Raw genomic sequence first — 57,671 nt, forward strand, 5'->3', positions numbered from 1 at the left:
ATGCGTCAGTACTGGATGCCGACCCGCTACGCTCGCACAGGCTGATCACTGCAGACGTGGGAGCTCATACCGGTTACGCCCTTCTGTGCGTCCCTCCCGAACTCGGCCGCCAGCCTCAGAGGTCGGCGCTCCTTTTTTCTGAGGAGTGAATGGCTACCGTCGCGGTTTGAGAGCGGCTTGGCTCGAGGATGAACGGATTCTGCGTAGGGGACTCCGAAGCATCGTCGCCTGGTCATCGTGACCGTTGGAGACCACCGGGCTGCCTAACACAGCTGGCATTTGAGGCGCCCGTGACCACGGATGAGTGGCGTTGGTAGGAGTATAATCAACGGTCAATGGCAATCAGCGCGCTGCGCGCCGCGCGCGGAACATGCGAGTTTGGTGCAACTATGCCTGATCCGAATACATGCCTTCAGTATCTCAATTGGATGAAGGCCAATGGCAATGATACGTCTTTGTTCGCTGTGGACGGGGCCGTCCTTCGCCACCGCTATCATGCTTTCGCTGGTACCTCAAAGGAGGGTCCATTAGATGATCGATGCAGGTCGCGCCATTGCCACAGCGACGCCCGAAACATTTCGAGAAGTGTCGCGGAAGTGGGCCTCTGGAATCGCCGTCGTAACTGCAGTCGATAGTCACGGAGCGCTTTTCGGCACCACGATGAGCGCCGTCGTCAGCCTATCGATCAGCCCCCTGCAATACCTGATATGCATCGACAGAAAGTCGAACTCGCTCCCCGCCATCACTTCGACAGGGTGGTTTTGCATCAACATGCTCTCCTCATCCCAAGAGCGCATTGCGATGACGTTTGCAAAGAAGGGGACAGATAAGTTTTCGGCGATTTCCTATCGAGAAGGTCTAAATCGATTACCAATTATCCAGGACGTCGCCTCATATATTATCTGTCACCTGAACAGCAGCTTTGATGGCGGCGATCACGTCATAATCGTTGGCGATGTCATCGAGATCGGTCTCCACGATGCGTCTCCGCTGGTCTATTTGAATGGACGCTTTAATAACGGATGACTTGCGGGGAACACATGAAATATGAGAATACGCTCCTCTTTATTGACGGAGAATGGTGCTCCGGCTCTGAGAAGCAAACGATCCCGATCTTTAATCCAGCAACTGACGAGGAGATCGGTCACGTCGCTAAGGCGACGGTGGCCGATCTCGACCGTGCAGCTGCGTCCGCCGAGAAGGCGTTCCATGTTTGGCGGAGAACGCCCGCGGTGGAACGCGGAGTTACGCTACGTAAGGCAGCTGGCCTGCTCCGCGATCGACTAGAGTCCATCGCCCATGTTCTCACCTTGGAGCAAGGTAAGCCTCTTTTGGAAGCGCGAGCGGAGATCGCGAGTTGCGCCGATGCCTTCGAATGGGCTGCTGAAGAGGGAAGGCGGCTCTATGGGCGCGTGATACCGTCGCGTGCAGCAGGCGTTGCGCAATATGTCGTACGTGCTCCAGTAGGCCCGGTTGCTGCGTTCACCCCGTGGAATTTCCCCGCGAGCCAAGTCGCGAAGAAGCTTGCTCCAGCGTTGGCTGCCGGATGCTCCGTGATCGTCAAGGCCTCGGAAGAGGTGCCACGATCTGCCGCGGCAATCATCACGTCACTTGTCGATGCTGGCATTCCAACAGGTGTTGTCCAGCTCGCATACGGCACTCCCGATGAAATATCGCGGCACCTGATTGCCCACCCGGCGATTCGGAAGATCTCCTTCACCGGCTCTGTTCCGGTTGGAAAACATCTAGCTGCGCTCTCGGGCGAGCAGATGAAGAGGACGACGATGGAACTCGGCGGGCATGGGCCGGCGATTGTCTTCAAAGACGCCGACATATCCTCAGCCGCGGCGCTGCTCGTTTCAGGCAAGTATCGCAACGCCGGTCAAACCTGCGCCGCGCCGACGCGGTTTATGGTACACAACGATGTTTATCATGAGTTCGTCGCAGCTTTTGTTGAAAAGACACAATCGCTTGTCGTTGGCAACGGTCTGGATGCGACAACGCAGATGGGCCCCCTCGCGAACGAACGCAGAGGGAAACTCTTCGATCAATTTGTGGACGACGCGAGGCAGCGAGGCGCAAAGCTCATGTGCGGCGGCGAGAGCTTATTTACTCGCGGAACATTCAGGCAGCCAACAGTACTTGCGAATGTCGATCCATCGATGCGAGTCATGAACGATGAGCCATTCTGCCCAATCGCGCTCATTAGCGGCTTTGACAATCCAAATGAAGCTGTTGCAGAGGCTAACCGATTGCCCTTCGGGCTCGCCGGATATGCCTTCACGGAATCATCGGCGAACGCTCAGTTCCTGGCGGAGAATCTTGAGGTCGGTATGCTCAGCATCAACCACCTGGGCCTTGCCTTGCCGGAAACGCCCTTTGGCGGCGTCAAAGAGTCTGGGTACGGTTCCGAGGGTGGCCTAGAATCAACTGAAGGCTATCTCAATACCAGATTCATCACCAATAAGGCCTACTAGGCGTCATGCCATTTGGGCAATCGACCACGACGACTCTGTGAGGAGCAATGTCCCCTTCAACTATCAACGAAAGAGTCAGCATCACACGACTTGGTGGTCAGGATTACAACTTCTTTTTTGGTTACTATAATAAGACGCCGTGGGACGGGCAGGGTCGCCTTATCCTAGGCCACCAAGTCGATGAACCTAACTTCCGCATTGGCAGAAATAGCGGCTGCAATGTCGGTTATTTTGATGAAGCGCGTGAGTTTCGGCTGGTTGATCGAACCCAAGCCTGGAACTGGCAAATGGGGAGCCAACTACAATGGCTCACCGGCATGCCTGGCCGTAACATAATCTACAATATTCGTACGTCGCACGACGCGGGTGGCCCGTATCCCAACATCGGTGCGCGGATTACCGACGTGGATACGGGGCGCACTCGCGATCTCAATATCCCGATTTACGTCGTAGCCGCGAACAGCAAATTCGCGATGTGCATTGACTATCGACGTCTCTACAAAACGCATGAGACGATCGGCTACTGCGCACTCGCGGGACGGCTTCCACTGGATAATGCACCGGACGATGATGGCATTTGGCGCCTCGACATTGCAAGCGGCGACTCGACACTCGTTGTCAGTTACCGCCAACTTTACGAGCTTGCTCATAAGCCATCCATGGATAAGGCAATTCATTGGGTGAGCCATATTGAGATAAATCCGTCATCAACACGTGTGCTCTTCCTTCACCGATGGACAGAGCGTGTTGAAGACGAGACCTGCTTCTTGCATCGCTTGATCACAATGGATCCGGATGGAAGCAACTTACGTCTCCTTGAATGCTCTGATCATCCATTGCCGCAGCTGGCTCGGCGGTTCGATTCAAAGGCCGTAGGTACCTACGACTACGAAAAGTCCGAATACCAGATCTCTCACCCGTTATGGCGGGATGATAGCAGCATCGTCGTCTGGGGACCTCACGCCGGACGTATAAACTATCAGGTTTACCAAGACGCGCACAATGGCTTAGTCCAGACTATTGGCGACGGCCTCCTAAGAGAGAACGGACACATGTCCTATTCACCTGTGAATATGCGCTGGCTTTTGAGCGATACGTATCCGCATTCCGAGACCAACCTGCGTGATCTCTTCCTTTTCGATGCCAACAATGAAGTCCGGCTCGACCTCGGAAGCTTTTATACTGATCCAACTCTGGCTAAAGAGAACCGGTGTGATCTTCACCCAAGGTGGAGCCGCGATGGGAAGTGCGTTTGCATCGACTCCTATCACGAGAGACGGAGGCGAATGTACACAATTGATGTCTCCGCTCTCGTGTAGTGCTTGTTGTTTTCCCTATCCAGCGACAGCAGGTGTCTAAAAGCAAGGGAACGTTGTTTTCCGCAAGGCATCCGTCCAAGGGCATTTCGACCTACCTTGAGCGCTCAGCTCATCGAATCTCGTTGAAATTCAGCATAACGACCTCGCTGAAGGGGCTTGCTTGCCTCTTACAGCGGCGGGAATACTTCGAATGGTAGCTATCCGCCGTCCGATCCGGTTTCGATCGAGTACAATGGAGCAAACGTGACCACATACAGTGGACCTGTCTTTGACATGGCCGTACAACAGTTCGAAGTGATCGCTGATCACCTGTCTGTGCCGCAGGACGCGAGGGCGCGCTTGTTAATACCAAAGCGCGCGATCACTGTATCTTGTCCTATTCATCGAGACGACGGCACGACGGCGGTTTTTGAAGGGTATCGAGTTCAGCATCACCTCACGCTAGGACCTACGAAAGGCGGCACGCGCTTCGCGGCTAGTGTGGACCTCGGCGAGGTTGCTGCGCTTGCGATCTGGATGAGTTGGAAGTGCGCCCTAACCGGCTTGCCCTATGGTGGCGCCAAGGGCGGCATCAGCGTCGATCCATCGAATCTATCAAGGCGCGAACTAGAGGCATTATCACGCCGCTACATGCAGGAGATGATCCCCTTCGTTGGCCCTCACACTGATGTCATGGCCCCCGATATGGGGACCAACGAGCAGGTGATGGCGTGGTTTATGGACACCTATTCGATGTATCAGGGCCGGACCGTGACGGAGATCGTTACCGGTAAACCGGTCAGCGCCGGAGGGACATTGGGACGCCGCGAGGCGACAGGGCGGGGCGTCGCGCATCTGACGCGCCGCGTGATGAACGAACAGGGCATCAATCTGAACCATGCAACGGCTGCTGTGCAGGGCTTCGGAAATGTCGGCTCGATCGCCGCACTTGAGCTTCACCATATGGGCGTTAAAGTGATCGCCGTCAGCGACCACACCGGCGCGCTCTACTGCGCTTCCGGCCTCAACATTCCAGAACTCGTGGTACATGCGGCAACACATGGCAGTCTCTCGGGGTATTCGAGTGAACTAGCCTTCGATCCGCAGGAAGTCCTCACGCTGTCTTGTGATGTTCTTGTGCCAGCCGCGATGGAGCGGGTCATCGACGCTGCTGTCGCCACGAAGCTGCGTTGCCGTATTGTCGCTGAAGGGGCCAATGGGCCGACGACACCGGAAGCCGATCTGGTTCTTACGCAGCGACAGAATGAGATCTTCCTGATCCCGGATATTCTGTGCAATTCCGGCGGGGTAGTGGTGAGCTATTTCGAATGGGTGCAGGATCTGCAACAACTCTTCTGGGAAGAGGAGGAAGTAGTACGACGCGAATACCAGATTCTCGATCGAGCGTTCGATCGGATGGTGGCGAGGGCGAGCCGCGACAAGGTGTTCAATCGCACGGCGGCCATGGCCATAGGCGTCGAGCGGGTGCGGGGCGCCAAGAATACGCGAGGTCTATTTCCATGAGGGACGGCCTGGTCGGATTCCGTGATGTATTTGCCCGAACCCGCAATGGTTCACATCGAGCCTTATTAGCGCCGGCGAGCCGCAATGGCCACAACCTGAATGGGATGGCGGTTGTATCAAGCGCACGGATAGTCGCTAATTCCATAGCGGTATGATGCCATCATGTTGCAACTCCGCGCTCAGTTTCAGAACAGCTTCTGCGGCGCATAGATGCAGGCCTAAGCGCTCCGACATAATCCCACATGATCATGCTCGCCTCCAAACTCTCGAACCGGATTTCCTCCATGTTCGACGCGATCACTCAATCGAATTAGAAATGGATACAGAGATGTCATTAGAAGTAGTAGATACGATCGTGATCGGAGCCGGTCAGGCAGGGCTGGCTATGAGTGAACATCTGACTTCGGCTGGTATTCCTCACGTCGTCTTGGAAAGGCACCGGATCGCGGAGAGATGGCGAACAGCCCGGTGGGACTCGCTGGTGGCTAATGGTCCCGCGTGGCATGACCGTTTCCCCGGCCTAACATTTCAGACGCACCCTGATGCGTTCCCGGGTAAGGAGGAGATCGCGGACTATTTCGTTGCCTACGCAAAGAAGATTGCCGCGCCGGTGCGCTGTGGGGTGGAGGTTACGGCCGTACAACGGAACGAGGGACGATTGGGCTTTCGAGTGGAAACCTCGCAAGGGACGTTGGAGGCAAATAACGTAGTTGCAGCGATCGGTCCATTCCAGATTCCGACAATACCTCAAGTAGTACCGCAGGACATTGGAGTCGTCCAAATTCACTCGAGCGACTACCGAAACCCGGAGCAGTTGCCTAGAGGGGCCGTGTTGGTTGTTGGCGCAGGATCTTCCGGAAGCCAGATCGCAGACGAACTTCTGCGCTCTGATCGGAAGGTCTATCTCTCCGTGGGCCCCCACGAACGCCCCCCGCGCTCCTACCGCGGCTACGACTTCTGCTGGTGGCTCGGCGTCTTGGGAAAGTGGGATAATGAAGCAAGAGTTCGCGGTACCGAGCACGTAACGATCTCCGTCAGTGGGGCCCGTGGGGGATACACGGTCGACTTCAGGAAGCTCGCCGCAGACGGAATGATGCTTGTTGGCTCAACTGAAGCGTTCGAGGCAGGCAACGTAACGTTTGCCAGTGATCTCGCGAAGAATGTCGCGATGGGTGACGCCTCGCTCTTCACTCTGTTGGATGAGGCCGATGAATACGTTAGGCGGAATGGACTTGCACTTCCGGAGGAGCCTGAAGCGCGCAGGTTACTCCCGGACCCGGACTGCCTAATGAATCCGCAGCGTGAGCTCAATCTAAAGACTGCCGGCGTGAATACGATCATCTGGGCGACGGGCTTTTCGTCGGACTACAGCTGGCTTAAGGTCAAGGCCTTCGACGAGGCCGGAAAACCCGAACACCAACGTGGGGTATCCTCGGAGCCGGGCGTCTACTTTGTGGGCTTGCCTTGGCAATCTAGGCGAGGGTCCGCTTTTATCTGGGGTGTCTGGCATGACGCTAAATATATTGCTGATCGTATCTCTACTCGGCGGCGTTACCTGGAACATCACGTCGTAAAATCGGAGAAAGTTGATCCACGAAAAGCGACGGGAGGCCCCTAAGTTTTTTGGCGAAACAGTTCACCAGTTGGGGTTGCGGGTGCTGACACGTAAGAAGGAGCAAGAAGTGGCTCATAGGCGGATTCGGAAATTCAATACGAAACACACTTATCCGGAGCAGAAGCTCGACAATGATCTATGTCAGGCAGTGGTGACTAGCGGCGGAAAAATTATTTGGCTACGGGGCCAGTGCCCCCAGAGCTTGAATGACGCCGTCAACATCGACAGCCATGATCCTGTCGAGCAGACGCATAAGGTGATGCAGAATATTAAGCAACTCATCGAAGAAAGTGGCGGTAAGATTGAACATTTGGTCAAGGTTGTCGTTTACCTTACCGACGTGCGGCATCGGGAGGCCGTTTATCGAACGATGGGTCAGTACATAAAGGGCGTGCATCCCGTGTCCACAGGACTTGTTGTCCAAGCGTTGGCGCGACCTGAGTGGCTTGTTGAAATCGACGCCACAGCGGTGATACCCGAGTGAGCGTATGACGTTTTCCCTAGTTGCTCGGTGCGACCAGACTGGAATGTTCGGCGTAGCGATTTCGTCTTCATCTCCGGCTGTCGCTTCAAGGTGTTCATTCGCGCGAGCTGGTGTCGGCGCGGTCGCTTCGCAGAACGTAACTGATCCCTCGCTAGGACCATTGGCCTTGGATGCGATGGAGAGCGGCATGTCCGCGTGGGAAGCCGTCGAAGAAGTGAAACAACGTAGTCGATTTATCGAGTATCGCCAGCTACTGGCAGTTGACCGCGACGGAAATGCCGCTGTTTATTCAGGGCCCAATTCACTAGGCATATGGGCTCAGACGAGCGGAGAAAATGTCGCGGCCGGCGGCAATCTCCTAGCAAATGACGGAGTACCGCACGCAATTGTCGATGCATTCATTGGTTCGTCAGGGCATCTTGGTGACCGCCTGATTGCGTCACTAAGAGCCGGGTTGGCCGCCGGCGGGGAGGCCGGTCCGTTACACTCAGCCGGCATGAAGCTTGTTGACCAAGTCAGTTGGCCAGTCGTGGACCTGCGCTGCGACTGGACACAAGAGTGTCCGATCGAACTGCTCGTTTCTGCCTGGAAGGTCTACAAACCCCAACTTAACGCCTACGTGAAGCGCGCGCTTGATCCACGAGCGGCTCCTTCGTTCGGCGTCCCGGGTGACGAATAGCGCTCCGACGAGCGCTCGCCATTGGCCGCACCGCTCCCTTGATCGTCTTCATGACGCGGTGCCAGAGCACAGAGTAGATTGAGCTATACGCTTCAAGTCAGCAGTCTACGCAAACCCGCGGATGTTGACAGAAGACCCCTGAATTGTGGGCATTGGCAAATGTCGGGCAGATTGGGGTTAATTTTGTATCGACCTTTCATAGCGGAGATCTGATGCTGTCTCGGACAACCATGATGACGCTGTAGTCTGGCGACGAGCGAACGCTACGAACCTCAGAAGAACTGGAAAACTGAGCAAAATACAGATGGACAGCATCGCCATTATTCAGAGGTTGGTTGCGTTTCCGACCGTCAGCCAGGAATCAAACCTCAATTTGATTGACTTTGTCGTTCAGCTGCTTCGCGAAAACGGCGTGACCTGCCGTCTTGTCTATTCGCAGGACGGGCGAAAAGCGAGTTTGCTGGCTACGATCGGACCCGATGATCGGCCAGGCGCAATTCTCTCAGGTCATACGGACGTCGTTACGGCCGATGATCAGAGCTGGACCAAACCGCCATTTAGCGCCACACGACAAGACGGTAAGCTGTATGGTCGTGGAACTGCAGACATGAAAGGCTTTGTGGGCTGTGCCATTTCCGCCGCGCTTAAGGCGTCGAAGACACGCTTAAATGCGCCTCTCTACCTGGCACTATCATATGATGAAGAGATTGGCTGTGTAGGAGTGCGAGGTCTGCTTGACTCGATGGTGAATGAGCTGCAACGGCAATCTTTCTGTATCGTTGGTGAGCCAACAAATATGAACGTTGCAATCGGACACAAAGGCAAGGTTGCGGCTCGCGTTACTTGCGTTGGCCGGGAATGCCATTCCGCATTGGCGCCTACCGGGATAAACGCGATCCATTTGGGTTGCGAATTTGTCGAAGCCATCCGCAGAGAGCAAGCTAAGTTGTGCGACGAGGGCGCGCGGGATGCGAGCTACGAAATTCCGTATACAACGCTTCACGTCGGCACGATTAAATCGGGGGGAATGCTCAATATTGTGCCGAGCCGATGCGAGTTAGAGTTCGAGATCAGGAATGTCGCAGCGGAGATACCTGAGGAGATATTGAGTAGGCTGCGAACTAGAGCGAGTGAAATCGCCAATGGCGCAAGGACCATCGCGTCCGAAGCCGCTATAAATATTGATGTAGTCAACAGTTATCCCGGGCTCAATATCGCCTGCGACGCCCCGGTCGTCCATCTTGTCAAGTCTCTCACCGGTGACGCCAACGTGGTGAAGGTGCCATTCGGAACGGAAGCCGGCCTGTTTTTGCAGAGACTGGGGGTTCCAACGATCGTTTGCGGACCGGGGTCGATGCAGCAGGGTCACAAGCCGGATGAGTTTATCGAAATTGACCAGATTGACCGCTGCGACAAGATGTTAGATAGATTGATTGACCGACTAGCAAGCGGCCATGGCTTCCCCTGAGCGAGGCGTTGCGGCCCGATGCGGCAGGAACTCGCGCAACGATGTGACTTGCGCCCAGACATAGAGTGAGCCCGGGAGACCGCGGCGGTGAGATCGCCGAACTACCCCGCTAGACCATCACCCACTTGGGTGGCGCGGGAACCGAGCTGCCTGCGGGGTTGGACCAGCCGCTCCCGCCCGGCTGGGGCGAGACATAGGCTTCTTGGCACCACCGACCATCAAATCAGCACTCGAAGACTGCGAAGCTCGGACTGCTCAAAATCCAGCTCGCGAAGGATTTCAGCCGGCGTCCGCTCGAGGATATCGCCTCGCGAATCGCTGACGCCTGACGCGCTCTGCTCTGAACTCGACCGGACGCAAGACTGCAAGCTCAAGTTCAAAGGCGGGAGAGCTGTTGGCCACCGCCAACGTCGATATGAATGCCGATCGCATAAGGGATCTCTCCGCGAACAGGGAGGGTCACGGCCCGGCCGATCTCTTCAGGCCCCAGCGCGCCATTGGAATGCCGCCGGTGGCGATCAAATCGTCATAACGATCCTTCGCCGCGGCTGTCATCTCGGTGCGAATGATGACGAAGCTGTTCGCCTCACGACTGGCTTCCGAGCCTATCACCATCTACGACGTCAGGCCGGGTGTCATTCCAACGCCCGCCTTGCTGATACAACAGTCGGCCCTGTTTTCGCCGATGATCTCTGCATTCGCCGAGCCGATGAAGATCACCGATCCCGGGCGCCTTTCGACGAGGCCCAGGCACCTCCTCGCAAAACACTGTGTGAGGAAAAAGCCGGCACGAAGGTTGATGTCCAGCGTCCGATCGTAGCTTTCCGGCTCAAGGTCGAGGATATCCCCGCGCTGCAGTGCTGCAGTGAGCTTACGCTAGCATTGTTGACCAGGCAGGTGGCTCGCCGAGCTCTCCCGCAATCCGGGCCAGCAACGCATCGTTTCCCGATCTCGGAAAACATCGTATCTATAATACCGGTCGGGAGCCGGAATTGGCTCCTGCTCCAGATCCTCGGGACTCACGTGGGCGACGGTGAAATTGGCCTTACCGAGCGCGTCGGCGATTGCACGACCGATTCCACGCCCTGCGCCCGTAACGACCGCCACGTCCCTCATCGGTCGCGTCCTCCCACCGGCGCCGCCAGCGCACGAGACGGCCACCACAAACCGCACCTCGGAGCTCACCTGCGAACGATTGAACTAAGCTGGAAGTACCGCTCCGCCTTCTCGACCGAGTTCGGCAAGTTGTTCGAAGAGATTGCGCTCGATCGCGATCCCGACCTGGTCCGCTTGCGCGCGCAGTTCTGCCGCGCGCTCGCCGGGAATGCGGCCATTTCCTCCGACCGCTGCGAGATAGCGCTGCGTCCAAGCCTGCATGTTCTGATCGAAAGCATCTTTGCCGATGAGCGCCGCCGGATCGAACACGAAGCCGAAGGCGCCGACGCCGCCCGGGGCGCCGCCTTCCGACAACAGGGGCCTTGCCCCGGTCAGCACTCCCGCAAGCACTTCCACGATCATCGCCAGCGCGAGTCCCTTGTGACCGGCGGCCGGTAGGATCGAGCCGGCGAGCGCCGCGGTCGGGTCGGTCGTCGGCCGGCCCTCCGCGTCGATCGCCCAGCCTTCCGGGATCGGCAGGCCATCGCGTAGGGCGACGTGGATCTTGCCGCGCGCGACATTGCTCATCGCGAAGTCGATCAGCAGCGGTGGTCCGTCCGGCCTCGGCGCTGCAAATGCAATGGGATTGTTACCGATTGCCGGCCGCGTTGCGCCCCCGGGAGCCATCACCGGCTGGGTCACCTGCGACAGGAAGCCGACCCTGCCGCTTTCGGCGACGTCGAGCAGATGCGAGCCGACTGCGCCAAGATGTCCGGCGTTGCGGATCAAAAAGGGGACGAACGGTCGGGTCGGGCCAAGCGCATCCATCGCCAGTGCCAACGCCTTGGGGCCAACGATTTGTCCAAGCCCAAGATCGGCGTCGATTACCAACACCGTGCCATGCCAGCCGCATTTGATATCCGGCCTCGGGTTCAAGCCGCGGCGCGCGAGCTGGCGCCAATACGAGGGCAGACGCGCGATGCCATGGGTCCGTACGCCCGTGATGTCGGCGAGCAGCAGACGACGGGCTGCCAGCCTCGCGTCATCTTCGCCGAGTCCGGCCCGCGCGAAGATGGTTGCGACCCACGCTTCGAGCGGCGGCAGCAGCATGTTGATCGTCTCCATCGCCCGGCTTTCTATCTCAAATCTCGAACAGCAGCTCCGGGCGCGGGGTAACCTCGCCGCGTTCGACCTTGCGGACGATATCGACGATCCGCTCATGCGCCGGCGCTGCGCAGCCGGCCTCCTTCGCCTTGCGGACGATGAAGCCGTTGATCTCACCGATCTCGGTGCGCCGCCCCTTCTGGATATCCTGTGCCATCGAGGGACGCTGCAAATTGCTGCGCGCCTGCGAACCGGTTCCCTTCTGCATGTGCCGCTCGACCTCGGCCAGCGCCGTGGCGTCGCCTTCGGATGCCGAGCGTAGCAGGTTCGGCTCGATGCCCGTGATGTGCTCGAGGTCGAGGCCGAGCGACTGGCCGGTCCGGATCGCTTCGCCGCCGAGGCGGATGACGAGGCGGCGGATCACGGGATGGGCGTCGCGTTCGTTTCCGCTCATGCCGGTCGCGGCGCTGACGCCGTTGCGCATGCCGTTGACGCAGAGCTTCGACCAGCGCACGCCCCACAGATTGGTAGTGACGCCAGAGCCGTCGATCGGGGTAAACAGGGCGTGCAGCTCCTTCACGCGCGGCGTCACGCGCCCATGGACCTCACCGACGAGAATCGATTTGGTCTCGAAGTCGCGCGGCATGGTGCGACGGACGCAGCCCGGTTCATAGAGATCGACGGCGAAATTATTGCCGACGATGCAGCCGACCGTGCGTCCCCATCCGACGACGCCGGCGATGATCTCCTCGTTGATCGAATTCTGCGCCGAGACGACGTAGCCCTGCGGCGAGAGATACGGCCTGATGAGGGTCGTGCACCATTCGGTATCGTAGGATTTGCTGGAGATGATCGCGATATCGATCGGCCGCTGCCTCGAAAGGCTCTGCACCTCGGTGAGGTGCATCGTCGGGACCGAAACGATGCAGGTTTCCTCATCCCTCATGCCGGACAGATGCAGCCCGCGTTGGCGGATCGTCTCGATGTGCTCGGGCCAGGGATCGATCAGCGTGACGTCGTTGCCGGTGCGCGCCAAATGGCCGCCGAGATAGCTGCCGACAGCGCCGGCGCCGACGATTGCGATACGTTTCTTCATTACCATTGTTCCTTCGTCGTCGGCCTTGGTTCTTACTATGCCGTCGGTGCGCGGCGAACGAGCTTGTCGAGAACGTGCCGGCAACTCGCGATCTCGCCGGGCGAAATGCCGGACAGTTCCTTTGCCTCGATTGCGCGGGCGCGCGCGTGTAGTGCGTGGTTGCGGTCGCGTCCCATGGCCGTGAGTGTCAAGCCGCCGCTAGCGTCGGCCTCGACGAGGCCCATGCGCACTAGCTCGTTCACGGTGCTCTCCGCGGCGTTGAGCCCGAGAAACAATTCAGGCAGCAAGCTCGCGAGCGTGCGTCCCGGCAACGTTTCGATCGCGGCCATCAACCGGCTCTGCAGGACGCTGAGACCTTCGGCATGGCGACCCTCGTCGAGCGCTGCCGAGAGCACGCCATGGGCACGATACATCAGCGCCGTCATGAACTCATTCATCGGGCCGCCGGCGTGCGCCTGTCCGGTCGCCTTCGACAGGTCGGTGGGATCGGCGAAGTCGGCGGCCATGCAATAGCGTCCTTGCGCAAACAGTAGCGGGCCGCGGTCGTGGCGCACGAAGCGTTCGACTTCACCCAGCATGATCAGATGATCGCCGCCGGGATATTCGGCCGCCTTGCGGCATTCGAAGCTGCACAGCGTTCCCTCGAGCAGCGGTGCGCCGCCGATGCCGCGCTTCCAGGAGACGCCCCCGAACTTGTCGCCGCCCGAGCGGCCAAAATGATTTGAGAGAGCGATCTGGTCGCTGGATAGAATGTTTACGGCGAAATGCGTGGCGACCTTGAAGGTCGGGAAGCTCTGGCTCGTTCGCTTGGCCGACCACAGCACGAGCGGTGGATCGAGCGAGACCGAGGAGAACGAGTTCGCCGTCATTCCGACGAGCTCGTCACCGTGAGCGGCGGTGACGACGGTCACGCCGGTCCCGAATTGGCCGAGGCAGCGCCGAAACGCGGCCGGATCTGCCTTGGGATCGCCGCTGTCGACGGCCGCGATGGTCGGGGAGAACTGCTGCATGGCGTGCACTCGGCCTTCTGGTCAGTCGCTCGGAGGTTGCTGCGAATATCCTGATCACGCAGCGTGGGAGTACATCGGCCGTCCCGCCACCGGCATTTCCGCTGCGAGGATCGTACCGCTCTTCGATTCCGTGATGAAGAGTGTCCGCCGATCCGGACCGCCATAGGCGCAATTGGTGGTGAGAAGTCCCTTCGGAGACTTGATGCGCAGCATCGGTTCTCCGAGCGCGCTGAACAGCCAGGTGGCGCCGAGGCCGACGTGACAGATCGCGATATTGTCGTCCTCGTCGATCGCAAGGCCATCGGGGCCGCCACCTCCGGAAAGCTGGATGAAGGTGCCAACCTTGCTTGCGGTGCCGTCGCGCATCAGCGGCACCCGCCAGATCGCATTGGCGCGCGTCACCGCCAGAAACAGCATCGTCTCGGCCTTGTTGAGCACGAGGCCATTCGGGCTCGGAATCCGGTCGAGCACGCAATCGAGCTGGCCACTGGGTCGCAATCGATAGAGGCGGCCGCTCGGATCATGCAATCCGGTCTGCCCCTGATCGGTGAAGTACATGTCGCCGTTCGAGGCGAACACGAGATCATTGACGCCCTTGAATCGCTGCAACAGCGAGCGCTCCAGGAAGGGCTCGACGCGACCCGTGGCCGGGTCGAACACCATGATGCCCTGCTTGTGGTCGGTGATGAAGCCGCGCCCGTCCCTGTGAAACTTCAGGCCGTTCGGCTCACCGTCGTACTCCGCGCCAACACTGACCTCACCGTTCGGCGTGATGCGCAACAGGCGGCCCCAAGGAATGTCGACGACCCAGAGATCGTCATTGCGGTCAAAGGATGGGCCTTCGAGAAAGGTCGGCGTCGGTGCGCCGTGAAACTGCACCTCAGCCCATTCCGAGCGCTGGCCGCTCTTGAACAGATGCTCGGGGATTGCAGTGAAGACGCGCGCCTCCACGCTTGGCGGTGCTGCATACATCGTCGAGTTCTCCCGTGCGCGGAGTTAATCCGCGTCTCGTTAAGCCGCGCATTCCGTGACGACACGTGAGCGCAACCGGCTTGACAGCCGTGGTGATTGGCTATCTATTCTTATATAAGGATAACGTTCCGAAATGAGAACGCAAGGAAAAACCGGGGCGTCGCGCCAGCGCGATGCGGCTCGGCTTTTCGGAGGGAGCGACTTCATGCGTGGCGGCATGCACTTGATCGGGTTTCTGATCAACTCGCCTATCAATCACACGATCCTGAGCTGGTCGGATCCCGCCGATCAGCGTCTCGAGGCGATGGGAAGCCTGAAGCGCTGGCAGAGGCTTGCGCAGACCTATGAGCGCGGCCTGTTCGATGGGCTGTTCTTCGCGGATACGCCGGGTGTGTTCGACCGCTACAAGGAGCGTTCCGACGAGGCGGTGCGCTACGGCGTGTGCTGGCCGCCGCACGATCCGGTCGTTCTGCTGAGTGCACTCGCCGCCGCCACCGATCGGCTCGGCCTTGCGGTGACGCTCTCCATTTCGGCCAATCATCCCTATCAGGCGGTCCGCTCGCTCTCGACGCTCGACTATATGAGCGGCGGTCGGGTCGGCTGGAACATCGTCACTGGCCATCTGCGCGGCGAGTACCGTGCACTCGGTCTCAATCAACTCGATCACGACCAGCGCTACGATCGCGCCGATGAATATATGGAAGTCTGTCGTGCGCTCTGGAGCGGGGTGCGCGAGGGCGCGGTCCAGGCCGACAGGACGACAGGCGTCTATGCTGATCCGGCCAAGGTGGACATCATCAATCACGAGGGCGAGTATTTCCGCTGCCATACGGTGCCGCCGGCTTTGCCGTCGCGGCAGGGCCATCCGGTGCTGTTCCAGGCCGGATCCTCCGGCCGCGGCCAGCGCTTCGCGCAGAAGCACGCCGACGTGGTGTTCTCCATTCAACCGCATCTGGGCGGCATGAAAACCTTCATGCAGGAGCTCGGCGCAGCATCGGGGAGCGCGGCCGCGCCCAAGGTGACGTTCGGCGTGCAGCCGATTCTCGGAAGCTCCGAGGCGGAGGCGAGGCGCCGGCTCGACGAATTCGCCGCGCGCATTCCGCTTGAGGCCGCGCTGAGCCGCTTGTCCGGTTCGCTCGGGGTGGATTTCAGCCAAGTCGAGCTCGATCTGCCGCTCGAGGAGCAGAAGACGCAGGCATCGCAGGGTCTGATGAAGGCCATGTCGGCCTCGTTCGAGAATCGCCGCTTCACGCTGCGCGAGGCGGCGGTACGCTGGGGCCTTGCGGTCGGCATGCCGCAACTGATCGGAACACCGGAGCAGGTTGCCGATCAGCTCGAGACGATCTGGCGGGAGACCGGGTGCCACGGTTTCAATATCACGCCGACGACCACGCCCTCCAGCGTCGAGGAATTCGTTGACCAGGTGATCCCAATTCTGCAGAAACGAGGTGTGTTCCGCACCGCATATGAGGGCGAGACGTTCCGCGAAAATTTGCTGAACTGAACGGCAACGGCCACGCGAGTTGGCCGCGTTCCAACGAGTATCGTTACGAGCAGGGAGGAGATCGTGACAATGAATCACACTCGGAGAGCGTTCGTGAAGACGACGCTGCTCGCGGGCATCGGCGCGCCGGCCCTTGGTCTTTTCGCGCCGAACATCGCGCGGGGGCAGGGGGCGGTCACCCTGAAATTCGCTCATCCCGACAGCAACCTCCATCCCAACCACAAGATGGCGGAAGCCTTTGCGGGCCGGGTAGGCGAACGCACCAATGGCGCTGTCAAGATCGATATCTTCGCCGGCGGACAGCTTGGCTCCAGTGTCAGCATCGCGACCGGCGTTGCGACCGGGACGGTCGATCTCGTGTACCACACCGCGGGATTCCTCTCCTCCATCTTCCCAATGATGCAGGTGCTCGATCTGCCGTTCCTGTTCCGCGACGCGCGCAGCGGCGAAAGGGTGACCGATGGCGAGATCGGCCAGATGATCTTCGCCAGCCTCGCGCCGAAGAATGTCTATGGCCTGGCCTGGAGCACCAATGGCTGGCGGGTGGTGGAGACCACCAGAAAGGTCGTGCGAGCTCCCGACGACCTTTCCGGGATGAAGTTCAGGATCCAGCAAAGCCCGGTCTTCGTCGCGATGGCCAAGGCATTCAACGCCCAGCCCGTGTCGCTCGACGTTTCCGAGATGTATCTGGCGCTGACGCAGAACACGATCGACGGCTACGAATTCCCGCTGCTCTCCGTCGTCGCGACCAAGCTGCACGAGGTGACGAAATTCGTTTCCGAAACCAATCACACCTACAACGCGATGGCGCTGCTCGGCTCGAAGTTCAAGCTCGACAAGCTCGATCCGACGCACCTGAAGGTCCTGCGTGAGGAAGCGCTGCGGTTCGGCAACGACACCCGCAAGTCGATCGTCGAGGCCTCCGCCGCGGCCAAGAAAACCTGCCAAGATGCCGGCATCCAGTTCAACCCCGTCGACTACGCGCCGTTCAGGCAAAAGGTCGAGCCCGTGTTCGCTCAGTTCCGCACGTCGATGGGCGAGCAGCTCATCGACAAACTGCTGAAAGCCGCCGAGGGATGACCGAGCAGGTCTGTGATGTTCCGGCTTCAGGGCACAGCCACGCTCTGTCGCGCTTTGGTCTCGGTGCCATCGCCGAGATCATGGTGGCGATCGCGCTGGCGTTGCAGCTGGCCATCACGCTGCTCTCCGTGCTGATTCGCGAGGTGACGCCGTTCTCCATCCTGTCGGTGGACGAAACCGCAAAATTGTCGCTGAGCGTGATTGCCTTCATGGGCGGCGCCATCGCCTATCGGCGCGCCGAACATGCCTCGATCGAGGTCATCACAAAGCGTTTGACCCCGCACTGGCGACAGGTCCTGGGCTGCGTGGTCGACCTTGGGGTGCTGGTGACGGCGATATCCATCCTCCGGGGCAGCGCCTCGCTGTTCATGGTCCGTCTCGACGAGCATCTGCCGATCACGGGTTGGCCGACCGCCACCCTGGTCGTGCCGCTCGGGCTCGGGCTGCTGCTGATCGCCCTGACCGCCGCCGAGCGGCTCTTGGCAAAGCGCGGGCGACCGCTCCTGGTCGCGCTTGCCGCCGCTACCGTGCTTGCCGGCTGCCTGTTCGCCGATGCCAGCCTCTTCACACAGACTTTCAGCTCGCGATATTCGCTGGTGGCGCTCTTGATCGTGCTGTTCGCCATGATCGGCATCGGCATGCCGATCGGCTTCGCACTGATGGCGGGCTCGCTGATCTACCTCCTGGCCAACGACATTCCACTGGTCGCGATCGCGCAGAGCATGATCGACGCCAACAGCAACTTCATCCTGCTGGCGTTACCGTTCTTCATCCTCGCCGGCGGTATCATGGATCAGGGCGGAATCAGCGTGCGCTTCGTGCGCTTTGCGATGTCGCTGGTCGGCCATTTCCGTGGCGGTCTGCTCCAGGTGGTGGTGATCACGACCTATCTCGTGTCGGGTATCTCCGGATCGAAAGCGGCCGACGTGGTCGCCGTAGGATCCGTCATGCGGCGAGAGCTTGAAAGAACGGGCTACAAGCCCCAGGAATCCGCCGCGGCGCTGGCGGCATCGGCCGCAATGTCCGAGACGATCCCGCCGAGCATCGCGATGCTGATCCTCGGAACGGTGACACCGGTTTCGATCGGCACGCTGTTCGTCGCCGGTCTGATACCCGCGGCAGTGATTGCCGTGATGCTCATGCTGCTGATCTATGTTTCCGCCCGCAACAGCGGTTTGTCCGCCAATCCCAAAGCGACCGCCGGAGAGCGAGCCAGGGCCGGCACGGACGCGTTGCTGCCGCTCGGCATGCCGGTCATCATGATCCTCGGCATCAAGTTCGGCTTCGCCACACCGACCGAAGTGTCCTCGATCGCCGTGCTGTATGGGCTTGTCCTCGCATCCGTGTTCTATCGCGCGCTCACGCTCAGGGCATGCGCCAGAATCCTGATTGAAGCCGGACGGCTGACAGGGATGGTTCTGTTCATCGTCGCGGCCGCGGGCGCATTCGGCTGGGTGTTGACCGCCGCCGGGCTGAACGCGCATCTGAGCCAGGTCGTCGCGCTGCTCGGCAACAGCAAGTTGCTGTTTCTCCTGGGTTCGATCGCCCTGATCATCATCGTCGGGGCCTTGCTGGAGGGGTTGCCGGCGATCATCATCCTCGCACCCGTCCTGATGCCGATCGCCAATCAACTCGGCATCGATTCCATTCATTATGCGATGGTAATCATCCTGTCGATCGGCGTAGGCGTCTTCATGCCGCCTGTCGGCATCGGCTTCTATATCGCTTGCGCTGTCGTACGCGCGGACATCGACCAGGCGTCGCGATCGATGGTGCCGTACCTCGTTGTGCTCTGTCTCGGCGTGCTGCTCATCGCCTATGTCCCCTGGTTTACGCACGCGCTGCCAAATCTGATCGGGAAGTGAGGCTCCGGACCGTCTGCCGCGGTCGAAGGTCTCGACGATGTCGTGCCAAGAAGAAAGAAGAACGGTGACCCGGAGTTCTCAAGCAAGTTTCAAGACCATGCCGGGACGGACCGATACCCATTTCCATGTCTTCGGCCCGGAGGCCCGATATCCCTATCGGACCGAGCTGACCTACGCGCCGCCTGCTGCAACACCCGCAGCCTATATGGCGTTGGCCGAGCGGCTTGGCATCGATCGTGCCGTCATCGTCCAGGCCAGCGTCTATGGATCGGATAACAGCCGGCAGCTCGATGCGATGCGCGAAATCGCAGGCGTGGAAACACGTGCAGTTGTCGTCGTCGATCCCGATGTCTCGGACGAAGAACTCGACGAGCTACACCACAAGGGCGCGAGAGGCGTGAGGTTCATTGCGACCCGGCCAGGCAGCTTGCCGCTCGCACAGCTGGAGCGAATTGCATCCCGGATTCGGCGATGGGGCTGGCATGTCGCGCTGATGCTCGACGGTCGCTCCATCGTCGCGCTTGAGGACCGGCTGCAAAAATTGCCGTGCCCCTTCGTGATCGATCACCTGGCCGATCCCGACGCCCAAAAGGGAACGGAACAACCTGCTTTTCAGGCTCTCCTTCGGCTGCTCCGATCGGGCAATTGCTGGACGAAGATTTCGGCGCCGTATCACATGAATACCGCTGCACCGGCTTATGACGAGCTCGAGCCGCTCGTCGAAGCCTTATTGGCTGAGGCACCGGATCGTCTGCTGTGGGCGACCGACTGGCCGCATGCCGCAACGCATGGACCGACCCCTGACGCGACAGATCTCCTTTCGGCGCTTTATTCGTGGTGCGACGAAACCGTCCTGACCAAGATCATGGTTCGAAATCCGGCGGCTCTGTACGGATTTGGCTGATGCAATGCTCGATCATGACCGTTGGCAGATGCGGCTCGTGTGAGCACCCGAGGATGCGGCTCCGGGCAACTTGAAAACCCTTCGTACGTGAAGAACGCTTACAGAAAGAGGAAACATGCAGTCCGTCATCTACAAGCGCATTCCGCAATGCCCGGCAGACCTCCTGGCCGAGGTCGCAAAATATCCGGTCTCCGATTTGCACGAGGCACTCGGCCCGGTCGAGGGGCGCATGCAGCTCATGAGCTCGCGCATGCGGCCGATCGCGCCAGGCCAGCGGATCGCGGGCCAAGCCGTCACGTCGTATAATTTCCCTGGCGACAACCTCATGATCCATGCCGCCCTCAACGTCGCGCAGCGAGGCCAGGTGCTCGTCCTCGTCAACGGCGGTGGCGCGCACGGCTCGTTGTGGGGCGACGTGGCCGCGACCTTCGCCAAGCAGAAGGGGATTGCGGGCATCATTGTCGATGGTCCGGCCCGGGATGTCGCTGCGCTGCGTGAGCTCGGCTCGCTGACCTGGTCGACGTCGATCTCCTCCAGTCATCCCGAAAAGCGCGGCCCCGGCGCGGTGAACGTGCCGATCGTTTGCGACGGCGTACGTGTGGATCCCGGTGACGTGATCGTCGCCGATGATGACGGGGCGCTCGCGATTCCGCTGCGCTCGCTCGAGCGTGCGGTGAAGGGCGCACGGGAGCGCAATCGGAAGGAGATCGAGCTGCGCGACCGTCTGAAGACCGGCTCGTCGTTGTTCGAGCTGCTGCAGATGGACAAGAACGTGCAGGCCGCCGGCGCTGAAATCAGGGATACTCTCTGGATTGACGGCTGACCGGACGGCGTCCCTGGCGCGAGGTCATTTCTTGCGCCGCTTGCCGGTGTCGGCCCGCTCGGCAGAATCTTCTGCCGGCGGATATGGGCCGCGATAGCCGAGGATCTGCGAGATCTGTTCGGCGGCCTTGAAGGTCAGCCGCTCGATGTGCTCGCGCGCAAGCAGCAGGCGCGCGGTAGGGCCGGCGATCGTCACCGAGCAGCTGACGAGGCCGGCCTCGTCAAAACAGGGGCTCGCGATGCCGGTGGCGCCATCAATTATACCATTAGCGTCGACAACGACGCCGCGGTGACGGATTTCGGGGAACATGGCGACGAGTTCCTCTTTCGAGGATGTGTCGTCCGTGAACTTTACAAACTTGGTCTGGGTCAGATACGCCGTCTGAACATTCTCTGGTAGGAATGCCAGCATCGCCTTTCCTGCGGCCGTACAATACAGCGGCCGCCGGTTGCCGATGCGGACCGCAAAGCGCAGCGGCTTTTCCGATTCGATGACATCGACGTAAGATATCTCGTGGCCCTCCTCGGAGAGGACACCGAGCAGGATCGTCTCCTCGGTCTCTCGTGCGAGCCGCTCCAGGACGGGACGCGCACATTTCGGGAACGATCGAGCCTGAGCCAGGCTCGCGCCAAGCTTGATCGCTTGATCGCCGAGAATGTAGTGGCCGTTGTCGCTGCGAGCATATCCCCCGCCTTCGAGCGCGCGCATGAGGCTGAAGACGCTCGTTTTCGGCAGTTTTAGGCGGTCACTGAGCTTTGCCAGCGTAAGACCTTCCGGTTCGGCCGCTAACGCCTGCAGGATATCCATCACCCGAAGCGCCGAACGAGGGCCGCTGAAGGCCCGTTCGGTTGTCCTCGCGTTGTTGGACATTTGTTCGTCGTGGCGTTTCATCGGTTGATCTTACTTTCATTATTCCTGTCATTCGATTAGCCAGAGCGCAAGCAGCCCAAGCGAGCATCAGTTGAGGGTCCAGATAGACCGTTCTAACAGCTATAGGTTATACTCCACGCAGCCGACCGCGACGCGGCTGGCCGTTGTCTACCCATGTCATCGCCAATGGGGCGGATTGGGCTCAGGTGCTGAAAGAATATGAAGATCTCCCCAGCCATGCCTCGCTAGGTCCGTTTAATCGGCGTGGAACGAGAAGCGCACGAGCGCAAGCTCCGACTGCACGACCCTCGGATGCGTATCGAGGGTCAGAGCCGAGCCACATTGCGGATGAAGCCGTCGGTCCTGTTAGGATGTGAGAGCAGGGCCGGGGGGCTGAACGGAAAAAGATCAGTCTTGATAAAACAGCCTTCCCCCTATGCGTAGGCTCTGCCCAGAATTACTTCTGGACTTCACCGGGCGGTTGCCCGGTCCTGGGCCAGTTCCGCAGCATTCCATGCTTATCCGGGGCGGCCCCGAAAGTCTCACCTTGCATTGAGCTACTTGACCCCGGGGAGGGGACCCCAGCCAACCGGAACTTCAGTATTTTCGTTTATTTCACTTGTTGCGTTTATTTCGAATATAGCCTACATACAATGCCGTACCGAGGAGAACAACGATTACGATGCCAGCCTACGCCGAAGAGCTGGGAGGTACTCGCCTGCCTTCCGCGAGCGAGAAGGCGGCAGCCAACCAGCTTCGTCAAATACTCGCGTCGCATGCGACTGGGGATGCCAAGCTACGCGTGCTCGACGATGCTCAAAAGGCTGCTGAGATAACCTTGTCGCCGGCCCTGTCGAGCCTCTTAATGGAATTGCTTCGGCACATCGGCCGCGGCGATGCGGTGACCCTTGTGCCTGTGCATGAGATGTTGACCACACAGCAAGCTGCCGACATCCTAAATGTCTCACGTCCGTTTCTGGTTTCTCTGCTAGAGAAGAACGAAATTCAGCACGTGACAGTGGGGCGTCATCGCAGGATTAGGGCAGAGGATCTATTCGCCTATAAGCGCACGCGTGATGAGAAGCGAGGCAACGCGCTTGCGAATCTCGCCGAGCTGGACGCGGAGCATCTGTAAGCTTGTTTGCGAATCGTTTCACCGCATTCGTCGATGCGTGCTCCCTTGCGAGTGCCCTCAAAAATAGACTGGCCTCAGGCAGCACAATTTTGATGCAGCTCTGATTTCGGATATTCCAAAATGAAGGTTGTGCAAATCAACGAAAGCTGACTGAGATCAATCGCCTGCGTGTAAAACGACCCGCTGGCTGTCTCCTGCACTCGCGCCACTCTCGGTCTCTGCGCCGAACTAGCGCTATCAAAGGCAGTATTCCCGCGACTGGACCACCGATAGATCATCGCTTCCAACTGCCCGCGAAGGTCAATCGAATGCTCTGCGTATTCAGCCCGACTGTGATCGCACCATCGGCTCTGCAGCGTGCGCGTCCGATACCTCGCCTGCTGAGGGCCCACCAGCCTCTGCTTTAGGGCGGGGAGTGTTGCGCTCCGTCTCCACGGCCTGGTTGCAAAGCAGGACGCGTGTCTGCAGACCGGAAACCTCAAACCAAGGCATCTTCTATGGAATTGGAAGCACGGTGATTCTGATTTTCGTGGTGAGTCCGGGAGAATGCCGTTCGTCAGCTGATCGTCAGCCAAGCCGTCTATCTAATTAGGCTTCACGTTCTCGCCTGGATCGGAGTTAGAATATGACGGGTATTGGCCGGCCTGGCAAATCGCTCGTTGGGGCTCCCGGAGCCGACAGCACTTGGGACTCGAGCAGTTTGCGTTCAGAATCGAGTCTCGCCGCTGGGGAGGGCGGCCAATCCTTCTATTCCATCGTGGAGCGAATGCGCTCTTGGCCTCAGGATAGAGCGGCGTTGGTCGGCAGCCAGCCGCGAACTTCGGATATGGCAGTCCCCATTTCATCGACGGGTGACGAGATCAAGGCAACAAAGCGACAAATGGAAAGCCTGCTCTCGGAAGTTGGCGCTCGCAGTAAGGCGGCCATGCAAGCGCGGAGCTCGTCAGAGGCACAAGAGCTGATCGACAAGCTCATCCAGGTCGGCTCAAAAGTTCTGGAGTACTACGCCAGCCTGCCCCAGCACGAGGCGCGCAGGATTCTGTCTGACGATCAGGCTCGCGGTCTCCGGGACGAGGTGCTCCATGCGGCGGAGCAATGTAACGCTCTGGCCACCCCGACCATCTACGCCTTGGAGCAGAGCAGGAAAAGTGCAACCGTCGTGCTCCAACGGATGCTATCCAACACTCCCTCTGACCTACTGAACCGAGCGGTTTCCGGCGTAGCAAACCGCTATGCGGACTGCATGGAGTGGTGGGGAAAGAAGGCGTTGCGTTCGGAACGGATGCAATGCGTCTGCGCCGCTACTGCTAATTTACCCAATGTAACGGCCCAAAAGCGGCAGGCCGACGAGGCCGCACTGCGGCTGCACAGCGGTTGGGCACTGCACACCAAGTGCATGCATCTGCAATCGCAGGTCGCTCTCGCACAAATCATGATTGAGCCTCTCGAAAGCACGTTCGACCCAGCCACGAGGGAAATCCTCATGGCCGAGAACGGACGGGCTCGCCTGCTCGGCACTTTCATCGATGACGTTTTTCCGGCATTCATATCGACAAAGGACGCAGTTCTACAGAGCCAAGGACGCGCACTCGACGCGGCGCACTGCGCGGTCCTGGAAGGAGTTATGGAGCGGCTTTCTGAATTTGCGTTGGGAGTGCACAACCTCGTTTCAAAGCTAAGGGGTCAGGGGACCGGTGACGACCTGCCATTGAAACTGTTGCATCAGATCGTGGAAAGCGCGTGGGTCACTGCACACGACGTTATGCGGCTGCTGGATCTACAGCCCAAAACGTCGGCCATCAATTCACCGGCGGTCGAAGCAGGGGCTGCGAAGCCGGCCAACGCTACGCGAGAGGCTGTAGCGGCCGAAGGCACTTCTGCGCGCAGGAAGGGTAAAGCCAAACGTACACCGAGCACTCTCGCCGGGAGTTCGGCACGCGACGGGACGCAGCTGCAGATCGCTACAACCGACAAAGCCACGGCGCCAGCAGCCAAAGTTGTGGTGCTCTCGGATCTGGGTACGAAGAAGCTCGTGAGCGCGGAAGAGGCGCATGCGAGGGCGACATCCTCGGCGACGGCACACTTGGCGATCTGGCAGGCCCCGCCATCAATGGAGACGCTGGCGCGCCTACTCGAGCGGTTGGACGCACTTTTGCAGTTTGATCTGGCTGGTCAGCAACGGGCCGTCTCGCAAGCCCGCCAAATGAAGCCCGAGGACGCCGACCACGTTGTGGATGCCGTGATCGAGCGCCTGCAGACCCAGGCCGCCGAAATGCAGGCTTGTGAGGGTTCGCTCGCGGAGCCTGGTCGACGTATCCTACTCACGCCAACGCAAGTGCCCGAGGTGCATGGCAAGCTAGTCCGACTCAAGATGATGCGGGCCGAGGCGCAGGGGCTCGCCAAGACTTTGGACGAGCGAAGGGCATTGACTAGGATTGAATGCATGAAGACCTACGGCTTTCCGTCGCAGAAGTACCTTGAACAGTTGCGCGCGGCCGGGGAGTTGGCGCCTGCCGATCTACCGCGCGCGTTAAAGGGCGAGCCAGGGGTGCTGTTTCAGGTTAAGCTGCAACCCAAGGCGCTGCGCAATGGTGCAATGCCGAGCCCCATGTGGGTTCACATCCATACGAAGCGACCGGTACATACGGGCCAGTTGGCGACGCTGGATGACGCCGACTTCGCCGCTTGCCACGTCAAGTCCAACGAACAACGCGGCTATAATCAGCAGTGGCAGAACGCCCGGGCGGCGACGGGCTGCGAAAACGTCGTGATTCACCGCGGCAAGCTCACGCCTGCGTTCTGTAAGTCCTTGTTGGCCACAGTGCGTAGTGACATCCCACCCTATCGGCTTGCCGAGGCGGAGCAACTGTCAACGCAGGCCGCTCGACTTGGGATCTAGGGGCTTTAACGGTAGAGTACCGAGTGGCGACATCATTGGTCAGACCAGGAAATCCGAAGCCAGTGGGCCGTAATCGGGGTCGTGGGCCTACAAGCTGGCCGGCGACAGCTTGCGCGCGACTGTCCGGTCTGGCCGCAGCGATTGGAAGGAGACAAACTGAGCGTCGGGCGCACCCTTTCGCCGACGCGGACGATCAGCCCGCGTAAGTAGGTCAGGCAGGCTTTGTTGCAGCGAGTCGCCAGCGCGATGTTTCGACAGGAGATTTGGTACAAGTGTTGCAGGTACGAGGTGAGGTCTTCGATGCGGAAATTCTTTCGGTGTTGGGAAAGATCTATGATGAAGCGGTGGCGGCGCTGCCTGCAAGTATGCGAACTCCCGTCAATCGAACAGAGCTTGCCAAGCTGGTACTTAGGCGCACGGCCGCTGGTGAGGCCGAACTGGCTCTCCTAAGAAGGCTAACGGTGGCTATTGCGCCAGTCGCTTAGGCGAGCAGCGGTTGAATGCCTCTACTTGAATTCCAGAACTATAACCGCGTTACCACGGCCGGCGCAGGTCTTCGAAGATCCGGATCAACGTCAGCTGTTCACGAGCCGGTTTAGCATCGTTCGCCGCGAGCAGTCCGTCAAGCTCTACTGGCCATCCTCCCAGCTTTGGCCGCGGCTGCACTTGGCGGTCAAACTCGAAGGAGGTCTCCCCAGACCTCAGTACCTTTCGGACCGTGTTCCGCGACACCTTCGGGTCACAGGCGATCTCCTTGATCGTCTTGCCTCTGATGAAGTGCTCACGCCGTATTCGCGCAATCGTCTCCATGACCAGCATCGCCGACCACCTGCTTCATTCCAAAGCAGGCAGCGCAACAGCCCAACTGGGTCAATGTTGGGCGCGATCCCGGCTTAGGGGGGCAATATTGCAGACGATGACGTAATTGCGGTCGCGCCCGCGGCACGAAAGGTCCACTATCTTCAAGCCCTCCACCATCTTACGAATCGGAGGGGCTATGAAGCAATATGTTGGGCTGGATGTCTCGCAGAATGAAACGTCAGTGTGTGTGCTCGACGAGGTCGGTCAGGTCTTGTTAGAGGGAAAGGCCAAGTCCGACCCCGGGCGCTCACGGCACTGCTCCGCAAGCGAGCTCCACACGCCGAGCGCATTTGTTTTGAGACCGGGACGATGGCGAGTTGGCTGTGGCACGAGCTTCGTAGGGCTGATCTTCCAGTGGTCTGTATCGACGCTCGGCATGCGCAGGCGCCTTTGTCAGTGCTCGAACCGCTCGGATTCTCAGTCATTCTCGCGCAGTCGCGCTACGACTCTCCCCTCGCAGGATCGCCTGCTGACTGCACTGCTGTCGCGGCGGCCGGAGGCGATCATCATGGTCGGATCACCCGCAACGGAGGAGGGCGCTCGCCTGCTGCGGCATGCACGCAGTCCCGTAGGTGAAACACGGGAGCTGCCATCGTCTCCAATCGATGCAGTCGTCGGTTTCGATAACTACCAGGCGGGCGATACCGTCGCCCGGCACTTCGTCGCGCAAGGACGCAAGAACTTAGCGTTCATCGACGGCACCGACCCGCGCACGACCCGCCGCCGGCTCGGATTTCGCGACAACGCCGTTGCGAGCGGCCTTACTGACCCACGTCGGCTGATCCTGGACCGCAACACGGCCTGCACGACGCTGGCGCATGCGCAGCTTCCCGGCGTAGACGCCGTGTTCACGGCTAATGATGCTGCCATCGGTTAAATGGCGGGCTTGCGCAAAGCCGGTTCTTGCGCGAGGCCTGCCTCTGAGGCCCACACTTCTTTGAACGTTCCAACGGTTCCGCTACAGCGTCCAGCACCAACATCCGGCCGACGCTTGCGACCTGCGCCAGCATACACTTCGATACGCGGCCACAACGGTCGTCTTATGTCGTCCGAATAGTCGTCCATTGTGAGCACCCTTGCTGAAGATGACTTTTCTAGCGGGGATCACGCGACTACGCAACCGACGACAGCAGGTACTTAGGGACCAACTTCAGACTACACAATTTGATGCAAACTCAACTTCGGATATTACATAATGAAGGTTATACGAATCAATCATCTTCGATGCTGGAGCCAAGGCCCGTCCTTTGCTCACGAGCGAGCTCTCGCACGTTGCAACTGCCGCAACGCTTGGCGTCGGGTTTGTTTGCGCAGGCGTCGAACCGGCGTGATCGACGGCATCGGCGACAGTGTCGTGGCTGGCGCCGGCTCCTCGACCGCGCGGGCATCAGGCAGCTCCATTGGCTGAGCTGGTGCGGGCCGCGCCTCCATGACCGCGAGAACCTCGCGTCCCTTATCAGTGATGCGCCAGCCGCCGTTCCTTCGCTCGATGAGACGTTGGGAGAAGATATCCAGGTCAGGCACGCGGGCCGCCAATCGCTTCGTGCGTTCGGCCCAGTCCCGTCCGCTGGTGGCCAGAATCGCCATATCGCGCTTGATGTCCTCCAGGACGGCGAACCCGTCCGGATAGCTGACCAGCACCTTGAGAACCGTCACCTGGAAGTTCACTGCCCCACCCGTACGCGGCTTCCGCGAACTTACTTCCCTACATCTTAGAGGCACTCGAGACCTCCTGTCGACTCACGCCATTCATTCGTTGGTTTGTCTTGGAGGTGCGGGCGTGGTGATGGCGTAGCACTCCAGCTCGGAACGGTCATGCCCGCGTCGGGATTGAGGATAGTTGACGTGCAAGCTTGAAGAATTCACCCGCGCGCGGCGCCGCAAGCAGCCGCTTAGATTGCTTCCGCGATCCAGGACGCAGCTAGGCCCGCGCGAAGCGGCGGCGTTTCGCCACTCGCTGGTAGCCGCCAGTCACGTTGAGCCGCACGAACTCGGCGCAACTGACAGGCACCTAGCTGCAAGATCCAAGGGGAGAAGACCTTGACACTGTTCTTTATTTGTTCTAGCTGATAGCATGCGCATCGGTCTTCGTCGGGAGGCCGCACCGGAGCAGGTAGGAGATCATGAACGACAAAAAAGAAAAGGAATTCCACTTTTTCGTTGATGGGGTGAAATACGAGACCGAGCATTCTTATCTCTCCGGGGCCGACATTAAGCGGATCGCCAAGATCGAAGCGAATTATCAGCTTTTTTTGGAAGAGCAGGGAGACACGCCGGATCGTCCGATCGCTGACCCAGATACAGTGCCCCTGAACGATCGGATCAAGCATTTTTTTGCAGTGCCGCCGGCGACATTTGGACATGGAAATCATTGATAAGCAGTTTGCGGCGCTCCAACAGCATTTTCCCTTGGCGCGTCGAACCCCGATGTCCAACGGAGCTGTATTGGTTGAGATTCCGGAATTCGATCTTCCAGAAGGTTGGAGCATCGCTAAAGGGACCGTCATTTTTCTGCTGCCACCGGGATATCCTTCGGCACAACCGGATTGCTTCTGGTTGGAACCGGGGCCTGTTCGCTTGGTGGACGGCGGCGCTCCAACCGCCTCGAACGATGCCAATCCGGTCCCAGGGGGTGAGCCGCGAGGCACTTGGTTTTCGTGGCACTTGCAATCTTGGAATCCAAATCGCGACAACATGCTGACCTATGTCAACGTCATCGCGCAACGTCTAAACCCCGCACGATAGTGGACGATCTTCTCATCACCTTTGCCGATCTCGACTTCGTCCGGCGCTCCGTGCTGGGCGGTCGAACCGAGTTATGCTTGGTCTTGATGTGCGGCAGAACGTCTCGGGCCGACGGTCGTGCAAGGGTGTTGGTGCGAGAGGTCGTAGTGCCCGCTGAAGACGACTACACTCGGCGCAGCCAACTCGAAGCAGAGCTGCGGCCTGCGTTCATCGCCAGGTGGGCAAAGATTGCTGCGCGGACCAAAAGTAGCCTGGTGTTTGTGCATAGCCATCCCGGGAGGGCCGCGCCCGAGTTTTCGCGCATTGACGATGCGGGCGAGGAGGTTCTCGCACACTTCTTTCGGCATCGAACCCCTGACTTGCAGCATCTGGCCCTTGTTGTGAGCGACGGAGGGTATGCATGTCGCTACCTTGGAAGCGACCGACATCTTCGTCTGATTGCGGTAGGGGATGATCGACGAGTCCTGTTTGATCCCAGTCGATCACACGACCCTTCCGATCTTTACGATCGGCAGGTTCGGGCCTTCGGTCGTGCCGGGCAGAGCATCCTCCAAAGCCTCAGGGTGGGGATCGTGGGACTTGGTGGCACGGGATCGCTGGCTGTGCAGCAATTGGCTCACCTCGGCGTCAAGGAGTTCGTTCTAGTTGATCCAGATGACGTCGAGCTGACTAATTTGAACCGCTTGGCAGGGTCCGCATCTGCCGATACGGGGCAGGCCAAAGTCGCGGTGGCCGAGCGATATATTCGCGCAGTTCAACCTCGTGCCGTAGTCACCTCTTTTCAAGAGAACGTCGTCTTCGTCGAAACCGCAAAGAAATTGCGAGACGTTGATGTGCTGTTTTGCTGCACCGATTCACACGGTAGTCGAGCCGTCCTTCAGCAATTAGCTTATCAATATCTCATTCCTTGCATCGATATCGGGACGGTTATCGCCGTTAAGGGGGGCAAGATCACTCACATTACCGGCCGCGCCCAGATGCTGTCGCCTGGATTGGCTTGCCTCACCTGCGGTGGCCTCTTGGACGGTAACGAGGTCCGCCGCGACATGATGTCGGAGGCCGAGCGCAAGCAGGATCCTTATCTCGTCGGCGCTCGTGAACCTGCGCCCGCGGTGATCTCGATCAACAGCACTATTACCTCGCTCGCCATCACCATGTTCTTGTCCGCTGTTGTCGGCGTGCCATCGCCGGCGCGGCATCTTCTGTATGATGGTCTGAGAAGTCGCCTCCGGTCGGTCAAGGGTGAGCCCGTCCAGGACTGCATCGTCTGCTCGCGGGCAGGCGTTTTGGCAAGGGGCGATGGATTGGCTCTCCAAGGCCGTCTCGCTCAAAATGTCAATCGTTGACGTTACAGCTTTTGGTCGGTCGGAGGTTGGCTGGATCGGCGCCGATCCCCCGGCTGAGGCTAAGGCGCCGTTTCAAGACCGCGGCCTCACGATCAGACAACAGCAGATTACCGCTTTTCAGCCGATGGAGCCTGCTCTGTTGGCGAGCCTTGCCGCCGTCGTAATCGTCCAGCAACAAGATTACCCATCAAGATTCCAGCGAATCGTTCGAAGCTGCCTTAAGCACCTGCTTGATTACGAATGCCGCGTCTTTGTCGTGCCGTTCGGCGTTGCTGGTCTTCCGCAAGTGTATAGATGTCTGGAAGAGGCGCGTGTGTTTGCCAGCAACCTTCCGAGCGACGTCCTGCGCAATCAGTTCACGTGGCAGAGATCATTGGGCGATCCGATGCCTCTCCCCCCGCTGCCGCACGTCACCATCTTGTCGCCCATTGCCAATTGGTCGGAAGCGGCCAACTTCTTGGTTCGGCATCTCCCCGGCGAGGCCGTACAAGAGTCTGTCAGTTTCAGCTTCGCTCCCGAATGCGAGTTTGGAGAGAACGACGCTGGTGTTGGCCAAGTCCTTCTGAAGCGCGCATTCAGAGGTTACACGGCCGTGCATTTCAGTCCAATGACCGAAGGCCGGTCCGGGGCTGCCGTATACCGTGCCTACCCGGTCTTCGGCGCCTTTCATACTATGCCGCGTTTTGTCAAACTCGGTGATCGCAGCAAGATCTTTCAAGAATTTCAGAATTACCAATTGAATGTCGAGAAATACGTGCCTTTCAATCTCGGGCCGCGATTGAACTACGATTTATGCTGTCTCGGATCGACACGCGGTGTGCTGGTCGGCGATCTCATCGAATCCTGCGAGAGTCTAAGGCTTGCCGCACGGAGCGGCCGGGCCGGGCCGGCAATATCGTGCCTGTTCGATCGAACGCTGCAAGCGTGGTATCGAAATATCGAACGCCGAGATACGCCACTTTCGCAGACCCTGGGTCCGCGCTTTCCAAAGCAATTTGACCGGCGCCGGATGCAAAGGGCGCGATCGATCGGCTCGAGATGCGACCGCGATCGACTGTTTACATTGTTCGAATACTGCGCAAGTTCTCCGGTGTTATTCGCAAAGATTCATGGCGATCTCCACGTCGACAATGTTCAGGTGAGGGGGCACGAGGCGCTCGTCATCGACTTCTATGCCAATCAGGATGGACCGCTGGTGTGGGACATAGCGACCTTGGAGGCCAGCCTATTGGTCGATGCCTTCGATAATCATGAGCTCTGGTCCTTCGATGAGTGGTGGAGGTCGATTGAGCAACCGTATGGTGGTAAGCCGCTCGACATGCTGCTCGGGCACGGTGATCCGCGCGATCCGCATCGCTGGTTTCACGAAGCCGTGCGACAGATCCGGCACTATGCCGCGCGTGTCGCGTCAGCAGATCAATACGGAGCGGCTCTTGCACTGGCCCTTCTGAACAAGGCGGCCAAAGATCCAAACCTGAAAGGTCCTGAGGATGAGCGTCGCGCCGCTGCGTACGTGTTAGCAGAGCGCATTCTCAACAACAACTTCGCACCGCAGTGAGGCGAATTCATGGGCATCGTCATTCTCAACTTTCGGGCGAAGGTTTCTTCACGAGGCGAGGCGGACCAGCACCTGTCGAAACCCGGCGATGCTGTCCTGGTCAACCGCGGTGGTCCACGTTGGCTTGTGTTGTCCTGTCCTTGCGGTTGCGGCGAACGATTTCCAGTCAACCTCGATCCAAGAAGTGGGCCCGCCTGGCGTATCTACAATGCGGAAGGAGGAAAAATGAGTGTGTTTCCTTCTGTTTGGCGCGATACCGGCTGTCAAAGTCACTACATCATCTGGCGCGGACGTATTTATCTGTTCGGATCAGACAATGATGCGGAAACAGACGCTGGTATTGCATTGGACGATTTGCTCGAGCCAGTGTCGAAACGATTGTCGTCCGCCGCTTGGCGGTCATTTGTCGAGGTCGCCGATGACCTCGGAGAGATCCCTTGGGACGTTCTGGAGGCCTGTCGGACCCTCGCTCGCAAGCGGGTGGCCGAGGAGGGAACTGGCAAGCTGAGAAGCCACTTCCGTTTACGTTCGGCCTTGGGAAGGACGGACAAGGTCGACTTCACGGCTTGAGAACGTTTGCTTCAAACGGCTGCGAATATCGAAGATAAAATAGTCAGCTCGCGTACTCGTCACTTGATTGATCAGCACGAGAGCGCGTTGGGGCAGGGCAAGTTGGGTTGAATTGCTGCGCTGGCAAATAGCTCGTTCTGCAAATGCTCGATACTAAAAGAGGTTGTGATCGGCTAGGATTACTTGGATTCGCATAATGAAGATTATGGAATACTTTTGCAATTCTTGCGAATAGGACTGAAACGACCTTAGATTACTTTGATATACTTATTTCGGCTTTTCGTCCAGCCCAGCATCTCACGCCGGGTCACAGCTTGACGAGTGCCGCTGGACGTAACCACGACTGGTTTTTCGCCTGAGCCAACACTCAAGGGCCTCGACGGCCTGCGCGTGACCATCGAACAAATCGAGCCGCCGTCGACCGCGCCCACCGAGGCGCCCCCATTCACGCACCAATGCCGTATCGCCAAACAGCGTCGGCTCGATCGTGAGCACATAGAACCGCGCCATGTTACGGGCCGGATCGCGACGCTCGAGCACGAGATATTGCACGGTGAGTTCGGACATGCGCCAGAATCGCAATTACCGAATCGACCGTCCAATTAAATAAATGAACCGATCAGGGCCTAAGATTCAGAAATTTCATTGTGGCAACAAACGCCGAGGCCAAGCGTATCCGCTTTCCGCCGATGACCCCGTCAAGCGCCGCCCGATAGAGCTTATGCCGTTGCGTCGACAACTGCGCCCAATCGATTGCGAGGCCTTTAGCGGTACAGCCCGGTCATGGATGCGCCCACACCCGCCGATCGCAAGATCGGGCGCGGCATCGTCGCCTAAAACCAGGCGTGCCTCTCCAGTTTGAACTCGGCGATGCCATTTGTCGGCTGGTCCGTAAAATATTCACCGCTTAAAGTCTTCGTCCCCGACATCCCAACACTCATTATAGCCACGCCTCGATAAATCGTAGGAAGCCCAGGCTTAGTGTACTCAGCCTTCCGTCGATTCTCGAAGACGTAGTACACATGGTATTGCGTGCCGGTAGGATCGCGTGTGGCTACAACCGCCAGCGTAGTCGAGGTCGATTCCCTGGTTTCGAGGACAAGAGACATCCCGCTCAAGTGATGTCGGATCGTCAGCGTGGCATCCCTGAGCTCCTGCCTGTCGGGTGGACCATAGCGCAGCACACCGGTCCACCGGCCACCCAAATAGGGGAATGTCATACGCTGAAGTATCGGGATAGCACGCCATGCCCCGTAGATGACGACAGCAAGAGCAGCAGGTATGCCAAAGACATACCTGGAGAATATCCAGACGTCTTCGTAGGTGTTGCCGGTGAATACATCGGCAAACTTCAACCCTGCGAATATCGCTATCGCCAGACAGACGACTATCGTAAATAGAAGCCGGGTCTGAAGAAAGTTGATCATGTCGAAGACCGAAGCCGCGATGACTGGAATAGACGAAATCTTCAGGATTCTGGCTGGACGTCCAGCAGCTTTCGATCCGCTGATTTGCTGTCTCTACCATCAGAATAACCTACCACGTTTCGCCGAGCCAATGCCGCGCGATCCTTCCCCCGAGGTGGGCCAATTCCTCGACCAGAATTTTGCGGAGACCGTGCGAGCAGCAATCGCTTTTAACGAGGCGATTCACGATGGAGCGATCATGGCTGCCGTAGATCATCATTCGCGCTGTACCATCACGGGGTGGTCCTACCGCCTCTTCCCTCCCCCCTCAGAGATACCCCCACCTGTCAACAAAGGATCGGCGTTCAACAGTTGCGTGGCGATGTCCCTCGTTCCCGGGATCCTGGCTCTCTACCTGGTCTCCAAGGGCACGACGTGGAGATTCGAACGCGGCAGCGTCAATAGGCTTTAGCGGCCCGACGACTTAACTCGGTATCTCGATCGACTCGATGGCGCCTCGCGCCACCCCCCAGGGTATGCCCAGATCGAACGTCAGTTGCGGCTTCTGCTCCTTGGCGACGTTCTTCACGAGATCATCGATTTCATGTGAGAGCGCCTTCATGCCTTCGTACTTCTCCTGTGTGTCGAAAATGAACCGGGAGCTGTCCGGGACGCGCAACTTCTTTGCTTCTTCAGGGTTGTGATACAGGTAATCCAAATGTCGCTGCACCTCCGCGAGGACCCGTAACTCGTAGAGATATCCGATTTTCAAGGCCGTCTGATCCGCGTGATACATGGTAGCGGCTATGTCGAAGCTGGGGAAATTGATCTTGGTACCCTCCTCGACCGCATCAGCCTTGACGTTCTTGCAGAGCCGTATGGCCTTCCTCAGGCCGCCGAGACACGAACTGCAACGATCTTCGATCAGCTTTATGTGTTTGAATGGGAAGTTCTCGATTGTCTTCGGCACTTTGCGATCGAGAATAACAACTCCTCGGTCGTGAATCTGTCTAGACTGCTGGTAGACGACGGTATCGTACCAGTGGGACGGAACAACATCCACCGGTCGCGCCAGAGACCCTCCAGAAACGGCGACCGCCTTCCCACCGGACGTATCGACGTCGGCGGCTGGAAAGTTCAATGGCAGGATCTTCTCGATCGAGGAACGTAGTTCGCCTAGCACTCCAAGCGAGTTGCGCGCCGTGGGAACATAGGTGCCTGCCGCGGGCCCCGACGAGTGGAATATGAGGAAACCGGTCTCCAGCACGAGCAGATCGACGTCGCTGACTCCCCGGATATGGACGTTGAGGGGCACCGACCCCTGAAGCCGAAATTCGACCGAATCGATGGATTTCTGGATTTGGTTGCCCACGCGCTCGGCCGTTTCGACACTGATTCTGGTGTACTCAGGTCCCACCTCCTGCATCGCGCCAAGCGCATATCGCGTGTAAGCATGCGACGGAGCCCTATTCTGCCAGCTTTCCGCAGCCAAGCTCTTCGACAACACTTCCTTGCGGGAAGCCTCGTTGAGTTTTCCAAGACGGTCGACGCCCCTGCGACGCAGGCGCAGTTTGTTCAGTCGACTATTGATGTCCCTTACCATGGTCCCTCTTCAAACTAATCGTGCCAAATGTGAAGCGGCCGTGACCGTTGAAATACTCGCCCTCTGCTGATTCCAGATCTTTCGAGAAAATAAGCATGCAGGAACCGAGATGGCTTCTTAAGTCCACCTCTCCGATAGCCGGGTCGTTCCGATAGTTGTACAGAAGCCTATATCCCTCTGCGTCGTCGCAGATCAGGGCTGCCCAATGCTGTCGGAGCCCGATTGATCCGTCTTCAGCCTCACTCGGATCTTGTCCCAGGTCTGAAAGATCGTGAGGGTCGCCCTCCATGCGTAGCCGAGGCTCCCGTCGGGCTTGAGGCTTCGTCCTTCGCAGGACCAGCTCCCAGCGAGATCCGGGACCTTCAGCGCCGCATTCAGAAAGGGCCATCGCCACGCGTACCGATCGAGCGTCCAATAGAGCGCCGCAAAGACCATGCCCGCACCGACGAGGGAAAGGACCGATGGTGGCAGGTTGACATTGAGCCCGAAGCGGTTCGCCACGTCGACCACGGAAAGCAGCGTGAAAACGATCGCAGCCGATACCGACGCGGCGATCAACGTTAGGTAGCGTCCGACCTTGGCTCGGTTCAGTCCACCGTGCAACGAATAGTCGTGTTGTTTCACTTCAACGTTCCATTTGGCAAATCTCGATTGCGACACATTGACCGAAACTTTAACCTCGATGATCCCGCACTAGCTTTCCGGCCCCACGAGTAGCTCGCATCTCAACCTGCTCGCGGCCTTCAGGCAATCTGCCGATGTTACGCGTTGGATCCCTCTTGCGTAGTTCACACGTGATAGAACGTCGGCTTGGTAGGCCGATGTGCCAACATATCGATGACGCGCCTATCGTTGCACAGCGCTTGATAGCAACCGTCCGCCATCCCTAGCAGGGTCTTCCGCCGGCTCTCGGTCGCGAGGTCCATCCCGAGATCGGAAATCTGCTCGGCGGAGGGCTGCTCGTCGAACCTGATGTAGCGATCGCCGAGCTGATGCTTGAGCATGAAATCGACCAGCTGTTGCTGCGAGGAAATGATGGTCGATGGAAGCCGGTTGTTCTCGAGCCAGTCCCTTTGGCCGAAATTGCGTCCCGCCGACGTCGGCAGCGAGAATTTGCTGGTGGTCGTGCCAATGCTCATCACCGATACGTCCTCGATCTTTTGATCCAGGAACTGGACAGCTTCGTGCAGCGCACAAAGGTCAGGTGCGTTCGCGACCACGCCGCCGTCAATGAAATAGCTGTTCCCGATCTCGGCCATCGGGAAGTACAGCGGCGCGGCCGCCGTCGCCATGGCGATGTCCGCGGCCTTCACCTTGTAATCGGTCATGAACCTCGGATTATGCGCGGTCTTGAACATCTGGACGCTTCCCTTGGTCATGTTGACCGTCGGAACAAGCACGCGCGTCTTCGCGTCGCCGAGCTTGGCGTCGGCGCCGAGCACGCCCTCGATCTTGCTCCGGAGCACCGTACCGTCGTACTTGGGATGTCGCCACTCGAACCACCGGGCCTGCATTTGCGCCAGCCGGCTTTTCGGCGTCTCCCCGCGGGGGAATATCTCTTCCCCGTGCTTGAGAAACATCTCCTGAATCGTCTCGGCCTTCTTTCCCATCGCCAGACCGAGGGCGATAATGCCGCCTGCCGATGTCCCCGAGATCAGGTCAAAGCATTCGTGAAGGGGGCGCTTTGCCTGCTCCTCCAGGCGCGCCAGGACCGAACTTGTGAACAGGCCTCGAAAGCCACCGCCGCTGAGAGCAAGTATCTGAAAAGTCATTGCAATCTCTAGTTTCGGAGCACGCTGTGGCATCGGAGATCCACCGAGGCTCGGGAATCCCGTATGAAATGTTCATTTTCTGTTCTACAATCTAGTGGACTCTCAAGATAGAGTCTGATTCGCGCGGTTGTGCGACTGGAGGGCATTGTCCACCGTCTAGATCTCCCTCGCTTTTCCAGATGGAGATCGGCCATGGCCAACGTCTCGAAAGTGCTGCACGCGTCTGGCGACGCGGCGTGTTTCCTGAAGAACCTGAACATCGCCGATACCGACCGCGCGTGCCTCATGGAAGCGCGCGAGAAGGTTCGAGATTGCCTGCGCAAGACGTTCGCGGCTTTGACCAAGCAGGAGCTCGGCGTGACAGTCCATCCCCGGTTTTTCACGCAGGGCAGCTTCGCATATCGGACCATCAACGATCCGTGCTGGACCCCGCCGCAGCAGATGGACCTCGACGACGGCGCCTACCTCCCGATGACGTTTATCCAGGGCGTACAGCGGCCTTCCGTCGCCGCTACCGCCTTCTTCAAGGTGGTTGACGCCGCGCTCGAGAAGCTCGCGAAGGAAGAAGGCTGGCAGTTCGGGAAGAAGCCGACCTGCTCGCGGCTGGTGATCTCGTCGAACTCGCACATCGACGTGCCGCTGTACGCGATTCCAGATGCGGAATTCGAGAAGCTCGAGAAGCAGATGAAGTCGTTCGACGCTATGGCCCGCGATGCGCGCGTCGACAGCGATGATCGTTGGGACGCGCTGCCGTCGGACTGCGTCCTGCTCGCCCATCGCGAGCACGACTGGATCTCGTCGGATCCGCGCAAGATCCGGGACTGGTTCGTCGAGGCCATCAAGATCTATGGTCCGGTGCTTCGCCGCGTCTGCCGGTACCTGAAGGCCTGGCGCGACCACCACCGCCCCCATCTCGACGACGTATCGTCGATCCTTCTGATGGTGTGCGCCTTCGAAGCGTGCGAGGACCTCGGCCGTCCGAACGTTCCCGGCCGTGACGACCTGGCGCTGCTGCGGATCGCCGAACGTCTTCCGCGCCTGCTGGAAGGCCCGGTCTACAATCCCACCGACCGCGACGAGCGCGTCGACGGCAGACTGAGTGCGGCCAGCCGCCGTATCGCGATCGACATGGCCAAGAAGTTCGATGCGGAGCTCACAGAGATCGTCGAGAAGTGCTTCGATCCCGAAGAAGCCATTGAAAGGCTGACCGCATTGTTCGGTGACCGCATTCCGGATCAGATCGATCTCGTCGACGTCACCAAGGCCGCGCATGCCGAGATACGCTCGCATGCTCCGAGGATCGCCGCCGCCCCCACGGTCGGCAAATCGACCAGTGCCTGAGCGGGACGACGATTCTGTCCGGCGCATTCACGACGCCTTCAGTCAGCGCAACTTCCGGCGCGACTTTTCGCGTCGTGGCCTTCACTACATCGGCCTTCTCGACGAGACCGGACTCAAGGTCCCGGCGGTCGTATCCGTCGACGACCTCGACTTCATCAGGCCTCCGGTCATTTGCCTGACCGACCCGGAAGCGGGATCGAAGGGGCAGGTCCCGCATGTGCTCCGCTCGGACGGCACGTTCTGCTATCTCGACCGCAAGAGCGTCGTGCTCGACCGCTACAAGCCCGCCGAGACCATCATCCAGTGCCTCGAGCGTGCGGACCAGGTGCTGCGTGACGCCGTAAGGGGCCGCCTGGTCGACGACCTCGCCGAGGAGTTCGGCGGCTACTGGTCGGACGGCGAGGTCTTGGTCGATCTGCCCCCTTCTTTCGAAGGCGACGCGAAGGTCCACATCCTCAGGCTGGACCGCGATCCGGAGCACAAAACCATCGTCGTCTCCCACGACAAAACAAGTTTCGCGAAGCTGCACCGGAGGAACACCGTGAAGGATCCTGGTCCAGGTATCCTTTGCCCGATAATTCTGGTGCCGCCGCTTTCGTTCGATCCGAAGCTGCCGTGGCCGCCCAAGGATCTGGCGCAGCTCAACGGCTGGCTGAAGAAAATGGCCCCCAATGCGCTCGGATCGATCGAAGCGGCGTTCGCCAGGACGAAAGATCTCCACATCCAATGGATCTGCCTGTCCGCGCCGAACGGAAGGTTCTTCGTATCGGCGGAGATCGCCAAACCCTATCGGACGCCGGAATTCCTGAAGAACAGGCGAGCCAGCATCGCGCGAACGCTCGATCGGATACCGGCCGCTGTCGAAATTTCGGGCTATGTGGGAGTCCCCGCCGATGAAGGCTATGTCTTTTCGAGGAATCTCGGTCACATGAAGAACCTCGCAGGAAAGCGCATCCTGCTGATCGGATGCGGAACGGTCGGCGGATTTCTTGCGCAGCACCTGGCTCAAAGCGGTGCCGGCGCCGGCGGCGGAAGATTGATGCTCGTCGACGACGACGAACTCCAGGGCGCGAATCTCGGCCGGCACCTCCTCGGCGCGCCGTATCTCACGTGGAACAAGGCCGAAGCCTGCGCCGATTTTCTGGGCCAGCAGCTGCCGCACCTGGACATCGGGTTCAGCTGCGATTCGATCATGAAGCAGCTGGCAATCCTGCAGCGGTACGACCTGTGCATCGATGCCACAGGCGAAGAAGCGCTGTCGATCGCGCTGAACGACTACGCCGTAAGAAAGCGTCCTGACTTCCCGCCGATCCTCTATACTTGGCTCGAAGGAAACGGTGCCGCCGCCGTCGGCTTCATGTCGCACGATCCCGATCTCGCCTGCTTCAAGTGTCTGAAGGTTGAGCTCGCAGGCGAGAAGAGATTCCGGCTGCTACGCGAGGGAGTGGAAATCGAGACCGCCCGGAATCTCGCGTGCGGAGACGCCCACTACATCCCCTTCCCCGTGTCGCGGGCGGCTAGCGCGGCCGGCCTCGCGTGCGACATGGTTCTCGATTGGGCGAACAACGGCGAGCGTCATCGCTGGCGGTCTCTCACGATGGATCATCGGACCGCCAACGAGGTGAAGGACGGCAATCCCAAGCGGGTCGTCAAGTGTCCCGCCTGCGGCGGAAGCGCATGATCTTTCTCGCGAAGGGCCGTCTGGTGACCCTCGCCGACGCCGTCGCGCAAGAGCTCGCGCGCTTCGCGGCTCCGCCGGAGTCGGATCGCGAGGCCGGCGGCATACTTTTGGGACGCTACCGAGGCCCGCACGTCGAAGTATTGAAGTGCACGACTCCGATGCCGGAAGACCGCCGCACCCGCTTCGGATTCGTGCGGCAGGACAAGGGCCATCAGGAAATCGCGAGCAGAGAGTGGTTCGAAAGTGGAGGGGCCGTGAACTTCGTGGGCGAGTGGCACACCCATCCCGAGCGGCATCCAACGCCGTCCTGGGTCGACCGGCGGTCGTGGCGCAAGCAGTTGCGAAGGCACAAGTCCGACCCTTTGGTATTCATCATAGTCGGTACAGCCGCGACGTACTGTGAGATCGGCTCCGACGGGCACCTCGTCGCCATGGGCAAGATCGGTTGAGCCGGCGCAAGCGCTGATCTCCCGCAAATCACAAGCCGAAGTCCCAGGTAGGCGAGCCGAAATGAATTCGGATCAGCCTAGTGAGTGCGGAAACAGATTGCGCGCTTCCTGCGATCAGCTTCAAAAGCCTCTTGCCGTCATCCATTTTATCGACTGCGAAGAGCGCCAATGCGCCCTTCATGACGGAATCGCAATCCTCGTTCGAGGCGACCGATCCAGCATATTCCACCTGATTGAAACCGATCGACAACCAGGCGCTGGCCATGTCGAGGAGCCGATTCCTTCCGCTGCCATCCGGTTGCATGTGTTTGTCCAAGGCGTGGACTCCATGCGCCAGAACGTAGGACAAAAGCTTGCCTGACGTCGTCTGAGGCGAGGGGTCTGCGATTTTCTCGAAGCAATCCGGCTTGGTTCGACAGTAATTCTGGTGATGCCGGACGAAGTCCAATCCCGAGATGTCCGACAACGGAAAATCATCCGCAACCATAAACTCTGAACAGAAATCCGGATGCCACCGCCACTTCCCGTCGACACGCCTCAATGGGCCGTCATCCTTCTCCGGATCGTACTTCGTCACCAACGGCGAAGCGATATCCTCGAACGCCATGAGAAAACGGAAGGCCGGCGGGTGGTAGTTCGGCATCGCCTCGACCCAGTAGATCTTCTTGTGTTTGACGAGTTTCTCCCAATCGAACTGAAATTCGACGGTCCCATAGAGTGACCCCAGCGACCAATTATTGGCCGACAGCCAGGTGACGCTGATGCGTGATTTGTTGAGCCGGCTCTTGTCGAAGACAAGCCCGGACTTTATCCGTCCGTCCTCGATGATCCGGCGGGCGACAGGCAGGTGCACGATATGCCGCACGGTAGTGAGTTCGGCGTACTTGTCGGCAATCTTGTATCGCTCCCATTCTGGCTGGGGCATTTCAGTCCTCGGTTGTCTTCGAGCTCCAAGTGTCGGAACCTGCCCTATCTATCGAACGAGAGGGATCGTCCTTCCGTCAGATCGCCAAGGAACGCGGCGCAACGCGATCTATCGGAGCATAGAGCAGACCGTCTCCGCCGATCTGAACCGGTCCGTCGCTGCGGCGCGCCCTCGCGTCGAGGCGTTGGCCTGCGAGAGCTCTCCGGATGACATCCGCATCGACCCCTACGAACCGGATCGAGTTCGGCATCGCTTGGGCGAGGGTCTGAGCTTGACCGAGGGGAAACGGCAGCACGCCAAGCGGCCCAACGGGTACGCCTAGATAGGTGGCGGAGTCCTCACCGTCAGACCCGAGGAACGCTCCCTCCAGAGGCCTGTTGCCGCCGGCAACGTGCTCCGCCAAGAGCTGCGATGCCATCTCGCTGAACCCCATGCCGGCCAGAAGGTAGCCGACATGAGCCCGGGCAATGTCCTGAACTATATCGTCCCGTTCGTGGGCCGACGGGGGTTCGCCGTGCGTGTCCGGATCCAGCACGTAGAGGAAAGCACCTCGTGGTGGGATTTCGACCCCCCAACGCGACATGACCGCCCAGCCCTTTGCGCGAACCGCGGTCCAGCTATTCCTTCCCGGCCACGTTCCGCAATCTCTCGACCACGACTCCCTTGAGTTGGCCGTCGGCAGTTTTTATAGGACCAGGCAACCCGGTGCCGGTGCCGTTCGATGCCTGACTGGTACCCTTTGCCTCGGCGACCGCAACTCGACCCGATCCGGAGCCGCAGATCCAATCCGGAAGCTCGGTCCCCTTTCCGGCTAGTCTGGTGACACGCAGACGCTTCGAGACGTTCGTTGGATCTCCGTCGATCGGTGTGAACCAATCGAAACCGTGGTATCGGGCGAGGTAAGCCCGGGCGAAAAATCGCCCGAACAACCCCGAAAACGCGCGCCGCATCTCCTTGCCGCGGCCAGGCCCCTTGCCCTTCCAAATGAGTCCGTCTCCGCCGGGGACGAGGAGCTCTTCGAACAGCAGGGCCAATGGCCTGCTCGATCCGCCACCGGTCTGAAGGAGCTCTCCGATGGCACATGCGGCCACGAAATCGGTATCCACCTCGCATTGGCCGCCGGGACTTATGCCGGAAAGCAACTCCTTTGGGCAGGCGCTGGGCGGCCGGACTACATAGCGAATCTTGTGAACGCTCATCTGTCCCCACGCCCCTCACAAATCTCCGTTAAAATCTAATACCATGCACGAATGTCGCAGCCTTTCCTCCCGCGCGACCATGGATTCACTTAGATTGCGCCGGACTTGTCCTGCAAGCGAAAATTGAGCAAAATTCTACCGTGCGGAGACAATCGACGTGGATGCATTCGTTTTTCTGAAGGGATTGCCAGCCGTTCTCGGCATCGTGGGCTTCTTCGTCTATCTCTGGGCCGGCCAGTACCGCATCGGCGGTGACCTCATGAAGGGCGTCGTCGATAAGCTGCGCGCCGCTCCAAATGTCGACATCAAGGATTACGCATCGCTCACGCCGACGCGCATCGGTCAATTGATCGAACGGGACACGGCCGTCCGCAGTGTGGTGAACGATCAGGACGTGAAACTGATCCGCCTCATCGTCATTCTCCATAACGTCTTGACCTTGATAGTGCTTCTAGTCTGCGCCGCACTCGTCGGCCTCGGCATTTGGCTCATCGCAAGGCCTGAGCCCCTGTCAATCGTGGCCAGACCGCCCGTTGCCGCACGTGCGAACGCCGACCTCGCGCTGACCGTTCTCGATCTGGTGAAGGTCGAATGGGATGCGAAGGGGCTGACCGAAAGCGTCAGCGTTTTCCTAGAGAACGTCGACACGAATGCGAGAACGAGCAAGAAGGCGGTATTGGCGGACGTCCGGAGCGTGACTTTCAGTGCCGACGATCTCCACGACGTCGCGAGCAACCGGAATTATCGCGGTAAGAACCGGGTACGCACGGTCATCGAATGGAGTGGACAAACCGTACATTCGGACATCGCGGATATCCTCGTTGGAATCAAATACAGGCTGATGGTCGGTGGGAAGCTGATCACTCCGCAGGGAAGCCGGTCGATAAATACTCTTTTGGCTACAATCGACGACAGTACGGAGCAGATGCCACGAGAATATTGCTTTTCGGTCGACTTCGCCGGCTGGAGCCACTCGAACTCGGCCTTAGTGGCTCCCCTCAAAGCCTGCAACTCCAAGGCGGAGGTGAACCTGCCCTTCCTTCAGCAGGTCGAATGGGGCCGCCCACCCGGCCTTGTTCTCAACGATCCTCTGGCCGACAGACCTATTGCTCGGCTGTGCATTGCCGCGCCGCAGCATTCCGGCAACAATTGCTGACGGACCATGTCGATGGCGGCACCTGCACTGCCTTTCCTTGGAGAGAGATCATGACGGAAGTGAATAGTGAAAACCTCAAGAAATGGGCCCTTGCTATCGTCGCCGAGGTCGAGCCTGACGACACGTTCGTCGTGGAAGACGGCTTCGATGCGCTGGTGGAAGAATGGCATCGCGCGGACGCACAGGATGAGGGCCGCTTCATCGGCGGGGCCGAAGTCGCGACTTTCGCCGCCATGGTCGCTCCGTTTCTTCTGGCGTTCTTCGGGGACGTCGCCAAGGACGTCGTGAAGGACAGAGTAAAGACGGCCATAGGGTCCCTGCTCGATCGGGTGCTGGATCGTCGTGCCAGGAAGGACGACGTGGAGAAGCTTCGCAAGGAAGTGTCGTCGGCGATCAATAAGAGCCGCTTCTCCGCGGCCGAGAAGGCTAAACTCGAGGCCGGTTTCGCCAAGCTGTTTGCCAAGGTTGGCCCGAAGAAATGAAGGGGACCCATCCCAGGAGTTTGCTGCGCCGCCTCGGCATTTCCGACGGCCCCGCCGCGGCGGCGATCATCATCTCGGTTTGTCTGCAGTATCTTTTTCTCGCAAAATTATGGGAGGGCTACCCGATACGGTACATGGGCGACGTCATCCATCAGAACGTCGTGCTTTCGATGATCGGCCTGACCGTGCTTGGCGCGATCGTCATCGCAGCTGCATCGCTGTACCGATGGCGAAACGGAACGAATGCCGCGTCGAAACTAGAACGACTTGCCGTGAACCCGTCCTTCGATCCCATCCGATCAACGCTGGAGCAGATCGCGGCACGTTCGACCCTGCGTTCGCAGCCTCGCCTCCTGTACACTCCGAAGAACGGTGACGCGTTGGAAGCCAGAGAACGCGTGACGCCGTCCGGCGATGCGGTCGTCGTCGGTCTCAATCAGCGTGCTAGACAACGCGATCAACCACGTGCCTTCGAAGCCATGATTGGGCATGAAGTATCGCACCTCGAACTTGGCGAAACCTGGCTTGAAATTTGGGCAAGACGCGGCATCCTCCTGCATTTTCGAACGCTCGGCTGGGCGGTCGCGATATTCTGCCTGGTGCTCGGTTTCATCGATCGCAGAGGCATCGGCAGCCATCCCCCTTTCGGAGGCTTCATTCCGGTCTTCGATGGCGCTATCTTTGCCGGCCTGTCCTCCCAGTTCGCGGTTCTGATCCTCTCGAGCGCGATCGTTTTCGTCTATTCATACTTCTTCGTCGTTCGCCGCGAGCACATCCACGATTTCCGCGGCTCCCAACTTGCCGGAACGGACGCCTTGGCCGACGTCTTCGCCGCCCAGCAGCCGCCGGCGTTCCGGCCGTTCGACGCCTTCAAAGATTTCTTCAATCTGCATCCTGATCCGGCCGCACGAACCCGCGTGATCAGAAATCGTGACCTGATCCTGATTTCGGTGATCCTGTATCCGTTGGTCATGTCGGGCTTGCAGCCGTTGACATTGTTGCTGACGGCGGGCTGGCGCGACTTTTTCGGCGTGGCGAGAGAGGCTTGGAATTTCGGCCTGACTGTCGCCTCCGGCCTCTTCCTGTATGCCGTTCTGCGCGCTGATCTTGCAAGGTTGGGTTTGGGTCTGCTTTTGGACCCACGTCGGTACGCCCTGTTCGTTCCGATCTACGCTCTGGTCGCGGGTCTAGCCACACAGATCCCGCGCATCGTGCTGGAAGTCCTATACGGCTGGCGTCATGAATTTTCGCTCGACCAGATCGCCGATCGGATTTGGAGCGGAACGCTGATCGGGGGTGCTCGCATCGCGCTCATGACGGCCGCCATCCTCGGCCTGCTCGCCTTCCTGAACGGCGTCCGCATCGCCGCAACCGGCGAAACAAGGCCGGGCAAATGGAGCGCTATAGGTGACGCGGTTGCCGCCATTCTGGTGGTCGGAGCGTTCACCATCGCAAGCCTATCGAGCCTTCAGTTCGCTATCGGCGTGCTGGCATTCTGCGCGCCTCTGATCTTCGCTTATGCAATATTGTTTGCATTAGTTTGTCGATGTCTGGACTGCGGTCGCAGGCGCACTTCTGCTCTGCGGCTGTCGACGCGATGCAGTTGCGGGAGGGACCATTTGTCTCTGCCAAAGCTTTGGACTCGACATCCATTCGAGGTCCAGCTGTCGGTACCGAACCAGGTGGACATCAAGGGTCGAGAGAAGCCGGCCTAAACTGGTCGGACTCGGCGAATGTGAATTCGCTTTCCTGGAGGGCCACTCCGAATTGCCAGGCGATCTTCTGCGGCAAAGCTTTGCGCCAGTACAAGCTCTGCTCGTGCAAGGAATGCGAGTCGCCTTCCAAGTGCTTCTTCGGACAGCCGCCCCAACAGACCGGAAGGAACGAGCAGCGGCTGCAATTGGGCTGCCGCGTTGGGTCGAAGCCGGTCCACCAGGCCGCATCGCGGCCGGGCACCATGTCGCCTCCGGCACGGCGGATGGCGACGGGGCGGTCCTTCTCGCCCACTTGAAGCCCGCACCGATAGTGATTGCCGTCCGCTCCGATCACGATCGAATCGTTGGCCAGCGCTGCACAAACGGAGGTCCTTGGCAAAGGATAGAGCGAGCGGGTTGTGGTTTCGTCGAGAGTTGCTTCGTCGGGGACCATCTGCCGGGACCGTTCGCGAAGTCTCTCAAACTCTTCCTCAGAAAGCTTCGTGCGGCTAAGAAATCCGGCGCGCTCGGAAAAGTCGGATATCCGTGCGAGTTGAAAAACGCACGGAAACGCTCTGTCGAACCAGCCGCGGTCCTTGCAGAAGGCGATGAAGCCGTCCAAATCGCATTGGTTTCCGTGATCGGCATTGAACCTTACGTCGACGCGTACCACCTCGAGCAATCCGTCGACCACCGCGGTCGCCTGATCGAACGAGGAGACAGACGGATCGGGCGCCCTGCCCCTTCTATATCGGCGTCTCTTGTCGTGGTTCGGTTTGAGGCCGTCAAAGGAAATCTGCACCTGCCGGAGGCGGTGTCGCCTCACGAAGCCGGCGATGTCGTCCGGCCAGCATGTCCCGTTCGAAATTACGGAAGCGGAGTAACTTACCCCGATCTCCTTGCATAACGATTGAAGCGCAGCGGACGCTGCATCGATGAAATCGACGTTGAGGAGCGGCTCTCCGCCGTACCAGTCGACGTGAAGGCTGTCCTTACCCGACGCGACAAGGCGCTGTCGGGTCCAATCGACTATCGCCGGAACATCGCCTTCTGCGAGAGCATCGCGGGATCTCTCTTCGTAGCAGTAGTAGCAACCCAGGTTGCAGTCCTGCGTCGTCGTGAGGGTGATGACCATAGGCGTCCGTCCACGCGCATGCCAATAGCGCTCGCGGATCATGTCTAGCTCGTCGAATTCGTGGTCGACGAGAAAGCCCCCTCGCCGTAGTGTGGCGAGGAGCGTACGCGGGATCGTCTTGGCGGCGACCCTCCGCGGAGGACCGCAAAGCAGCTGCGCAAGCTCGCGCGCGTCCTGGCCCGACAGCCGAACCGAAGCGCCCGTACCCGCGTTGTACAGGACGTTGTCGTCGCCTAGCGGGACGCAGAAGTTGTAGCGCGATGATCGCAGACGATGCCGCGCTGCAGTCACTTGTCGATATCGACGATGGCGAGGCAGATATTCGTGCCGTACCCGCAAAGCCGAGCACCGACGCGACCGGCCTTCTTCAGATCCGGAGTGATAGTTTCGACCTGAACGACGTGCAGCTTGCCGGGTCGGACCTTCAACTTTACGTCCTTGTCGTCGGAGACGATCAAGCTCACCTTCGGCTTCTTGGTCGGCTTTCGCGCCATGGCTTCCTCCCGCCCCGTTTCCGTGAACAACCTATGGTCGCACATTCTTCGCAATCGTCAAGTGCAGCCTTTTGCCCGTCCGAACTTAGGAATCCCTGACGGCGGCGTGCGCCTGGCATCGAAGCCGTATCGAGGCTAAGCGTCCAGCGAACTCGTTTTCAATCGCTCCACCGGGTTTCGCCGATGATGTGGGTACCCGACTTCGCGACGGCCGCCGACGGCAGGCACGTCGGCAAGTCCATCGGCAGGGTTGTAGCCGGTGGAGGACCGATTGAGACTTTGGTCAGGTGGCGTTCAAGGTCGCTTCGGCTGCTTTAATCTTGCCGAGGATATCCTCGAAAGAAGGGATCCTCCGAAGATCATGCCGGCCATCTTCTGGTAGTCCGCCTTCAAAGGTTCGAGCATGCCGTCGACCGGTACGATACCGAACGTTCCGGGAGTCGCCTGGTCGAGATCGAGAGGCTTCCGGTTGAAGTAGAGGCGGGCATGGCGAACGCAGCTTTCCGCGAGCTCCAGATCTTTAAGTGCGGCTTCGCCGTGTTCGGAGGTCAGAAGCCGGAATATGTCGTAGTAATGGCGCGACAATCGCTGCCCGTCCTTGTAGAGCTCCCCTCTGTTCTGGAACCAGTGTCGCTGTCCGTGTAGGATGATGATCTTGTCCCAGAACGTCCTCTCGGGCTTGATCGTCAGCACGTTTGGCACGGTGAGGTCCAGGCCGTCGGTGTCGGTGGCAGAATATGGACTGATCGTTTTCGTCTCATGCGGATCGAGCGCCGACTTAGCGCCGGATTCGATCTTCACGACGCGTCGGACGTACCGCTCGTCGGAATCCGCGAATGCGCTTGGATAGTGGAAGAGCAGGGATTGAGCGTCGGGGTCGTCCGGATCGGGCTCGATCTTGAACGTCAGTCCTTCGAGCTCACCAGCGGCGAAGTTCGTCAGCGCGTTCTGGAATTCGCCGTTAATGAAACTGCTGCACCGCTCCTTTATTTCGTCAAGCTTTCGCTTGCGTTCGTTCGATCCCATCGCGCGGAGATCGTCATCTGACGGGAAGTTTTCGCCGGGCAGGTCGTCGCGGAATACGGTGATGTCGATGTCTTCCGAGAACCGCTGGATCAGATCGAAGGCCTTCGAGAGTGACGTGCCGCCCTTGAAAAGCAGACGCTGCTCGATGCCCGCCTTGTTGTAGAGCGCGTCGAGGATCCAACAGACCCAAAAGTCCTTTTCGATGTTCTCCGGGGGGCACGAGAGACGCTGTCCGGTTTGTTGGAACAGTCCCCGCCGGTCTTCAGCGCTTGCTCGAATGATCTGCGGCAGGTCGGTCATGATCGCATCTCATTGGCCGCGGATCGGCGGGAGCGGATCTGGCGCCGTTGCGTCGGACTTGAGGATATCTTTTACGATAGGAACGAGCCAGTCGGGGAGATCACCCAAGTGGTCCTGCAAATCCTTTCGCATGCGGTGCCCGTCGTCGCCGTCGTTCAGGATGGACTTGAGGCGCTTTGCGATCTTGTCGCCATCCGAAGGAAGAACGTCGCGCAGCCAAATCAGAGCTTGCACCAACTGCGCGGCCGGGCGGTCAGCCCACAGAAGTCGACTTGGCGCGACTTTCTTGAAGTCGATGACCATTTGGTCGAGTTGGATCGGCTTCACGCGGGCGTCCGTCCACACGACCACCTTCGCCGGGACGGCGTTGGTAAGTCCCAAGTTGTTGGCGGCGGTTATTCCGTCGACCAGTACTTTGGCGCCGTCCCGTCTCGCGACCGCCTGAATCACCGACTTGTAGTCCGGTGGCGAAATCTTCTTCGTCAGTTGGTTGGTGCGAGCAAGATCGTAGAGACCTTGGTCGATGCGCCTGATGCGGTTGTCACTCCGGAGGCGGTGGAGGGCGACGTCGACAGCCGATCGAGTGCCGGTGTCCGCAAAATCGCGTGCGGTCCATACCTTGCTCGGCTGAGGGTCATGGCTCATCCGATCGTATATCTGGTTCGCTGTGCTAGCCATTTTACGGTTCCCTTGTAAGAAATTTGCGCCTTAAATCTTACAAAGTCAAGACCGCGTAAGAAATATGACTCATATTCCTTACGGCCGTCTAATTTCGGCGCCGGAACATATCGGAGCAGCGAAGCACCACGCGATGGGCCTCTTCCAGGAGCCATCGCGAGATTTCCGGCTGTTTCGGCGTCTTTGCCCAGTCAGATTACGTAAAATAGAGGATTCCCTCGGGTTGGTTTGGAAAAGTGCTAATTTACTTAGTATGGCTGAGCAAAAGGACAGAAAGCTAAACAAGCTCGAAAGGACTCTCCCTCAGGGGCTTCTGGTCGATGCTGCCTGGATGGAACGACAGGGTTATTCCACCAGCCTGCGCAGCCAATTGGCGCTTGATCCTGTTTTGTTCTCATCTAGAATATATTCCCAATAGAACGGCTCGCCCTGAGGCGTGGCCTTACGTCGACATGTCGTGATGCCTTCCGTGGAAAATCCCCCGGCCAGGTCGATATCGGCGACGCGGATGTGGACATCGAGAGCGGCGACATCGCAATCGCGCGCGGATGGTGTTCAATCCTGCTCTACGATGACGGGGGAATTCATGAGTTTCAAAGTAACCGCAGCCGGCGCTTCACACGAACCTACCCTGCATTGTCCCAACTGCAATCACGAGATCCGGTTGACGGAATCATTGGCCGCTCCCCTCCTCGCTGAAATTCGTCAGCGCTTTCAACAGCAGCTGGCCAGCAAAGATGCAGAGATGGAGCGTAAGACCGAGGCACTGCGGCTGGAACGCGAGCAGGTCGCTAAGGACCGCGAGCAAATCGAGGACCACGTTGCGAAACGATTGATCGCCGAACGTGCCCAGCTGGTCGCGGCCGAAAGCAAGAAGGCGCGAGAGGCGGCCGCGGCCGAGCTGCAGGCGAAGGAAGCGGAAGCCGCGGAGCTGCGAGCCAACCTGCTTACCAACAACGCAAAGCTTGCCGAGGCCCAAAAGCAGCAAGCCGAACTGATGCGACAGCAGCGCGCACTCGAGGGGGAAAAGCGCGAGCTCGACCTGACAATAGAGAAGCGCGTGCAGGCCTCAATCAGCGAAATCCAGATCAAGGCCAGGCAGGAAGCCGACGAGGCTGCGCGCTTACGCGTTGCAGAGAAGGACCAGACTATCGAGTCGATGTCTCGAACGATCGAGGAGCTCAAGCGCAAGGCCGAGCAGGGATCACAGCAATCCCAAGGGGAAGTACTCGAGCTCGAGCTCGAAGAGCTTCTGCGCGGACGTTTTCCGACCGATTCGATTGAGCCGGTTGGAAAAGGTGAGCTTGGGGCGGACGTTATTCAACAGATAAATGGCGCCATTGGCAAACCTGCCGGCATCATCCTTTGGGAAACCAAGCGAACCAAGGCATGGAGTGACGGATGGCTTGCCAAACTGCGTGACGACCAGCGTCGTTCCGCCGCCGACGTCGCTCTGATCATCTCTCATGCGCTGCCGAAGCACGTCGAGCAATTTGACCTAGTCGACGGCGTATGGGTGGCCCATCCGCGTTGCGCATTGCCGGTCGCCGTGGCGCTGCGCCAGGGGCTGATCGACGTAAGCGGATCGCGCCTCGTTCAGCAGGGTCAGCAGACCAAGATGGAGCAGGTTTATCACTACCTGACCGGCACGAAGTTTCGGCAGCGGGTAGAAGCTGTGGTTGAGAAATTCAACGATATGCGCGACGACCTGGACAAGGAACGCAAGTTCATGGGCCGGCAATGGGCCAAGCGCGAAACTCAGATCCTCGCCGTGGTGGAGTCGACCGTTGGCATGGTGGGCGATTTGCAGGCGATCGCCGGCAAAGCCATGCCAGAGATTCCGAGCCTGGATATGCCACTGCTTGAGAGCCACGCCGCTCCTGAACGAAAGGTGGGATGATGGCGGAAGCTGATGGCGAGCTCGAGTCGGAGAGCATACCTCGCTCCCGCCGCCTCCACCCGAGCCGGCGGACGGGATCGACTGAAGCTGGAGGCGTGAGGGAGCCAGGATAGCGGCACTCCTCGTCAGATCTCGTCTCCTCACCGGTTCAAGCGATTAGTCGAGGAAGCTAATCTCGATGCCCTTCATCCCCTCGCCGCTTCGCTGCTTACCTTTTTCACTTTGACTACCTGCCCGCCTTGCAACCTCTGATTATGTTGCTTTAAGACTTACTAGCGGGGACTCAGGTCGGTCCTGCAACTCGTCGCGAGGGTCCATGGAGTGGAAGGCGCACGGTTACCGGGTTGGTGCATCGAGCGAGACCTTCGATAGCATCCCAGAAAGCGCAGACGAACTTGATCGGTTCATCGCGCTACACCGCCGAAAGATCGAGCCGTGGCTCTCGGCGGTATTCCAAGCTGAGCATCTGAACCTCCTGCTTGGCAGCGGCTTTACCATTGCTGTGGGCTTCGCTGCCGGCGTCAAGGCGACGGGTATGGCGATTGCGACGGGGAAGTCGAAACATGCCAAGGCAATCCTCGTCACGCGACCGCAAGCGCCAAAAAGATGGGTCGCGGTCAAGCTAACATCGAAGATCAGTTGCGTAGCGCCATTGCTGTGCTCGATGGTCTTGACATCATCGATAAGGGGTCGGCGCAAGGTGTTCGCGACGACATTAACTCCGCAATCGCGACATTCCTAACCTCACTGCTTGCTACCGAGCGAGGTATTTTCGAAGCAAACAGTGCATCAGCACTGGCGACGGTGCAGTCATTTCTGCTCAGCTTCGTCAGCCGCGCCGCTTCACGCGAGCGTTTACATATCTTCACGACCAACTACGACCGGTTGATCGAACATGGCTGCGATCAAGCGGGGCTACGGATCATTGATCGCTTTGTGGGGAGCTTGCGTCCACTGTTCCGCAACACTCGGATCGAGCTCGATTATCATTACAACCCACCCGGGATCCGCGGTGAGCCGCGCTTTATGGAAGGCGTCGTCCGTCTGACCAAGCTCCACGGCAGCCTTGATTGGCGCTTCGACCCCATCGCGCATCGGATCTATCGGTCAGAGACACCATTTGGTGCCGACGACGATCATCCGAGCTTACCAGATTCTCCAGTTGATACCGTGATGATCTATCCTAATCCGGCTAAGGACGTGGAGACCACCCAATATCCTTATGCGGAGCTATTCCGTGATTTCGCCTCGGCAACTTGCAGACCCAACTCGGTGGTGGTGACCTACGGCTACGGGTTCGGTGATGACCACATCAACCGTGTTCTGCTCGATATGCTGTCGGTTCCGTCCGCACACCTCGTGATCATCGCCTTTGAACTAGACGATCGCATCAAGGGATTTCTCAATCAAACTCGTCCTGCACAAGTCAGCCTCCTCGCCGGCAACCATTTCGGAAGCCTCCAGCACCTCGTCGACGATTATCTGCCAAAGCCCGCGCTCGATTACATCACCGGGCGTATGTCTGACTTGCTGAAGAACCGCGCTTTCGCAGATGCCGCTGCGGGCCTGGCGCCAGCCGAACCGAGTCAGCCGCCAGCGGGCTCTGGAGGAGGAACGTGAGCTCCCCGATCGAACGGCTCGCTGAACTGGTCATCGGCACGGTCGAGTCGATCTCCTCGGATGAGATCCGTGTGCTGCTCGATCTCGATGCGCCACAGGCTACTGCGCTCAACACCGGCACACCGATGAGCTTCCCAAGGCTCAATAGTTACGTGCTGATACCGAATGAGGCTGGTGCTACCGTCGCCTACGTCACGTGGATCGGGATTGAACGATCGCCGTACCCCAAACGGTCGGGGCTTAAGGATTTCGGCCTGATCGATCTGCCATTCCCTCTGCGGAAGATGTCGCTCACTCCGATCGGCACCCTGTCTGTCGCTCGAAACCGACGCGAGGGAAGCAGTATGTTCGAATTGAGTCGAGGAATCGTTGCGTTCCCTTCGGTAGGCGATCAGATACCAATCCCAACGCCGGAACAAATCACAGCTATCGTCGGAGCAAAGGACAAGGACCGCCGCGTTCGCATCGGCTCGTCACCGCTGGCTGCAGATACCTCAATTATGGTCGATCCCGATAAGATCTTCGGGCGGCACGTCGCCGTACTCGGCAACACCGGTAGTGGAAAATCCTGCTCCGTCGCTGGGCTGATCCGCTGGTCACTCGATGCGGCGCAGGCCGCTCTTGAGAATGGCACAGAACAGCCGAATGCGCGGTTTATTATTCTTGATCCTAATGGGGAGTACGCCAAAGCATTTGCAGATAGGGGCGGAAATATCCGCCTGTTTCGTGTCCCGCCCATCGACCTCAACAGGGGTGAACGCGCGCTCCGTCTGCCGGCCTGGCTCTGGAACGGTCACGAGTGGACCGCGGTATCGTTCGCACGACCCGGAGCGCAGCGGCCCCTGCTGCTCCAAGCGCTTCGTGAACTAAAGAACGGGCAGCTGGCGGGGACGCCTCGCCAAACTATCGTCAGGCGGCATTTGTATTCCTATCGCATCATGATCGCCGCTATGTTGGCCGAAGGTGCCGCGACCTACGCTGGCAGCGCAAGCAATCGGCGGCGCTGCGGCGAACTGCTAGACAACATTGCATCAGACTGCAGCAATATGACGGAATCCGTTGATGGTGAGCACAAGACAGCTCTGGAAGAGATAAGCAGCATTATCGAAACTATCGCTAATTCCCGTCGGTCAGGAGACTGGTTCAACTCCTTCTCAGTACAGGACATGGAAGCGGTGCGGAGGTCACTGCAGAGCTTCGTAGATCTGGTAGAGGATGCTTTCGCCATCGCGCATCTTACGGAAGATGCACCGATACCATTCGACGTACACATGCTGCCAGAGCACCTTGAGAGGATAGCAGCGACGGAGGGAGGTGCGTTGGCCGGATTCATCAGCACGCTCGGCATGCGCATCCGCGGCATGATGTCGGACCCGAGACTCGGTCAAGTGATTGGAAGTGACCCGGCGATCACCTTCGATGCCTGGCTTGACGCGTTCGTGGGCAGCAACGCCTCGGCCAACGGACAGGTCGCAATCGTTGACCTTTCGTTGGTGCCTTCAGAAATAATCCACGTAGTCGTTGCGGTTCTGGGACGGCTGACGTTTGAGGCATTGCAGCGCTACCGACGGCTTCATCCTGATGGCAAACCTCTGCCCACGACCTTGGTTCTAGAGGAAGCACACAACTTTGTTCGGCGAGGCGCCAACGAAGATGGGCCGGCAGAAAACCCGACCCAGCTCTGTCGCGAGACGTTCGAAAAGATCGCGCGCGAAGGTCGCAAGTTTGGTCTTGGATTGATGCTATCGTCACAACGCCCATCGGAGCTCTCGCCCACGATCCTTGCACAGTGCAATACTTTCCTACTGCACCGGATCGTAAACGACCTCGATCAGGCGCTAGTTGGACGTCTCGTTCCCGACAATGTGGCGGGCTTGCTAAAGGAGCTACCTAGCCTACCATCCCGTCAGGCAATTTTGCTGGGATGGGCCACGCCGATTCCTTTGCTCGTGGAGATGGATGAACTTGCCGAGGCACATCGGCCGCAATCGTCAGACCCAGATTTCTGGGACGTTTGGATCGGCAAGAACCCACGTCCGATCGATTGGCCCACCCTCGTCGGCGATTGGACCGGCAGTGCGCAGAATTGAACAGACTGCGCTCCTCGATCAGACGTTTCCATGACTGCCGCACGCCTTATGAGTCCGACGGGAGAAAACAAGGTGAGCTGGTGATCTCATTGCTCAATGGCTTGCAGGACGAGACGGAGAGCGAGGTCGAGTTCGTCGAATCCGCTATTGTCATTCGGCGTCACAATTGATCCCTTCAGCATCCAATTTTGCATGCCGAATGACAGCTTGCCCGCTAAGTTGAGTGGCGTAAGTCGGCCGGCGTCAGCAGGCGATGAGATCGCTTCGACGGAAACACTGATCCGGCAGCAAGTGCCCGAGCATTGCTAACTGCGTTTCGTGTTGCGGGGACTTCGTGCTGAGCACAGACGAGGCTAGGGCCGAGATCGATCGGATCGACACCATTGCAATCAACTGGCGCCAAGTTTTTGAGGATGAGGGTGTCGACGAAATCGAAAGAATAGCACCTGCCTTCCCAATAGCAGACTGCTTTCCCCGCAAGCTCGTCTCCAGCCTTAGAGAGCTCAGCCGACTTTGCCGGCTGCGCTGGCCTTGCTTTTTACGGTCGTACTTCCACCGTTGTGACTGATAAGCACTTCTCTACGAGATGGAGAGCATGACCTTATCCCAGTTAGAGAATCCCTCCGCGAAAAAGGCCGGTCTTTTCGACCCCCGATCCTTATTCGATCGTTCAACTGCGCTCTCGACAAAGTCAGACGTATCGGCATTCAATGCCCGCACCACCTCTGATACAATATGGGGCCGACCACCGATGAGCGTGACCTCCGGCTCCGAGCGGCTCGATGATACAATCGGAAGTTCGATAAGCGCCGTATAGCGCGACCCAAAACATTCGAGCGAAAAAGGCGTCAACAAAGCATCGTCAGAAGTCAGTTGAATTTCGTCAGGCCAATGGTTGAAGATGATATTGACGCCTGGCGTTGATGCTACGGCAAGAAATTCGATGTGAGTATCAACCCAATCGACGAAGTCGGCAAATTTAAAGCGGCGCGCTGTCTGCCGACCTGCCCGAACCATCGCCGATACAATCCTACGAAGAACTGGCGCGGCCGGAATCCAATGCGCAAATGGCCCTTCGCCTGGTGCCATTTCCAACTTGAGCTCTTTTCCCTTGAAACGGAGCGTTATCGATTTCTGCGGCCTGGCCAGTATGACGCCAATCTCGATGATGGCGACCGCCTCCTCCAGGTCGACAATTCGTTCACCGTCATAGTTGAGCGTTAGGTTCGCCTCCGCCTTCGGAAAGTCGATCAAAAATTCAAGGAAGTTGTTTGCAAGTCGCACCGGCCCGAGCTTTCCATCGAATATCGGAGTGACGAACATCTCGAGCTCTACCGAGGTCCACTCGCCTGCTTCCGAAGAAAGTTCAACCGTGGTTGACATCGATGACGATACGTTTAGCTCCAGCACCGCTTCCCGAAACTCATCGCGATCATTGTCGAGCGGAATTCCGAACCGGCGTCGCTCAATCGTCAGGTCCGTCACCTTAAGCGTGCGAGGGCCACCCAAAAAGAGCTGACCGATCTTTTCGCCCGCATTTTCTCCTGGAACGAAAAATCGACCGACAATGGATCTGTTATCAAAACCGCAAGTCTTGCGGTAGTCGACCTTCCCTGCAATTATAATCGGCAGGTGCCCCTCCGAGCATTCCGTTTAAAGCCTTTGCCAGCCCTTCTCCTGCTGGAGACAATTCTACCGCACGATCGAGTGGCACAAGAATCGTGATTCTGTGAATGTT

The 57,671-nt window shown here is 59.0% G+C and carries 54 protein-coding genes and 2 pseudogenes (1 of these 56 running past the window's edge); 32 read left to right on the forward strand and 24 right to left on the reverse strand.

What is annotated here, in order from left to right; translation table 11 throughout:
* Positions 1 to 531 precede the first annotated feature (531 nt).
* From L6639_RS37445 to argE, 8 genes are all read left to right on the forward strand, one after another.
* Positions 532 to 1,026 carry a flavin reductase family protein gene (locus tag L6639_RS37445; RefSeq protein WP_128929540.1) on the forward strand — a complete coding sequence of 165 codons (495 nt, stop codon included), beginning with the start codon at positions 532 to 534 and terminating at the stop codon, positions 1,024 to 1,026.
* Between the two features lie 14 nt (positions 1,027 to 1,040).
* Positions 1,041 to 2,477: an NAD-dependent succinate-semialdehyde dehydrogenase gene (locus tag L6639_RS37450; RefSeq protein ID WP_128955169.1), complete on the forward strand. Its 1,437-nt coding sequence runs from the start codon at positions 1,041 to 1,043 to the stop codon at positions 2,475 to 2,477.
* Positions 2,478 to 2,524: 47 nt separating this feature from the next.
* Positions 2,525 to 3,796, forward strand: coding sequence for a hypothetical protein (locus L6639_RS37455; protein WP_128929542.1), 1,272 nt, complete (start codon positions 2,525 to 2,527; stop codon positions 3,794 to 3,796).
* Between the two features lie 243 nt (positions 3,797 to 4,039).
* A complete protein-coding gene (locus tag L6639_RS37460; RefSeq protein ID WP_128929543.1) occupies positions 4,040 to 5,299 on the forward strand; it encodes a Glu/Leu/Phe/Val family dehydrogenase in 1,260 nt (419 codons plus the stop codon).
* Positions 5,300 to 5,627: 328 nt separating this feature from the next.
* Complete coding sequence (locus L6639_RS37465; RefSeq protein WP_128930144.1) at positions 5,628 to 6,917, forward strand: flavin-containing monooxygenase; 1,290 nt, start codon at positions 5,628 to 5,630, stop codon at positions 6,915 to 6,917.
* A 64-nt stretch (positions 6,918 to 6,981) separates the two neighbouring features.
* Complete coding sequence (locus L6639_RS37470; protein WP_128930145.1) at positions 6,982 to 7,398, forward strand: RidA family protein; 417 nt, start codon at positions 6,982 to 6,984, stop codon at positions 7,396 to 7,398.
* Positions 7,399 to 7,402: 4 nt separating this feature from the next.
* Complete coding sequence (locus tag L6639_RS37475) at positions 7,403 to 8,077, forward strand: DUF1028 domain-containing protein (protein ID WP_128929544.1); 675 nt, start codon at positions 7,403 to 7,405, stop codon at positions 8,075 to 8,077.
* 304 nt (positions 8,078 to 8,381) lie between these two features.
* Entirely contained in the window at positions 8,382 to 9,545 is a 1,164-nt protein-coding gene (gene argE / locus L6639_RS37480; RefSeq protein WP_128955170.1) for an acetylornithine deacetylase, read from the forward strand.
* 459 nt (positions 9,546 to 10,004) lie between these two features.
* Here the strand turns inward: argE and L6639_RS37485 are convergent, their stop codons facing one another.
* The 7 genes from L6639_RS37485 to L6639_RS37505 form a co-directional block, all read right to left on the reverse strand.
* Entirely contained in the window at positions 10,005 to 10,160 is a 156-nt protein-coding gene (locus L6639_RS37485; protein ID WP_164934241.1) for a hypothetical protein, read from the reverse strand.
* Positions 10,161 to 10,403: an SDR family oxidoreductase gene (locus L6639_RS43585; RefSeq protein WP_128930146.1), complete on the reverse strand. Its 243-nt coding sequence runs from the start codon at positions 10,401 to 10,403 to the stop codon at positions 10,161 to 10,163. It abuts the gene before it with no gap.
* An 18-nt stretch (positions 10,404 to 10,421) separates the two neighbouring features.
* Entirely contained in the window at positions 10,422 to 10,661 is a 240-nt protein-coding gene (locus L6639_RS43590) for an SDR family NAD(P)-dependent oxidoreductase (RefSeq protein ID WP_128929546.1), read from the reverse strand.
* Between the two features lie 84 nt (positions 10,662 to 10,745).
* Entirely contained in the window at positions 10,746 to 11,765 is a 1,020-nt protein-coding gene (locus L6639_RS37490; RefSeq protein WP_164939084.1) for an Ldh family oxidoreductase, read from the reverse strand.
* A gap of 16 nt (positions 11,766 to 11,781) precedes the next feature.
* Entirely contained in the window at positions 11,782 to 12,840 is a 1,059-nt protein-coding gene (locus L6639_RS37495; RefSeq protein ID WP_164934239.1) for a ketopantoate reductase family protein, read from the reverse strand.
* Positions 12,841 to 12,875: 35 nt separating this feature from the next.
* Positions 12,876 to 13,850 carry a flavin reductase gene (locus L6639_RS37500; protein WP_128929549.1) on the reverse strand — a complete coding sequence of 325 codons (975 nt, stop codon included), beginning with the start codon at positions 13,848 to 13,850 and terminating at the stop codon, positions 12,876 to 12,878.
* A 54-nt stretch (positions 13,851 to 13,904) separates the two neighbouring features.
* Positions 13,905 to 14,822 (reverse strand): SMP-30/gluconolactonase/LRE family protein, encoded by a 918-nt coding sequence (locus L6639_RS37505; RefSeq protein WP_128929550.1) that lies wholly within the window; start codon positions 14,820 to 14,822, stop codon positions 13,905 to 13,907.
* 205 nt (positions 14,823 to 15,027) lie between these two features.
* On the opposite strand from L6639_RS37505, the gene L6639_RS37510 reads away from it, so the two are divergent.
* From L6639_RS37510 to L6639_RS37530, 5 genes are all read left to right on the forward strand, one after another.
* Entirely contained in the window at positions 15,028 to 16,326 is a 1,299-nt protein-coding gene (locus L6639_RS37510) for an NtaA/DmoA family FMN-dependent monooxygenase (protein ID WP_128929551.1), read from the forward strand.
* A gap of 93 nt (positions 16,327 to 16,419) precedes the next feature.
* Positions 16,420 to 17,406, forward strand: coding sequence for a TRAP transporter substrate-binding protein (locus tag L6639_RS37515; protein ID WP_164934238.1), 987 nt, complete (start codon positions 16,420 to 16,422; stop codon positions 17,404 to 17,406).
* Positions 17,403 to 19,271, forward strand: coding sequence for a TRAP transporter large permease subunit (locus L6639_RS37520; protein WP_128929553.1), 1,869 nt, complete (start codon positions 17,403 to 17,405; stop codon positions 19,269 to 19,271). Before L6639_RS37515 ends, L6639_RS37520 begins: the two co-directional genes overlap by 4 nt.
* A gap of 97 nt (positions 19,272 to 19,368) precedes the next feature.
* Positions 19,369 to 20,175 (forward strand): amidohydrolase family protein, encoded by an 807-nt coding sequence (locus tag L6639_RS37525; protein WP_164935742.1) that lies wholly within the window; start codon positions 19,369 to 19,371, stop codon positions 20,173 to 20,175.
* Between the two features lie 115 nt (positions 20,176 to 20,290).
* A complete protein-coding gene (locus L6639_RS37530) occupies positions 20,291 to 20,998 on the forward strand; it encodes an RraA family protein (protein WP_128929555.1) in 708 nt (235 codons plus the stop codon).
* Positions 20,999 to 21,022: 24 nt separating this feature from the next.
* Here the strand turns inward: L6639_RS37530 and L6639_RS37535 are convergent, their stop codons facing one another.
* On the reverse strand, positions 21,023 to 21,889 hold the full coding sequence (locus L6639_RS37535; protein ID WP_128929556.1) for an IclR family transcriptional regulator: 867 nt from the start codon (positions 21,887 to 21,889) through the stop codon (positions 21,023 to 21,025).
* Positions 21,890 to 22,544: 655 nt separating this feature from the next.
* Between L6639_RS37535 and L6639_RS37540 the strand changes: the two genes are divergently transcribed.
* Positions 22,545 to 23,003 (forward strand): helix-turn-helix domain-containing protein, encoded by a 459-nt coding sequence (locus L6639_RS37540; protein ID WP_128929557.1) that lies wholly within the window; start codon positions 22,545 to 22,547, stop codon positions 23,001 to 23,003.
* Positions 23,004 to 23,628: 625 nt separating this feature from the next.
* Entirely contained in the window at positions 23,629 to 25,902 is a 2,274-nt protein-coding gene (locus L6639_RS37545) for a hypothetical protein (RefSeq protein WP_128929558.1), read from the forward strand.
* A gap of 546 nt (positions 25,903 to 26,448) precedes the next feature.
* Here L6639_RS37545 and L6639_RS37550 read toward each other — a convergent pair.
* Positions 26,449 to 26,721, reverse strand: a pseudogene (locus L6639_RS37550) (IS21 family transposase); the annotation flags it as partial.
* Between the two features lie 178 nt (positions 26,722 to 26,899).
* Here L6639_RS37550 and L6639_RS43745 point away from each other — a divergent pair.
* Together L6639_RS43745 and L6639_RS37555 are read left to right on the forward strand one after the other, a co-directional pair.
* Positions 26,900 to 27,162 (forward strand): annotated as a pseudogene (locus L6639_RS43745) (IS110 family transposase); the annotation flags it as partial.
* Complete coding sequence (locus tag L6639_RS37555) at positions 27,140 to 27,640, forward strand: type 1 periplasmic-binding domain-containing protein (protein ID WP_128929559.1); 501 nt, start codon at positions 27,140 to 27,142, stop codon at positions 27,638 to 27,640. The pseudogene L6639_RS43745 and the gene L6639_RS37555, both read left to right, overlap by 23 nt.
* Before the next feature lie 374 nt (positions 27,641 to 28,014).
* Here the strand turns inward: L6639_RS37555 and L6639_RS37560 are convergent, their stop codons facing one another.
* A complete protein-coding gene (locus L6639_RS37560; RefSeq protein WP_128929560.1) occupies positions 28,015 to 28,431 on the reverse strand; it encodes a hypothetical protein in 417 nt (138 codons plus the stop codon).
* A 455-nt stretch (positions 28,432 to 28,886) separates the two neighbouring features.
* Here L6639_RS37560 and L6639_RS37565 point away from each other — a divergent pair, with 455 nt between their 5' ends.
* The 5 genes from L6639_RS37565 (at position 28,887) to L6639_RS37585 (ending at position 32,982) form a co-directional block, all read left to right on the forward strand.
* The gene (locus L6639_RS37565) at positions 28,887 to 29,138 is read left to right on the forward strand and encodes a multiubiquitin domain-containing protein (RefSeq protein ID WP_042336969.1); all 252 of its coding nucleotides are present in this window, start codon (positions 28,887 to 28,889) and stop codon (positions 29,136 to 29,138) included.
* A complete protein-coding gene (locus tag L6639_RS37570; protein ID WP_082847948.1) occupies positions 29,125 to 29,508 on the forward strand; it encodes an E2/UBC family protein in 384 nt (127 codons plus the stop codon). The genes L6639_RS37565 and L6639_RS37570 overlap by 14 nt, the downstream gene beginning before the upstream one ends.
* A 146-nt stretch (positions 29,509 to 29,654) precedes the next feature.
* A complete protein-coding gene (locus tag L6639_RS37575; RefSeq protein WP_232995573.1) occupies positions 29,655 to 30,854 on the forward strand; it encodes a HesA/MoeB/ThiF family protein in 1,200 nt (399 codons plus the stop codon).
* Positions 30,808 to 32,412: a phosphotransferase gene (locus L6639_RS37580; protein ID WP_128929562.1), complete on the forward strand. Its 1,605-nt coding sequence runs from the start codon at positions 30,808 to 30,810 to the stop codon at positions 32,410 to 32,412. Before L6639_RS37575 ends, L6639_RS37580 begins: the two co-directional genes overlap by 47 nt.
* Before the next feature lie 9 nt (positions 32,413 to 32,421).
* Positions 32,422 to 32,982: a ubiquitination-like system serine protease family protein gene (locus L6639_RS37585; protein ID WP_128929563.1), complete on the forward strand. Its 561-nt coding sequence runs from the start codon at positions 32,422 to 32,424 to the stop codon at positions 32,980 to 32,982.
* A gap of 297 nt (positions 32,983 to 33,279) precedes the next feature.
* Here the strand turns inward: L6639_RS37585 and L6639_RS37590 are convergent, their stop codons facing one another.
* Both L6639_RS37590 and L6639_RS37595 read right to left on the reverse strand, forming a co-directional pair.
* The gene (locus tag L6639_RS37590; RefSeq protein ID WP_128929564.1) at positions 33,280 to 33,549 is read right to left on the reverse strand and encodes a WGR domain-containing protein; all 270 of its coding nucleotides are present in this window, start codon (positions 33,547 to 33,549) and stop codon (positions 33,280 to 33,282) included.
* Between the two features lie 266 nt (positions 33,550 to 33,815).
* The gene (locus tag L6639_RS37595) at positions 33,816 to 34,409 is read right to left on the reverse strand and encodes a Cap15 family cyclic dinucleotide receptor domain-containing protein (protein WP_128929565.1); all 594 of its coding nucleotides are present in this window, start codon (positions 34,407 to 34,409) and stop codon (positions 33,816 to 33,818) included.
* Between L6639_RS37595 and L6639_RS37600 the strand changes: the two genes are divergently transcribed.
* Complete coding sequence (locus tag L6639_RS37600; protein WP_128929566.1) at positions 34,408 to 34,860, forward strand: hypothetical protein; 453 nt, start codon at positions 34,408 to 34,410, stop codon at positions 34,858 to 34,860. The two genes, L6639_RS37595 and L6639_RS37600, sit on opposite strands and share 2 nt — an antisense overlap.
* Before the next feature lie 12 nt (positions 34,861 to 34,872).
* Here L6639_RS37600 and L6639_RS37605 read toward each other — a convergent pair whose 3' ends face one another.
* From L6639_RS37605 to L6639_RS37615, 4 genes are all read right to left on the reverse strand, one after another.
* Positions 34,873 to 35,991, reverse strand: coding sequence for a nucleotidyltransferase-like protein (locus tag L6639_RS37605; protein ID WP_128929567.1), 1,119 nt, complete (start codon positions 35,989 to 35,991; stop codon positions 34,873 to 34,875).
* Positions 35,972 to 36,280: a Cap15 family cyclic dinucleotide receptor domain-containing protein gene (locus L6639_RS43595; RefSeq protein ID WP_210214794.1), complete on the reverse strand. Its 309-nt coding sequence runs from the start codon at positions 36,278 to 36,280 to the stop codon at positions 35,972 to 35,974. Before L6639_RS43595 ends, L6639_RS37605 begins: the two co-directional genes overlap by 20 nt.
* Positions 36,184 to 36,549, reverse strand: a complete 366-nt coding sequence (locus L6639_RS43140; protein ID WP_276575774.1) for a Cap15 family cyclic dinucleotide receptor domain-containing protein — start codon at positions 36,547 to 36,549, stop codon at positions 36,184 to 36,186. The genes L6639_RS43595 and L6639_RS43140 overlap by 97 nt, the downstream gene beginning before the upstream one ends.
* 230 nt (positions 36,550 to 36,779) lie before the next feature.
* The gene (locus tag L6639_RS37615) at positions 36,780 to 37,763 is read right to left on the reverse strand and encodes a CBASS cGAMP-activated phospholipase (protein ID WP_164934236.1); all 984 of its coding nucleotides are present in this window, start codon (positions 37,761 to 37,763) and stop codon (positions 36,780 to 36,782) included.
* A 192-nt stretch (positions 37,764 to 37,955) separates the two neighbouring features.
* On the opposite strand from L6639_RS37615, the gene L6639_RS37620 reads away from it, so the two are divergent.
* Genes L6639_RS37620 through L6639_RS37630 form a run of 3 tightly spaced genes read left to right on the forward strand, consistent with a single transcriptional unit; the run spans position 37,956 to position 41,234 of the window.
* Complete coding sequence (locus L6639_RS37620) at positions 37,956 to 39,104, forward strand: CBASS cGAMP synthase (protein ID WP_128929569.1); 1,149 nt, start codon at positions 37,956 to 37,958, stop codon at positions 39,102 to 39,104.
* Positions 39,097 to 40,785, forward strand: coding sequence for a ThiF family adenylyltransferase (locus L6639_RS37625; protein ID WP_164934235.1), 1,689 nt, complete (start codon positions 39,097 to 39,099; stop codon positions 40,783 to 40,785). Before L6639_RS37620 ends, L6639_RS37625 begins: the two co-directional genes overlap by 8 nt.
* Positions 40,782 to 41,234: a Mov34/MPN/PAD-1 family protein gene (locus L6639_RS37630; protein WP_128929571.1), complete on the forward strand. Its 453-nt coding sequence runs from the start codon at positions 40,782 to 40,784 to the stop codon at positions 41,232 to 41,234. The genes L6639_RS37625 and L6639_RS37630 overlap by 4 nt, the downstream gene beginning before the upstream one ends.
* A 28-nt stretch (positions 41,235 to 41,262) precedes the next feature.
* Here the strand turns inward: L6639_RS37630 and L6639_RS37635 are convergent, their stop codons facing one another.
* Entirely contained in the window at positions 41,263 to 42,159 is an 897-nt protein-coding gene (locus L6639_RS37635) for a hypothetical protein (protein WP_128929572.1), read from the reverse strand.
* A gap of 617 nt (positions 42,160 to 42,776) precedes the next feature.
* Positions 42,777 to 43,358, reverse strand: coding sequence for a hypothetical protein (locus L6639_RS37640; protein ID WP_128929573.1), 582 nt, complete (start codon positions 43,356 to 43,358; stop codon positions 42,777 to 42,779).
* Between the two features lie 157 nt (positions 43,359 to 43,515).
* On the opposite strand from L6639_RS37640, the gene L6639_RS37645 reads away from it, so the two are divergent.
* The 3 genes from L6639_RS37645 to L6639_RS37655 are packed head-to-tail and all read left to right on the forward strand — an operon-like array spanning position 43,516 to position 46,711.
* Complete coding sequence (locus L6639_RS37645) at positions 43,516 to 44,514, forward strand: hypothetical protein (protein ID WP_128929574.1); 999 nt, start codon at positions 43,516 to 43,518, stop codon at positions 44,512 to 44,514.
* Between the two features lie 50 nt (positions 44,515 to 44,564).
* Positions 44,565 to 44,996: a hypothetical protein gene (locus L6639_RS37650; RefSeq protein WP_128969537.1), complete on the forward strand. Its 432-nt coding sequence runs from the start codon at positions 44,565 to 44,567 to the stop codon at positions 44,994 to 44,996.
* 20 nt (positions 44,997 to 45,016) lie between these two features.
* Positions 45,017 to 46,711 (forward strand): hypothetical protein, encoded by a 1,695-nt coding sequence (locus L6639_RS37655; RefSeq protein WP_128929576.1) that lies wholly within the window; start codon positions 45,017 to 45,019, stop codon positions 46,709 to 46,711.
* On the opposite strand, the gene L6639_RS37660 is transcribed toward L6639_RS37655, so the two are convergent.
* From L6639_RS37660 to L6639_RS37675, 4 genes are all read right to left on the reverse strand, one after another.
* Entirely contained in the window at positions 46,686 to 47,867 is a 1,182-nt protein-coding gene (locus L6639_RS37660) for a radical SAM/SPASM domain-containing protein (protein ID WP_128929577.1), read from the reverse strand. The two genes, L6639_RS37655 and L6639_RS37660, sit on opposite strands and share 26 nt — an antisense overlap.
* 245 nt (positions 47,868 to 48,112) lie before the next feature.
* Positions 48,113 to 48,319 (reverse strand): hypothetical protein, encoded by a 207-nt coding sequence (locus tag L6639_RS37665; RefSeq protein ID WP_050631493.1) that lies wholly within the window; start codon positions 48,317 to 48,319, stop codon positions 48,113 to 48,115.
* Between the two features lie 294 nt (positions 48,320 to 48,613).
* Positions 48,614 to 49,645 carry a nucleotidyl transferase AbiEii/AbiGii toxin family protein gene (locus tag L6639_RS37670; protein WP_232995576.1) on the reverse strand — a complete coding sequence of 344 codons (1,032 nt, stop codon included), beginning with the start codon at positions 49,643 to 49,645 and terminating at the stop codon, positions 48,614 to 48,616.
* A gap of 9 nt (positions 49,646 to 49,654) precedes the next feature.
* The gene (locus tag L6639_RS37675) at positions 49,655 to 50,323 is read right to left on the reverse strand and encodes a DUF6088 family protein (RefSeq protein ID WP_128929578.1); all 669 of its coding nucleotides are present in this window, start codon (positions 50,321 to 50,323) and stop codon (positions 49,655 to 49,657) included.
* Positions 50,324 to 50,909: 586 nt separating this feature from the next.
* On the opposite strand from L6639_RS37675, the gene L6639_RS37680 reads away from it, so the two are divergent.
* The 3 genes from L6639_RS37680 to L6639_RS37690 all read left to right on the forward strand — a co-directional run bounded on the left by L6639_RS37680 (position 50,910) and on the right by L6639_RS37690 (position 55,933).
* Positions 50,910 to 52,223, forward strand: coding sequence for a DUF2130 domain-containing protein (locus L6639_RS37680; RefSeq protein ID WP_128955173.1), 1,314 nt, complete (start codon positions 50,910 to 50,912; stop codon positions 52,221 to 52,223).
* 606 nt (positions 52,224 to 52,829) lie between these two features.
* A complete protein-coding gene (locus L6639_RS37685) occupies positions 52,830 to 53,843 on the forward strand; it encodes an SIR2 family protein (RefSeq protein WP_232995577.1) in 1,014 nt (337 codons plus the stop codon).
* Complete coding sequence (locus tag L6639_RS37690; protein ID WP_128929580.1) at positions 53,840 to 55,933, forward strand: ATP-binding protein; 2,094 nt, start codon at positions 53,840 to 53,842, stop codon at positions 55,931 to 55,933. The genes L6639_RS37685 and L6639_RS37690 overlap by 4 nt, the downstream gene beginning before the upstream one ends.
* Positions 55,934 to 56,512: 579 nt before the next feature.
* Here L6639_RS37690 and L6639_RS37695 read toward each other — a convergent pair.
* Both L6639_RS37695 and L6639_RS37700 read right to left on the reverse strand, forming a co-directional pair.
* Complete coding sequence (locus L6639_RS37695; RefSeq protein WP_237866540.1) at positions 56,513 to 57,418, reverse strand: hypothetical protein; 906 nt, start codon at positions 57,416 to 57,418, stop codon at positions 56,513 to 56,515.
* 94 nt (positions 57,419 to 57,512) lie between these two features.
* A protein-coding gene (locus L6639_RS37700) for a hypothetical protein (protein WP_237866542.1) crosses the window boundary here: on the reverse strand, positions 57,513 to 57,671 show its 3' portion. 399 nt of this gene lie beyond the right edge of the window; only the last 159 of its 558 coding nucleotides appear in the window; its start codon lies off the right edge, out of view; its stop codon occupies positions 57,513 to 57,515.

The sequence above is a fragment of the Bradyrhizobium zhengyangense genome, from assembly GCF_022012555.1.
GTDB lineage: Bacteria > Pseudomonadota > Alphaproteobacteria > Rhizobiales > Xanthobacteraceae > Bradyrhizobium > Bradyrhizobium zhengyangense.

Coding starts and splice junctions, on each gene's coding strand:
- L6639_RS37445 (WP_128929540.1), top strand. CDS start 532: ATGATCGATGCAGGTCGCGCCATTGCCACAGCGACGCCCGAAACATTT.
- L6639_RS37450 (WP_128955169.1), top strand. CDS start 1,041: ATGAAATATGAGAATACGCTCCTCTTTATTGACGGAGAATGGTGCTCC.
- L6639_RS37455 (WP_128929542.1), top strand. CDS start 2,525: ATGTCCCCTTCAACTATCAACGAAAGAGTCAGCATCACACGACTTGGT.
- L6639_RS37465 (WP_128930144.1), top strand. CDS start 5,628: ATGTCATTAGAAGTAGTAGATACGATCGTGATCGGAGCCGGTCAGGCA.
- L6639_RS37475 (WP_128929544.1), top strand. CDS start 7,403: ATGACGTTTTCCCTAGTTGCTCGGTGCGACCAGACTGGAATGTTCGGC.
- argE (WP_128955170.1), top strand. CDS start 8,382: ATGGACAGCATCGCCATTATTCAGAGGTTGGTTGCGTTTCCGACCGTC.
- L6639_RS37485 (WP_164934241.1), bottom strand. CDS start 10,160: ATGGTGATAGGCTCGGAAGCCAGTCGTGAGGCGAACAGCTTCGTCATC.
- L6639_RS43590 (WP_128929546.1), bottom strand. CDS start 10,661: ATGAGGGACGTGGCGGTCGTTACGGGCGCAGGGCGTGGAATCGGTCGT.
- L6639_RS37490 (WP_164939084.1), bottom strand. CDS start 11,765: ATGGAGACGATCAACATGCTGCTGCCGCCGCTCGAAGCGTGGGTCGCA.
- L6639_RS37495 (WP_164934239.1), bottom strand. CDS start 12,840: ATGAAGAAACGTATCGCAATCGTCGGCGCCGGCGCTGTCGGCAGCTAT.
- L6639_RS37500 (WP_128929549.1), bottom strand. CDS start 13,850: ATGCAGCAGTTCTCCCCGACCATCGCGGCCGTCGACAGCGGCGATCCC.
- L6639_RS37505 (WP_128929550.1), bottom strand. CDS start 14,822: ATGTATGCAGCACCGCCAAGCGTGGAGGCGCGCGTCTTCACTGCAATC.
- L6639_RS37510 (WP_128929551.1), top strand. CDS start 15,028: ATGCGTGGCGGCATGCACTTGATCGGGTTTCTGATCAACTCGCCTATC.
- L6639_RS37520 (WP_128929553.1), top strand. CDS start 17,403: ATGACCGAGCAGGTCTGTGATGTTCCGGCTTCAGGGCACAGCCACGCT.
- L6639_RS37525 (WP_164935742.1), top strand. CDS start 19,369: ATGCCGGGACGGACCGATACCCATTTCCATGTCTTCGGCCCGGAGGCC.
- L6639_RS37530 (WP_128929555.1), top strand. CDS start 20,291: ATGCAGTCCGTCATCTACAAGCGCATTCCGCAATGCCCGGCAGACCTC.
- L6639_RS37535 (WP_128929556.1), bottom strand. CDS start 21,889: ATGAAACGCCACGACGAACAAATGTCCAACAACGCGAGGACAACCGAA.
- L6639_RS37545 (WP_128929558.1), top strand. CDS start 23,629: ATGACGGGTATTGGCCGGCCTGGCAAATCGCTCGTTGGGGCTCCCGGA.
- L6639_RS37555 (WP_128929559.1), top strand. CDS start 27,140: ATGCGCAGGCGCCTTTGTCAGTGCTCGAACCGCTCGGATTCTCAGTCA.
- L6639_RS37565 (WP_042336969.1), top strand. CDS start 28,887: ATGAACGACAAAAAAGAAAAGGAATTCCACTTTTTCGTTGATGGGGTG.
- L6639_RS37570 (WP_082847948.1), top strand. CDS start 29,125: ATGGAAATCATTGATAAGCAGTTTGCGGCGCTCCAACAGCATTTTCCC.
- L6639_RS37580 (WP_128929562.1), top strand. CDS start 30,808: ATGGATTGGCTCTCCAAGGCCGTCTCGCTCAAAATGTCAATCGTTGAC.
- L6639_RS37585 (WP_128929563.1), top strand. CDS start 32,422: ATGGGCATCGTCATTCTCAACTTTCGGGCGAAGGTTTCTTCACGAGGC.
- L6639_RS37590 (WP_128929564.1), bottom strand. CDS start 33,549: ATGTCCGAACTCACCGTGCAATATCTCGTGCTCGAGCGTCGCGATCCG.
- L6639_RS37600 (WP_128929566.1), top strand. CDS start 34,408: ATGTCGAAGACCGAAGCCGCGATGACTGGAATAGACGAAATCTTCAGG.
- L6639_RS37595 (WP_128929565.1), bottom strand. CDS start 34,409: ATGATCAACTTTCTTCAGACCCGGCTTCTATTTACGATAGTCGTCTGT.
- L6639_RS37605 (WP_128929567.1), bottom strand. CDS start 35,991: ATGGTAAGGGACATCAATAGTCGACTGAACAAACTGCGCCTGCGTCGC.
- L6639_RS43595 (WP_210214794.1), bottom strand. CDS start 36,280: ATGGAGGGCGACCCTCACGATCTTTCAGACCTGGGACAAGATCCGAGT.
- L6639_RS37615 (WP_164934236.1), bottom strand. CDS start 37,763: ATGACTTTTCAGATACTTGCTCTCAGCGGCGGTGGCTTTCGAGGCCTG.
- L6639_RS37620 (WP_128929569.1), top strand. CDS start 37,956: ATGGCCAACGTCTCGAAAGTGCTGCACGCGTCTGGCGACGCGGCGTGT.
- L6639_RS37630 (WP_128929571.1), top strand. CDS start 40,782: ATGATCTTTCTCGCGAAGGGCCGTCTGGTGACCCTCGCCGACGCCGTC.
- L6639_RS37635 (WP_128929572.1), bottom strand. CDS start 42,159: ATGCCCCAGCCAGAATGGGAGCGATACAAGATTGCCGACAAGTACGCC.
- L6639_RS37640 (WP_128929573.1), bottom strand. CDS start 43,358: ATGAGCGTTCACAAGATTCGCTATGTAGTCCGGCCGCCCAGCGCCTGC.
- L6639_RS37650 (WP_128969537.1), top strand. CDS start 44,565: ATGACGGAAGTGAATAGTGAAAACCTCAAGAAATGGGCCCTTGCTATC.
- L6639_RS37660 (WP_128929577.1), bottom strand. CDS start 47,867: ATGATCCGCGAGCGCTATTGGCATGCGCGTGGACGGACGCCTATGGTC.
- L6639_RS37665 (WP_050631493.1), bottom strand. CDS start 48,319: ATGGCGCGAAAGCCGACCAAGAAGCCGAAGGTGAGCTTGATCGTCTCC.
- L6639_RS37670 (WP_232995576.1), bottom strand. CDS start 49,645: ATGACCGACCTGCCGCAGATCATTCGAGCAAGCGCTGAAGACCGGCGG.
- L6639_RS37675 (WP_128929578.1), bottom strand. CDS start 50,323: ATGGCTAGCACAGCGAACCAGATATACGATCGGATGAGCCATGACCCT.
- L6639_RS37680 (WP_128955173.1), top strand. CDS start 50,910: ATGAGTTTCAAAGTAACCGCAGCCGGCGCTTCACACGAACCTACCCTG.
- L6639_RS37685 (WP_232995577.1), top strand. CDS start 52,830: ATGGGTCGCGGTCAAGCTAACATCGAAGATCAGTTGCGTAGCGCCATT.